Origin of the sequence: Stenotrophomonas sp. SMYL41 (genome assembly GCF_036319965.1) — a bacterium.
Taxonomy (GTDB): domain Bacteria; phylum Pseudomonadota; class Gammaproteobacteria; order Xanthomonadales; family Xanthomonadaceae; genus Stenotrophomonas; species Stenotrophomonas maltophilia_R.
This window is the reverse complement of sequence record NZ_JAWIRX010000019.1, coordinates 1-57231: the sequence shown is the minus strand read 5'-3', so window position 1 is coordinate 57231 and position 57231 is coordinate 1. Positions and strand designations below refer to the sequence as shown.

The window sequence follows — 57231 nt, the reverse complement described above, 5'->3', positions numbered from 1 at the left end:
ATCCGCAGACAGGTACAGGGAGACATAGGTCATGAACGCATCGATCCGCAAATTCCTGAAGGAAGAAGACGGTGTCACCGCGCTCGAGTACGGGCTGCTGGCGGCCGTCATCGCCGGCATCCTGATCGCGGTCGGCAACGACCAGATCAAGGGGTTCTTCGAAACGCTGTTCAAGAACCTCTCCGCACTGGCCACCAAGGCGTCCGGCTCGACAACCTGAGCGGCGACTGCGTGCGGCTGGCAGCGGCGCGAGCGCGGGGGCATGGAGCCTGGTCAGGGCAGTCCAGTGACGGGCGATGGAGTGTGCGATGACACTGCTGGGATTGTTGGCCATCGGCGTGTGCCTGCGGATTGCGATCAGTGATCTGTATGCACGTCGGGTGCCCAACACCTGGCTGATCGCTGCAGGCGTGATCGCCACTGCGGTGATCGTCGCCGGCCAGTTCAGCGCGCCGCGCCAGCCGTGGCTGCCTCACGTTGCCGGCGCGGCGCTCGGCCTGGTGGCGCTGCTGCCGTTCTATGGCCTGCGCTGGATGGGCGCCGGTGACGTGAAGTTCTTCGGCGCACTGGGTCTGATGCTGGGCTGGCAGGCGCTGCTGCCGGTCTGGCTGGTTGCCAGCCTCGCCGCCGGGGTGCACGCCGTGCTGGTGCTGGCTGGCCGGCGCCTGGGCGTCCTGTTGCCCGGCCGCCTGCAGATGCAGGTCAATCGCACCAGCTCGCAATGGCAATCGCATCCGGCCCTGCGCGACATGCAGGCTGCCCGCCAGGGACGACGTGGCATTCCCTATGCAGCCTACCTGGCACTCGCCGCCATCGGCTGGGTGCTGGCCGGCATCTACGGAGGTGCACCATGAACATCCGCAGCCCACGCCTGCAACGCGGGGTCGCCAGCATCGAGTTTGCCCTGATGCTGATGCTCGGCCTGCTGCCACTGCTGCTGTTCACTTTCTCCGGGGTGATGATCATGGCGGCACAGCAGACCCTGGCCACCGCTTCGGCCGAAGGCGCGCGCGCCTCGCTGCGCTACGGCACTGCCGGCGAACGACGCACCGCCGCCTGCGTCGCCGCGCGCACCTCGATGCAATGGCTGCTGCAGTTTTCCAAGCAGAACGTGGACTGCAGCACGGGGGGCAGCAACGCCATCGTGGTGTCGGCACAGGCGCCGTGCGCCGGCCTGGCCACGGCCCAGTGCATGACCGTGACGGTCAGCTACGACTACGCCAGCCATCCCTTCCTGCCCGGCACCGCCACGCTCTACAAGTGGGTGATGCAGGCTCCCATCCGCAGCGTCGCGGTCGCCCAGCTCGATCTCGGCAGCGGCAACTGATGATCGGTACTTTGGAGACGGTTCCATGCTCAAGTTGACCCGCATCGCTGCCGTCGCCCTGATCGGCCTGGCCGTGCTGCTGGCGCTGATCGCCTTCATGATCGGGCGCAAACCGGCCGAACCGGTCACGGTCGCACCAATCGCCCATGACGAGGCGCAGGCGATCACCGTGGTGGAAGCGGTGGCACGCCTGCCTGCGGGCGAGCCGATCAGCGCCAGTGGCCTGCGGCTGGCCCAGCGCACCTCACCCGTCGCCGGTGCCGCCACCAGCATCGCTGCCGTAGTCGGCAAGGTGCCGGTGCAGGACATCGCCGAAGGCAGCCCGATCAGCAGCAACGCATTGGCACAGGGCTTCTCGCTGCAGCTGCGGCCGGGCGAGCGCGCGTTGGCCGTGCCCGTGGACGAACTGGTCGGTGCCGGCAACCGCATCGTCCCCGGTGACTTCGTCGACGTCTTCCTCAACCTGCGCAATGCCCAGCCCAACATCAACAGCCCCGCCGAAGCCGCGCAGGCGCGCCTGCTTCTGTCGCGCCTGCGCGTGCTGAGCTATGGCCAGCAGGACATCGCGCCCGTTGCCACAGAGGCCGCCGCCAATGCCGCGGTCGACACCCGCAACGACCCGCGCGCGGCCGACATCACCGGCAGTGGCGGCAGCAGCAACAACAATGACGCCCCGCAACCCGCGCGCAGCGCGGTGCTCGCCGTCCCCGTGGCCGATGCCAATCGCCTGCTGCTGGGTGCACAGCAGGGCAAGCTGTTCCTGGCCCTGCGCAATCCCGCCGACACCGGCCTGCCCGACCTGACGCTGTTCCCGCAGTCACGCGGCGTGATCGATCCGCTGCGTGGGCTTGATGCGGAGCAGCAGCTGGCACTTCAGCGCCCGGAGAACCATGCCTACGCCGGCATCGACGGGGATGCGCTGGCCGGCCGCGGCAGCACTCCGCCACGCAGCACTGCAGATGCACCGGCGCGCGCGCCGGCGCCACGTCGCAGCGCCCCGCGCGCGTCGGGCATCGAGATCATCCGTGGCGACAGTTCCGCCCCACGTGGTTCCCTTTGACCTGCATCGAGTGCATCCATGACCGAACGTCGCCGCCGTCCACGCACCTCTCCCCGCCAGCGCTGGCTGGCCCTGCTGCTGGTGCTGCTGGCGCCGGCAACGAGCGTGGCCGCCGATGACCTGGTGCTGCAGGCCCGTGAGCAGCGTCCCTGGAACCTGCCGGCCGACCTGGAGCGGGTGGCCATTGCCGACCCCGGCGTGGCCGACATCGTGATGCTGCGCGGCCAGCGCCAGGCGCTGCTGGTGGGCAAGATGCCCGGCACCACTACCCTGCTGCTGTGGCACCGCAGGCAGGCCGAGCCGCAACGGGTGACGGTACGGGTGCAGAGCGCCGTGCAGGGTGCTGCCAGCACCGGCGGCAATGATCTGGTGTTCACCCAGCAGGACCAGCAGGGCCTGTTGCAGGGAAGCACCGACAGCGTGCTCTCGCACATGCAGGAACAACGCACGGCGGCGATGGCACTGGGCAAGGACGGTGCGCTTGCCGATACGTCCACCATCAGCAGTGGCGGCGTGGTCCAGGTCGAGGTCAAGGTCGTCGAGTTCAACAAGACCGCGATGAAGCAGATCGGCATCAACTTCCAGAACCGCAACGGCGGCTTCGCCTACGGCTTCGCGCGGCCCGGTACCGGGTTGCCGGGCAACACCGGCCTGCTGCCCGGCATGAAGGAAGGCAACAGCAGCAACGAGGCCGTCTCGCCGATTTCCTCGGCATTCCGCCTTGTTTTCGGCTCGACGAAGGGTCTGTGGAACGCCGACGTCGAACTGCTGCAGAGCAATGGCATGGCCCGCGTACTGGCCGAGCCGACGCTGGTGGCGCTGTCCGGGCAGAGCGCCAGTTTCCTGGCTGGCGGCGAATTGCCGATCCTGGAACCGCAAGGGCTTGGCACCACCACCATCACCTACAAGCCGTTCGGCATCGGCCTTACCGTGACCCCGACCGTGCTGGCAGCGAACCGCATCGCGCTGAAGGTAGCGCCCGAAGCGAGCGACCTGGACTACAGCAATGCCATCGTGCTCAACAACGTGCAGATCCCCTCGATCACTACCCGCCGCGCCGACACCACCGTCGAGCTGGGCGATGGCGAGAGTTTCGTCATCGGCGGGCTGGTCAGCTCCAACATCGTCTCCAACGTCAGCAAGATTCCGCTGCTGGGCGACCTGCCGATCATCGGTTCGTTCTTCCGCAACTTCGATTACAAGCGCCAGGACAAGGAACTGGTGATCATCGTCACCCCGCGCCTGGTGCAGCCGCTGGCGCGCAATACCGAACTGCCGCTGCCCGGCGAGCGCGAAGCCAAGCCGCATCTTCCCGAGTGGGGTTCCTGGTTGCTGGGTCCGGTCAGCCAGGACCCTGTGCCCGGTTTCTCGCGCTGACTCCATGATGCCTGCGATACCACGCCCATGCCCTACGCCACTGCCCAGCCGCTGCATCCGCAAGGACCCCCGATGAACCTGGTCCTGTATGGCATGGATCGCGAACTGCTGCCCCGGCTGGCCGCCAAGCTGCCGCCGAGCACTGCCCTGCATTGGCAGGACAGCAACGCACCCACCTCCGCGCAGGACCTGCAACGCGGTCCGCAGAGCCTGGTGCTGCTCGACTTCCGGCCCGAGCATGCGGCCGCCTCGAGCGTACTGGCACAGCAGCTGCAGCAGACCCAACCGGACCTGCCCCTGGTGGCGGTGGGCGCCACCAGCGCCGGCCAGGTTGAAGGCGTGGTGATCGCGCTGCGCGCGGGCCTGCGCGATGTGCTGGACCTGGACAGTGACGACGCAGGCATCGAGGCGGCCCTGCGGCGTGCGCTGTCTCCGCGGCCGGCAGCGGTTGCCCAGCACGCGCACAAGGCACGCCTGATCGTGCTGCTGGGCGTGCGCGCCGGCGTCGGCACCAGCACCCTGGCCGCGCATCTTTCGGTGCTGGCGCAGCAGACGCGCGCGCTGGCCCAAGGCGAAGCCCTGCAGCAGGACGGCCTGCTGATGGAGCTGGCGCAGCCCGCCGGTGACCTCGCGCTGTACCTTAATCTCGACAGCCGATTCCATTACGAAGACGCGCTGCGCAATGCCAGCCGCATCGATGCCACCCTCGCCCGCACGGCCATGGCGCGGCATGACTCCGGACTGGTCCTGCTGGATCGTGCCAGTGGCAGCGATGCCGTTCCCCCCTCCGATCCTGGCGCGCTGCTGCAGCGCCTGCGTGGCGTGTTCGCCAGCGTGCTGTGCGACGCCGGCGGCTGCCCGCTGCGGCAGCTTCCGCCCTTGTTGCTGGACCAGGCCGACGAGATCTGGCTGGTCACCGATGCCTCGATCGCCACGCTGGTCTCGCTGGACCAGGCGCTGAAGCACCTGGCGGGCCAGCGCGAGCGCGAGAAGCGCCTGCAGCTGGTGATCAACCGCCACGATGACAGCAGCGGCATGGGCCCGGAACAGATCGCGCGCCGCTTCGAAGTGCCGTTGCTGGCGACGCTGCCCGAACGACCGCGCGTGCGCCTGGCCGCCAGCCAGGGCCACCTGCTGCTGCAGGATGCCCCGCGCGACCCCTATCTGCGTGCCCTCGCCCCGCTCGTGTCGCGCCTGGATCCGGCCGCGTGCCCGGTCCAGCCGCATGGCCTGCGGGAAAGACTCTCCCTTGCCCTGGGTGGATCGCAATGGAAGACAAGGTAACCCCGTTCCCGCACGCCGTTGCCCGCCCCGTGCTGGAAAGCACGCCGGGCCACCTGCCGTTCGCGCAGACCGAGCAGTACCAGAAGGTGCTGTCGGCTGCGCATGAGCACCTGCTCAACAGCATCGAAGACGAGCGCATCGACATCGATTCCTGGGCCCCGGACACCATCGCCCGCTGGGTACAGGTGCAGACCGTGGGCTTCATCCAGGAATGGCGCATCCCGATCAACGAGGAAGAGATGCAGGTGGTCGCGGAAGGGCTGGTCAAGGAGCTGACCGGTTTCGGCCCGCTGGACGACCTGCTGCACGACCCCTCCATCGAAGACATCCTGATCAACGGCTTCAAGGACGTGCACGTTTCACAGGGTGGCCAGCTCAGGCGCGCCACCCAGCGCTTCACCGATGACACCCACCTGCTGCGCATCCTGCGCCGCATCCTCGCGCCGCTCGGCCGCCGGCTGGACGATTCCAACCCGATGGTCGACGCGCGCCTGCCCAATGGCGGCCGCCTCAACGCGATCATCTCGCCGCTGGCGGTGGACGGACCGATGGTGTCCATCCGCAAGTTCCGCAAGGACCCGTTCACCCCCGACGAGCTGCTCGCCAAGGGCACGTTCGACGCGCCGATGCAGGCACTGCTGAAAGCGATGGTGCTGGGCCGCTGCAACATCCTGGTCTCCGGCGGCACCAGCTCGGGCAAGACTTCGCTGCTCAACGCCCTGGCCAGCTACGTGCCGGCCAGCGAGCGCGTCATCACCGTGGAGGACACCGCCGAGCTTTCGCTGAACCATCCGCACGTGGTGCGCCTGGAGAGCCGCATCGGCGGGGCCGAGGGCCAGGGCGCGGTCAGCATCCGCGATCTGGTGCGCAACAGCCTGCGCATGCGCCCGGACCGCATCGTGGTCGGCGAAGTACGTGGCGCTGAAGTGCTGGAAATGCTGCAGGCGATGAACACCGGCCATGACGGATCGATGGCCACCATCCACGCCAATACCCCGCGTGACTGCCTGTACCGCATCGAGATGCTGGCCGGCTTTGCCGGCTTCCAGGGCAGCGAGGACAGCCTGCGCCGGCAGATCGCCAGCGCCATCGATTTCATCGTGCAGATCTCGCGGCTGGGCAGCGGCCGTCGGGTGCTGGTCTCGATCACCGAGATCACCGGGGTGAGCGACAACCTGATCACCACGCAGGAGATGTTCCGCCACGAGGTGCAGATCGACGGCACCGGCCGCGAGACCGACCGCTGGATCGGCCTGGGCTTCCATCCGCATTCGCACAAGCTGGAGCCGTTCCGCCAGCAGCTGCGCGAATCACTCTACGGGGACTTCTGAACATGGGCACCGGCCTCCTGCTGGGCGTGTTGAGCATCATCTCGGTGCTGCTGGCGCTGGCGGTCTGGCTGTGGGGCACTGCCAGCAGCCGCGAGCAGCGCCAGGCCTCGTTGCAGCATGCCGAGCAGCAGCTGGCGCGCGGCAGCGCCGCCGGTGCGGTACCGGCCGGGCCTGCCGTTGCCGCGGCCAACGATGCAGCCCGCCCCGCCAGCAGTGGGAACCGCACGCTGCCGTGGGATGGCGTGCTGCAGCGCGCCGGCCTGCAGCCGGGCTGGAAACTGCCACTGATGCTGCTGGTGCCCGGCCTTGTGCTTGGGGTCGTCGCGGCAATGCGGCTGGGAACGGCCTGGATGTTTCCGCTGACCCTGCTGCTGTACCTGCTGGGCTGCTGGCTGTGGGTGATGCGCCGGATCACGAAACTGCGTGCGCAGCTGCTGCACCAGATGCCGGACTTCCTCGACAACCTGGTCCGCCTCACTGCGCTGGGCAACAGCCTGCAGGCTGCGTTCCAGGTTTCTTCGATGCAGACCAGCGCGCCGCTGCGTGGCCTGCTCGACACCACGGTGCGCTATGCGCGCAGCGGCATGGACCTGGATCGCGCGTTGAGCCTTGCCGCGCAGCCGTATCGCATGGACGTGCTGAAGGTGCTGGCGGTGGTGATCGGGGTGAGCGTGCGCATCGGCGGTCGTGCCGACCAGATCCTGCAGCGCATGGGCGACTTCATGCGCGACCTGGAACAGGCCCAGCAGGAACTGGCGGCCACCACTTCGGAAACGCGCATGTCGGCCTGGGTGCTGGGGCTGCTGCCACCGGCCAGTGCGGTGCTGATGGCGATCTCCAGCCCGGCATTCTTCCAGCCAGTGCTGCATGACCCGCTCGGCCACAGGATCCTGCTGATCGCACTGGGCCTGGAACTGCTCGGAGCGTTCCTGCTGTACCGCTTGGCCAAGTCGCTATGACCGCTTGCAGCCGCCACGGAGGTACCCGATGAGTGCCACGGCCTGGTTCGCCCTCTCGCTGCTGGTGTTGGCGGCCGGTGTCGCCCTGCTGGGCATCGCCGGGTGGGTGCGCAGCCATCGCGAGCAGCGCACCTCGGCCACGCTGAAGACCGCCCTGCAACCGCGTGACGAAGCCCGCGACAGCGAGGCTACCCGCCGCGACTCGCTGGGCTGGCTCGAGCGCTTCGGCCGCTCGCTCAGTGGTGGCCGCCTGGAGGCCGCGCTGCTGGCCAACGAGGACAAGCTGCTGCTGGACCTGGCCGGCTGGAACACGCGCCGCGGCACCGCCATCTACCTGGGCCTGCGCCTGCTGCTTGCATTGCTGGTGCTGGCCCTGGCGCTGGCGTTCAGCAGCGCGCAGGGGCTGTCCAAGGTGATGGTGGTGATCGGTGCGCTGGCGGGCGGGCTGCTGCTGCCCAAGTTCGTGCTGTCGTCGTGGGTCAAGCGCCGCCGCCGCGCGGTCGAGAACGAGCTGCCCCTGCTGATCGACCTGCTGCGCCTGCTGCAGGGCGTGGGCTTCAGCATGGACCAGAGCCTGCAGACGCTGGGCGACAAGCTGCGCGATGCGTTGCCGGTACTGGGCGGCGAACTGCAGGAAGCGAACGTGGCCTACACCCACGGCCGCACCCGCGCGCAGTCACTGCGGCGGTTGAGCGAGGTCTACGCCGATGACGACCTGGCCAGCCTGATGCAGCTGATCCTGCAGGTGCATGCGCACGGCGGCGCGGTACAGGAGCCACTGCGCCAGTTCAGCATCCGCCTGCGCGAACAGCGACGCAACACGCTGAAGGAAAAGGTCGGCAAGCTCTCGGTGAAGATGACCGTGGTGATGATGCTGACCCTGTTGCCGGCACTGATGCTGGTGCTTGCCGGCCCGGCGCTGGTCGCGCTGGCCACCACCATGTCCAAGATGGGATCCCCCTGATGCCAGCCCTGCGCACCTCCTGCCTGCTGCTTGCCGCCGCCCTCGCCGCCCTGGCCAGTGGCTGCGCCTCGACCACGCCGAAATACGTGCGCGCGCCCAGCCTTGCGCCGCCGGAACCCGATCCGCAGGACAGCCGCAACGCCTATCTGGAGCTGATCGAGCGCATGCAGCAGCAGGGCGCCTGGTATGCCTCGCTGGCCCACGTGGAGGCCTTCCGCCAGCGCTATGGCGATCGCCCCGCCCTGCGCCTGCTGCAGGCCGACGCACTGCGCGAGACCGGCCAGACCGACGCAGCGGTCGCGCTGTATCGCGAGCTGTCCAGCGGGCCGCAGGCTGCTGCCGCCGCCCATGGCCTGGGCCTGATCGCTGCACGCCGCGACGACGATGCCGGCAGTGAACAGGCCCTGGCGCGCGCCACGCAGTTGCAGCCCTTGAACACCGACTATCTGGGCGACCTGGGTTATGCGCGGCTGCGCGCCGGCCAGTTCGACCAGGCCCGCGAGCCGCTGGCCAAGGCCCTGGAACTTTCGCCAGGCAACGCCAAGGCCACTGCCAATCTCGCACTGTGGGCGGTTCTGCGCGGCGATCAGGCCACGGCAGAGCGCCTGTCGGAACAGGCCAACCTCAACGACGAAACCCGCCGCAGCATCCAGCAGCAGGCCCAGCAGATCCGTACCCGCCTGCAGCAGCGGCAGGCCGCGGCCGCCGTCAATGCGCCCACGCCTGCGCGCACGGCCAGCGTCGAACGCAGCGCCCGTGCATCGGGCAGCACACGGCTGGCAGCCGAACCACATCGCGAAGCACGTGACGAGCGCGATCCGCAGCGCCTGCCACCGTCGATGCTGGAACGCTTCAGCACCAACGAACACCCGACCGGAAGCACACCATGACCGCGATGCGCCTGATCCGACGCTTGTTGCCCGTGCTGTCCTGCCTGCTTGTTGCGGGTGCCGTGCAGGCTCAGCAACAGCCATTGACCGGACAGATGCTCGGCGGCCCCTTGCCGTCGGCACCGGCCACAGCGCCGATGCAGGCCGAGCCGCTTCCCACCGTGGAGCTGGCCGCACCAGCCGCATCTGCGGACGTGGCTGCGGCGCCACCGGCAATCCCCGCAACCGACGTTGCACCGCCGGCAGCACCGCGTGCGCGCCTGCAGAGCGGCGAGGCCACCCGCAACCTGTTCCGCCTGCAGGCGTCCGGGCAACAGGCCGGCCAGCGCCTGCCGATCCTGGGCGACCAGGCCACGCTGAGTTATGCGCGTTACCTGAAGAGCTTTGAACACGAGATCCCGGACTTCTTTGAGACCGATGTTGCCCGGTCCAGGGACGCCTCTTCCTCCGGACGCTGAGGTCGGCCATGAAACGCCCACGCCAGTTCAGTTTCAGTCGCCCACGCGGCGGCATGTCGGTCACGATGATGCTGGTCATGCTGGCGCTGCTGGCCATGCTGGGCCTGATCGAGGTCGGCTACCTGTTCTGGGCCAAGCGTGATGCGCAGAAGGTGGCCGACCTGGCCGCGCTGGCCGGCGCGCAGCGGCTGGAGCTGTGCAGCCCGGACAACAGCGACAACAGCGCAGCCCGGCAAAGCGCGCTGGCCCAGAACAGGTTCGCAGGCACCCTGCAGGTCCGCTGCGGCAACTGGAGTGCCAGCCGCGGCACCAGCAACCGTTTCGTGACCAGCGTCGATGCCAGCAACCCGCGCAATGCCGTGCAGGTGATCGCCGAGCGCAGCGTGCTGCCCTTTTTCGGCCAGAACACCAGCCTGCCAACCGTCAGCGTGCAGGCGGTAGCCCGCCGCTCGGAGCCCACGGCGGTGTTCGCGGTTGGCTCGCAGCTGCTGCGCACCAACGGCGACTCGGTGCTGCTGTCGACGCTGCGCCTGGTCGGCCTGGATGTCACCAACGCAACCGCGCTCTCCTATGACGGCCTGGCGCAGGCCAACGTCACGCCATCCGGCCTGCTGAAGGCGCTCAACATCCCGGTGAGCGCCAACCTCAGCGTGGCCGACTTCAACCGCCTGCTGTCGGTCAACAAGATCTCTCTGGCGCAACTGGTCGATGCCACCGCCACCGTCGTCGGCCGTGACTCGACGGTAGGCGTGCAGCTGCGCGCCCTGTCCGACCTGGTCGCCACCCAGCTGGACATCAACAAGCTCAACATCGCGCTCGGCAGCCAGGCCGGCGGCGGTGGACTGTTCGCGGAAGTTGTCTCGCCCGATGGCACCGTCGGCAGCGCGCTGGAATCGAAGATCAACGTGCTCAACCTGATCAACACCGCCATCTCCATCGCCAACGATGGCAACGGCGTGACGATCAAAGGGCTGGACCTGCTGGGCATCAACATCCAGGGTGGCGTGGTCGAACCACCGTCGATCGCCATCGGCGGCGTCGGCACCCGTGCCTACAATGCACAGGTACGGCTGATGGTGGACGTGGACAGCAACAACCTGTTCGCGCTGGGGCCGCTGCTGAACCTGCTCGGCACGCGCCTGCACCTGCCACTGCATGTCGATGTGGCCAACGGCATGGGCACCCTGACCGGCATCCAGTGCGGCGGCAGTCCCCCCAAGGCGACCATCCAGGTCGATTCATCGGTGCTGCGTGCCTGCGTCGGCAACGTCGACCCCGCACAGCGCTTCTCGAAGAACAATGTCTGCGACGCCACGCTGCAGAACGAACAGCTGTTGAAGCTGCTGGGCCAGCCGCTGATCAACGACAGGATCACCCTGCCCGCCCTGACCAGCTCGCAGAACCTGACCCTGGCCGCCGGCGAGACCGCCTCGACCCGGATCAACCCGCTCGCCGTCGGTGATGCAGTGTCGAGCCTGGTCAACGAACTGCTGCGCGTGCTGTCCGGCATGCTCAGTTCGCCCAAGCAGGGCATGAGCGCCAACGACACCGCCAAGGCCCTGGCCGACCGCTATCTGCAGGCGGCCTTCCCAAATGGCGGGCGCTACGATGTCGACAAGCTGATTCCGCTGCTGCGCGACGGCGATCCCAGCAAGCAGCTGGCACCGCTCAACAGCTGGACCGTGCCGGGCGGCCTGCCCTATGCGTGCGGGCTGCTGAACCTGACCACCTGCCACAAGGATGGGCCGGTCTGGGATGCGCTGAAGGTCACGGTGACCGGCCAGGGCCTGGGTGTCCTCGACGGGCTGCTCGGCTCGCTGGTTGGCGGCCTGCTGATCAACCGCTGCGACAGCCTGCTCGGCAACCTGATCGACTACAACGGCTGCGTGCGCAACAACCTGGCCTCGTACATCCAGACCGCGCCGGCAGGCTTCCTCGATGGCGCCGGTGGCAGCGGCGTCACCAACCCCGACGGCAGTGTCAGCTGCAGCGGCCTGCTGTGTACCCTGCTGAAGCCGATCCTGGCCGCGCTGCGGCCGGTGCTCAACAGTGTCGGTACCCTGCTGACCAACCTGCTGGCCAGCGTACTGGGCCTGGAACTGGGCCGGACCGACGTCAACGTGCAGTCGATCCAGTGCAGCGCAGCACAGCTGGTCTATTGACATCGAGCCGTGACGGGCGCCCTTGGCGGCGCCCGCACCCATGCTAGACTCCCGGCGGGGAACCACCTTCATCTCAACCCACACTCATCCGTGGATGGTCTAGACATGCGAGAAACTTCAGGGGGCGCGGTCTTCGCCCGGCACGCGCGCAGCGCGGCAGTGCTGGCCGTGGCCATGATGCTGGTGGCTCCAGCGGCGATGGCCGCACGTGGCGACCGTGAGCCTGCAGCCGAACCGGCGCGCAGCGCGCCGGTGGTGCGCAACACCGTGGACGAGCTCAAGCAGTTGATGGATTCGCGCCAGCTGACCGAGCTGCGCACCACCTACAACGGCAACTACGGCGCCAGCCTGCTGTTCAACGCCAACACCCTGACCTACTACGTCGCCCTGTTCCAGGAGAAGAACTTCTGGCGGGTGATCAAGACCGATGCGGTGGACAACGCCGAGCGTGTCTACCGTACCTTCGCGCAGCAGTCCGAGCAGCTGGCCCAGGTCTACATCGACACCACCCGCCTGGAAGCCGGCAAGCGCTACACCGAGCGCCTGGTGGCCTACAACGAGGAACGCCTGCGCACCCTGCAGCAGGAAATGGAACAGCAGCAGGCCCAGTCGGCGCAGGTCAGCGCCGCCCTGCAGCAGGCCCAGCAGCAGGCCGTGAGCCTCAGCACCGATGTGCAGAGCACCAACAGCCAGCTGGACGCCCTGCAGCGCCGCATCCAGATCCTGCAGGCCGAACAGGGCAACCCGGAGTTGAGCCTGCCCAAGCCGGACAGCGTGCCCGCACCGGCTGCCGCCAGCGACGGTCGCTGAAGCCCGCACTTACGGCATTCCACGCAACGGCGCCCCAGGGCGCCGTTGTCGTTTTCGGCACTTCAGCACCCCACTTCACTGGCAGGCGCCATGGACCGCGTCATCCAGCTGCCGGCGCTGCACGAAATCCAGCCGCCGACGCTTGAGCAACTCCCGCTCGCGTTGCCGGCGCGCACGCTCGCAGGCCGCCGCATCCGCGCTGATCGTGATCAACGCCCCCTGCGCCCGGCCGGCACGCCGCGGGCGGCGCGAAGGCTTCGGTGGCGCGAGCGCTGGCGCCACTGCGCCTCGGGACAATGACTGCTCCGCCGGGACGTCCCAGCGCCATGCGGCACGTCCCTGGCAGGGCGTCTGCTGGTAGACCGGATGCGGTCCATCCACGCATTTGTAGACGAGGGACTGTGCCGGCGCGGCCATCGGCAACAGCAGGCACAGCATCAGGGACCATCGCGTGGCGGGCATCCGGGCGTTCCACTGGCAGGCTGCAGACATCCTCGGCGCGCGACTCCGGTCCCGCCAGAGCGATATGCGTCACATCCTTTGCAATCCAGCACAGCGGTGCAAGTCCGTCGCCGGCACCTGCGCTGTACTGCCGGAGGCACCGGCAGCCTGCCGCTGCCTTCCCTCCCTTCCGCCAAGGAACCTGCAATGAGCAACTTCGTCACCGTCGCCGACGGCGCCCGCATCTTCTACAAGGATTGGGGTACCGGCCAGCCGATCGTGTTCGCCCACGGCTGGCCACTGTCTTCCGATGCCTGGGACCCGCAGATGCTGTTCATGGGCCAGAACGGTTACCGCGTGATCGCCCATGACCGCCGCAGCCACGGCCGTTCCAGCCAGACCTGGGACGGCAACAACATGGACACCTACGCCGACGACCTGGCCGCGGTGATCGAGGCGCTGGACCTGAAGGACGCGATCCTGGTCGGCCATTCCACCGGCGGCGGCGAAGTGGCCCACTACATTGGCCGCCACGGCAGCACGCGCGTGGCCAGGGTGGTGCTGGTCGGCGCCGTGCCGCCGCTGATGCTGAAGACCCATGCCAACCCGGCCGGTACCCCGTTGGAGGTCTTCGACGGCATCCGCAAGGGCACCGGCGGCGACCGTTCGCAGTTCTTCAAGGACCTGGCCACCCCGTTCTTCGGTGCCAACCGCGATGGCAACACCGTCACCCAGGGCATGCGTGATTCGTTCTGGCTGCAGGGCATGCTCGGTGGCGTCAAGGGCCAGTACGACTGCGTGCACGAATTCTCGGAAGTGGATTACACCGAAGACCTGAAGAAGATCGACGTGCCGGCACTGGTCGTGCACGGCGACGACGACCAGATCGTTCCGTTCGATGCCTCGGCCAAGCTGTCCTCGCAGATCATCAAGGATGCCGAGCTGAAGGTGTACGCCGGTGCGCCGCACGGGCTGACCATCACCCACGCAGAGCAGTTCAACGCCGACCTGCTGGCGTTCGCACGCAGGTAATGTGCCGCGGCGGCGCCACCCAGCGCCGCCGCATGAAAAATGGGGACGGAGGGGATTAAGTCGTTTGTGCACAAACGACTTAATCCCCTCCGTCCCCTTTTTGGGTCAGATATCGCTGTGGTGGTGTGGCACGCCGGTCTTCGGCAGCGGGTCATGCCCGCCTACGAAATGACGCACCACCGGTGCACGCTCGCCCCGATGCAACGCGCGCAGCACTTCCTGGATCGCCTTGTCGTCGGCGGTGATGCGTTCGTGCTGGCGCAGGTGCTCCAGCCACGACGGGGTAACGAAATACTCCAGGTGGATGCCCGGGGTGGCCACATCCTCGACCACGCCCCAGACCACGGCGCCATCGCGGCGCCGGATCGTGCCCAGCGCGCGCATCTGCGCCTGGAACGCAGCGCGATCAGCTTCTTCGATGCGGTACTCGATGGTCACCAGCACGGGGCCTCGATCGTTGGATACCGGCACCGACAGCTCGGGGGCCGGCCAGTGCCCCGCCGGGCGCAGGTTCAGGTCTTCGGTACCAGCGATGCGCACGCGCCACACCAGCAATCCGCCGATCACCGCACCTGCGGCAGCCACCAGCAAGGCCAGTTCCGGCGAGGTGCGCTGTGCGAGCGCGCCCCAGCTCAGCCCACCGGCGGCCATGCCCGCGGAGAACACCATGATGTACAACGCCAATGCACGCGCACGCACCCACGCCGGCACGGCAGTCTGCGCGGCGATCTGCAGCGACGACAGCACGGTGATCCAGGCGAAGCCGTTGACCAGCATCACCAGCGGCAGCAGGTACCAACTGCGGGTCAGCGCCAGGCCGACCAGGCTCAGGGCCAGCGACAGGGTGGCCAGCAGCACCAGCAGGTCACGATCCATCTGTGCGCGCAGCTTCGGCAGCAGCAACGCACCGCCCACCGCACCCATGCCGATGCAGCCCAGCAGCATGCCGTACTGCCCCGCCCCGCCGTGCATCTGGCCGCGTACCACCACCGGCAGCAACGCGTTCATCGCAGCGGCGAAGAAGAAGAAGCCGACCGACTTGATCAGCACCGCCTGCAAGCGCCCGGCGCGGCTGGCATAACGCAGGCCCGCCTTCAGGCCAGCACCGAACCCTTCCGGCGGCAGGCTGGACTGCTTCGGGTCGCGCTTCCAGCCCCATACCACGAACAGCATCGCGGCGAAGGTGATGGCGTTGAAGCCGAACGCCCAGACGGCGCCCAGCTGGGCGACGATCACGCCACCGATGGCCGGGCCGATCGAACGCGCGATGTTGATGCCGATCGAGTTGAGCGCCACCGCAGAAGCCAGCATCGGCTGCGGCACCAGTTCGGACACGATCGCGGCCTGCGCCGGCATCGCCATCGCCGCACCGCAGCCCATGCAGAAGGTCAGCAGCACCAGCAGCTGCGGGGTCAGCATGTCCATCGCGGTCAGCGCCGCCATCACCGCCGCGACCAGCAGCATCCAGCCCTGGGTAGCCAGCAGGTACCTGCGTCGATCGACGATGTCGGCCAGGGTTCCGGCGGCCAGTGCCAGCAGCACGATCGGCACCGTGGTGGCCGACTGCACCAGGGCCACCATCAACGGCGAGCCGGTACGCTCGGCCATCACCCAGGCAGCGGCCACGTCATTGACCCAGGTGCCGATGTTGCTGGCCAGGATCGCCAGCCAGATCGAGCGGAACATCTGGACCTTCAGTGGGGACCAGGCGCCTGCGGCCTGCGTGGGGGGTTGCGACGCGGTTGCGTTCACCATTGCCATGCTCCAACGATCGAGGCGAACAACGTGTCCTGGCCACCGGCCTGCTTCAGTGCAGGTCCGGCATCGACCCAGGCCAGCTGCAGCTGCCATTGCCAGTGTTCGCTGGCCTGCCAGCGGGTTTCGGATTTGTACTGCTTGCCGATGCGGCGCGCGCCACCGGCGCTGCCCGGCAACGCCACCAGCGGTGCGGGCGTGGTGTAGACCGCATCCGCGCGACGATGCTTCCAGGCCATCTGCACGCCCAGTTCCGTCGTCACTGCGTCGTGCAGGCGCAGGGTCAGCGTGGGCTGGACGTCCATCAGGTTGGCCGGGGCCAGCAGGCTGGCCTCGCTGAAATAGGCCGACTTCGGAAACAGCGCATTGAAGGTTCCCAGGCGGCCGTCATGCAGGTTGCCATCGCCACTGGCGATGTCTGCCTTCAGCCCCAGCCGCGGTTGCAACGGCAGGTTCGTCCAGCGCCACCCCGTATCGGTCGCCAGCGTCCAGGCGCGGATATCGAGCGTGCCGACGGTCGTCCGCAGTTCACCGCCCTGCGCCACCAGCTCGCTGTTCCAGTCCAGTGCACCGGCCTGGCCGAACCAGCGCGCGCCCAGGGTCTGCCGACGTTCGGTGCCGCTGCCTGCGGCGAAGCGCGCGCCGTCGCGGCGGTAGTCCAGCAGGTACAGATCCCACTGTCCCGGTCCGTGGCTCCGCGCGGTGGTGGCGTAGGCACCCCACAGATGGCTGCCGTGTTCGCCGCGATCATCGAAGGCACCCGGTCGGTTCTCCACCGGACGCAGCGCCATCAGATCAAGCGTGCCGAATCTACCTTTCCAACCCACGCGCGCACCGTCGAACGCCAGGCGGATGTTCGGCCCATCGCGCACCGACAGCAGCCGTGAGCTGCCGTAGCCGGCGTCCTGCCGGCCCAGCTGCAGATGAAAACCACCATGCTGCCAGCGCCAATAGGCCTGCTGCGCATCCAGCGCGCTGCGGTCGGTACGGCCCGGTCCGCCGGCCTTGCCACTCTCACCATGCACACCCAGCTGCAGCTTCGCCTGCCAGGTCTCTTCCACATAGGTGGCCGAGGCCAGCGCACGCAGCAGCCCATAGCCGTCCTCGCTGCCGCCAATGCCGAACCGGGTAGGGTCGTAGTACAGGCCACGCATGCGCAGCGACGCATCCCATTGCAGTTGGCCGTCGCCCGCGTCACTGCAGTGGCCGCCATCGCAGGCCAGTGCAAGCGACGGTGCAGCCAACAGCGCCAGACTCAGAACGCGAAGCACGAGCATCCCATCGCGCCCCAGAACGCGGTCAGGTCGTCGGTGGGTGCAGCATGCCGGGCCGCATGGCCGTGCGCGCCGTGGGCACTGCAGGCCACGCCGTGATGGTGGTGATGCGCGGCGGCCAACCCGGTGGCGGTACCGCCGACGTGGTAGCCACCGAACCTGTTGACTGGCGACCAGTCGGGCATCGCCGGCGGCAGCTGCGGCGCAAGCCCTGCATAGTCGGCGTCGGCATGCACGATGCGGCCACCGACCACGGTCAACACGCTGGTGATGTCGGCGATCTGCGCGTCATCCACGCGGAAGTAGTCGGCCGAGAGCACGATGAAATCGGCCAGCTGGCCCACCTTCAGCGTACCCTTCACCGCTTCATCGCCGGAGAACCAGGCGCTGCCCTGGGTCCACAGGCGCAGCGCCTGCTCGCGTTCGAGCAGGTTCTCATCGCCGTACAGGGCCAGCCCGCCCACGGTGCGTCCGGTCACCAGCCAGGACAACGCCACCCACGGGTTGTAGCTGGCCACGCGAGTGGCATCGGTACCGGCACCGACCGGCACGCCTTCGGCCAGCATGCGCTTGACCGGCGGCGTGTGCCGCGCCGCCTGCACGCCGTAGCGCTCGACGAAGGCCTCGCCCTGGTAGGCCATGCGATGCTGCACGGCGATGCCGCCGCCCAGCGCGCGGATGCGTTCGATGTTGCGCGGGGTGATGGTCTCGGCGTGGTCGATGAACCAATGCAGGCCATCGAACGGCACCTCGCGGTTGACCTGTTCGTACACATCGAGGATGCGGGTGATGCTCTCGTCGTACGTCGCATGGATGCGGAACGGCCAACGCTTCTCGACCAGCAGCTTCACCACGTCGTGCAGTTCCGGCTCCAGCGCTGGCGGCAGTTCCGGGCGCGGCTCGTTGAACAGCTCGAAGTCCGCCGCGGAGAACACCAGCATCTCGCCGGCACCGTTGTGGCGCAGCAGGTCGTCGCCCTGGCGCGGCTGCAGCATCTCGCTCCAGCCGCGGAAATCATCCACTTCCTTGCCCTTGTTCTGGGTGAACAGGTTGTAGGCGATGCGCACCGTCAGCTGGTCATCGCGATGCAGCTGCTCGATGACCTGGTAGTCCTCGGGGTAGTTCTGGAAGCCACCGCCGGCGTCAATCACCGAGGTGATACCGAGACGGTTCAGCTCCCGCATGAAATGGCGGGTGGAATTAGCCTGGTACTCGATCGGCAGCTTCGGGCCCTTGGCCAGCGTCGCGTACAGGATCAGCGCATTCGGCTTGGCCAGCAGCAGCCCGGTCGGGTTGCCGAGCGAGTCACGCACGATCTGTCCACCCGGCGGATCCGGCGTGTCCTTGCTGTAGCCACATGCGCGCAGCGCAGCCCGATTGAGCAGCGCCCGATCGTACAGGTGCAGCAGGAACACGGGCGTATCCGGCGCGATGTCATTGAGCTCCTGCAGCGTAGGCAGGCGTTTCTCGTTGAACTGCGCGGCGGTGAAGCCACCGACCACGCGCACCCATTGCGGTGCCGGGGTGCGGTCGACCTGTGCCTTGAGCATCGCCATCGCATCGGCCAGCGAACGCAGGCCATCCCAGCGCAGCTCCAGGTTGTAATTCAGGCCGCCGCGGATCAGGTGGGTATGGCTGTCGTTGAGGCCGGGCAGCAGGCGCCGGCCCTGCGCGTCGATCAGGGTCGCTTCGTTGCCCCAGCCGCGCATGATCTCCTCGTCGCTGCCGACGGCCACGATGCGCCCTTCCTGCACGGCCAGCGCCTGGGCATGCGGCTGCTGTGGGTCGAGGGTGGTGATGCGGGCATTGCGGATGACCAGCGTGCTCATGCGACGCTCCTTGGAAGTGGAATCGAGTGCCGCAGCGGCGCGGCCGGCCAGGCCCAGCGCAACGGCGGCACCACTGGCCAGCACCACGTTGCGGCGGCCGTGGTCGAGTGGATCGTGACTCATGCGAGGTCTTCCTGAAGACGGTGGCCATCCAACGCCCAGGCGCCGGGCCCGATGAGCGCGAGGGCTAGTAGTACCGTGGTCCACATCAATGGGTACTCACTGCCACCGCGCATCCAGAACCAGCCCCTGGGCAGCGTCAACAGCACGGTGAAGCCGATGAAGGCGGCCGCCGCAAGCGCGGCGACGCGGGCCTGCCAGCCCAGCAGCACGGCCAGCCCGGACAGCACCTGCAGCAGGGCCAGCAGCAGCGGCAGCGGTGCCACGGCCGGCAGGCCGAAGCCGCGCAGCTCGGTGGCGAAGCCGGCCAGCCCGGGGCCACCGAACCAGCCGAACAGCTTGCCCAGCGCGTGCGGCAGCAGGAATCCTCCCGCTGCCACGCGCAGCATCAGCAAGGCCAGGTCGAGGCCATGGCCGGCCAGCATGCTCAGTGCCCGCCTTCCTGCGCACCGAACATGCGCTTGGCGTACTGGATGCCGATGCCATAGCCGCCGGCATGGTCGCGGGCGATGCCGGTGGTCAGCTCGTAGGTCTCGCCACGCGCCCAGTCGCGCTGCAGCTCGAGCAGGTACTGCACGCTGGTCATCGGCACCGCGCCGGCCTGCACCATGCGGGAGATCGCACGCTCGTGGGCCTCCTCGCTGACATCGCCGCAGGCATCGGTGATCACATGGACCTCGAAACCCTGCGCCAGCGCCGACAGCGCCGGACCCACGATGCAGACGCTGGTCCACAGCCCGGCAAGAACCAGGCGGCGCTTGCCGATGCGGTTGACCTCATCGATCACCGCCTGGTCTTCCCAGGTGTTCATCGAGGTGCGGTCGAACACCGTCTGGCCCGGGAATATCTGCGGCAGTTCCGGGAACATCGGGCCGGAGAACGACGTCTCGGCCACGGTGGTCAGCACGACCGGCACGTTGAAGCCCTTGGCGCCCTTGCTGATCAACGACACGTTGTTGCGCAGCGCGGAGATGTCGATGGTGTGGGTGGCGAACGCCATCTGTGACTGGAAGTCGATCAGCACCAGGGCGTGGTCGGTGGGCGACAGCAGGGCCGGGGCGGGCGTGGCGGTGGCAAGGCTCATGGATGGACTCCGTTGGAAAGGTGATCAGGGGGAAGCAACAGGGCCGCATCACCGGCCAGGTACTGGCCGGGGCTGCAGCCGGTTTCCGCGCGGAAGCTGCGGACGAAATGGCTCTGGTCGAAGAAGCCCAGCTGCTGGGCCAGGCACGCCATCGGCAGCTGCGCGCCCGGCAGCAACTGGCATGCACGCTGGATGCGGCGACGACGCACGTAGCGCAGCGGGCTGGCGCCGGTTCCGGTGCGGAACAGACGCACCAGATGGAAGCGGCTGACACAGGCGGCCTGCGCCAGTTCGGTCACCCGCAGCGGCTGCGACAGGTGCTCGTCGACATAGCGCAAGGCGCGCTGCAATGCGGCAGCCTGCTGCGGTGCCAGCGACACGGCGGGCGGATCGGGCGGGAAGACGGTGGCCATGGGGGGCGCCGCGAGAGGGTGGCCCATGGTGCGTGGCCGCTGCGCGATGCCCTACCCCCGTCGGTCGAGGCCAGCACCTACCCGAATGGGGGAGGCCGGCGGCCGAGCAGGCGGCGCCCGAACAGGCGCGCATCCACTGAATAGGCGCCTGGCCCCAGCATCAGCAACGCCGGTGGCAACGCCATCAGCGGCCACGGTGCCTGCTGCGCGAACATGCCCGCGACCGCCATCAACGCCGCCAATGGTGTCAACGCGCCCAGCACGAGCATGGCCGCCGCCAGCAGGCACAGCATCGACGCCCACGCCGCATCCGTGCCGGGCGTGCACAGCGCGGCGGCCAGGCACAGCCGCAGCCACAGCAGGCCGATGCCCGGACCGCGGTCGGGGAACATCACGAACAGGCGCTGCATCGCCAAGCTCCAGAGGACATGCCGGCGTGATAGCCGACAGCGGCGTCCGCCGCCTACCCCGTTCGGGTCACCCCGGGCTGCCCCACACCTGCCAGAATGCGCGCCATGCGTGTCCGCCCCTTCCCGTCGCAGCGCCACCTGCCGACGCTGCTGACCTGCCTGCTGCTGTTGACTGCCCTGCCCGCCCTCGCCGTGCAGCGCCCGCCGGTGAGCGGCGGGCTGCCCGATTACGAGCACACCGCCTGGCGCGTCGGTCAGGGCGCACCCGGTGACATCTGGGACATCACCCAGGACCGCGACGGCCTGTTGTGGCTGGCCACCGGCTCGGGCCTGTACCGCTTCGATGGCCGTCGTTTCGAACGCCAGGCGGCGCCAGGCGGCAGCCACTTCCCGTCCACCAACATGGTCACTCTGGCGCAGACCCGCGATGATGCCCTGTGGATCGGTTACTTCCAGGCTGGCATCAGCCAGTTCGCGCGCGGCCAGCTGCACAACTACGGCCGCGACCAGGGCGTGCCGGTGGGCGTGGTGCCACACTTCAGCCAGGACCGTGACGGTCGCCTGTGGGCCGCGATCAATGGTGGGCTACGCCAGTTCGATGGCCAACGCTGGCAGCCGCTGCCCACTGGCACGGGCGTGCCGGAACACCGCGTGCAATGGCTTCTGCACGACAGCCGCGGCACCTTCTGGGTACTGGCCGACCTGAAGGTCTGGATGCGCGCGGCCGGCCAGGCCGCGTTCGAAGACACCGGCATCGCCGTATCGCAGATGGCGACGCTGGCCGAAAGTCCGCAGGGTGAAGTGTGGCTGGCCGACCGCGTGCGCGGTACGTCGCCGCTGGCCAACGCACAAGGCCTGCTGCCGGACAGCGAGCGCGAGGCACGGCGGTTGCCGGAGCTGGTCGCTGCGCGCCTGCAGTTCACTGCCGATGGCGCGCTGTGGGCAACGATGAGCCCGCATGGCGGTGTCGCCCGGGTCACCTTCGCGGGCGGCCGCGCCATACGCATGGAGCGCTTCGATTCGCCTCACGGGCTGACCGCCACCTCTGCCGTTCCGATCATCGCCGATCGCGAAGGCAATCTCTGGGTCGGCACCAATCTCGGCCTCAACCGCTTCCGCGCGCGCAGCGTGCACACGCTGGCGGTAGGCCCCCGTGATCCCTACCGCTCGCTGGTGCGGGCCAGCGATGGGCACGTGTATGGCTATGGCGAAGACCTCAAGCCTTACGACCTCAGGCGCAGCCTGCTCGATGGCAGTGCCACGCAGCTGCAGGCCGCCGCGCGCCAGGCACCCACCCCGATCTGGCAGTTCGACTGGGTCAATCTTGCGCGCACCGAGGCCGGCCACACCACGCGGATTCCGCTGCCTGCGCCCTTCACCGGGCAACCACTGCATGCCCTGCTGTTCCCCGACGACGAGCAGGCCTGGGTCTGCACGGGCGAACGAGGGGTCCTGCACTACCTGCACGACCAGTGGCAGCGCGAACGCCGCCTGCCCGAACAGGCCTGCTCGTCGCTGGCGCTGGATGCCAACGGCCAGCTGCTGCTCGGCTATGCAGACGGCCGGCTGCGCCGCATGGGGGCGACGCGCATCGAAACCTTCGACGCCAGCCACGGCCTGTCGGTCGGGCCGATCACGGCGGTACTCGATCATCGGGACCTGCTGCTGGTTGCCGGCGAGGCCGGGTTGGCCGTGCGCCTGGGCAATGGCCGGTTCGTCCAGGTGAGCACCGACATGGCTGGCGTGATGGAAGGCATCACCGGCATGGTCGCCGATGCGAATGGCTACCTCTGGCTCAATGGTAGTCGTGGCCTGGTCCGACTGGGGAGCGATCAGCTGCGGCGCGCACTGCGCAGCGGGCAGCCGGTGACGCCACGCCTGTTCGATGCGGTGGATGGCATGCCCGGCATCGCCCTGCAGAGCGGACCGATCGCCACCGCCGCACTGGCCAACGATGGCCTGTTGTGGCTGGCCACCAACCAGGGCCTGGCCTGGCTGGACACCACCCGCTCGCACGTCAACACCATGCCACCCAGCGTGCGCATCGGCGAAGTGCTCTATGGCAGCGAGCACGCGCCGCTGCGCGATGGCCTGCGCCTTCCGGCCGGCACCAGCCAATTGCAGATCGATTACGTGGCGCTGTCGTTGGCACGCCCGGAGCGCAACCGCTACCGCTATCGCCTGTCCGGCGTTGACGACGGCTGGCAGGATGCGGGCAGCAGCACGCGCGCGTATTACACCAACCTCGCACCGGGCAACTACCGGTTCGACGTGGAAGCAGCCAACGAGGATGGTATCTGGAGCGCCGCGCCGGCCAGCCGCAGCTTCCGCATCGCCCCCACCTTCATGCAGACCGTGTGGTTCAAGCTGCTGTGCGCGGCCGTGATCCTCGCGCTGCTGGTGATGGCCGTGCGCATCCGCAGCGGGCAGCTGGCGGCCCTGTTCCGCGCGCGCCTGCAGGAACGCCATGGCGAACGCGAACGCATTGCCCGCGACCTGCACGACACCCTGCTGCAGGGCAGCCAGGGCCTGATCCTGCGCCTGCATGCGATCAGTCAGGCCGCGCAGACGCCAGAGCCCGTGCGCAGCCAGCTGGAATCGGCGATGCAGCTGGCCGAACGCAACCTGGCCGAGGGCCGCGAGCGGGTCAACGCGCTGCGTGACGGTCCGTTCGCGGGCCGCGACCTGGCTTCGGCACTGGCCGATGTTCACGCCGAATACGCCGGGCACGGCACCAATCCGCTGCGCCTGACCGTGGAAGGCGCAACACCACCGCTGCAGACCGATGCCGCCGAGGAAGTGTTCCTGATCGGACGCGAAGCCATCCGCAATGCGCTGCGCCATGCCAATGCCAGCGCCATCGAAGTGGAGCTGTCTTACGGGACGCGGTGCTTCCTGCTGCACGTGCGCGATGATGGCGTCGGCATCGCCGAAGAAAACGCCGGCAACGGCCATTGGGGACTGCAGGGCATGCGCGAACGCGCGCAGCGCCTCGGTGCGGACCTGCAGCTGTGGACCCGCCCCGGGCTGGGGACCGAAGTCGCGCTGGCGGTTCCCGCCCGGCGCCTGTATCACCGCCGCCCACCACGTTGGCGCTGGCCTTGGAGCAAAGCACACCATGACTGAGTCCCCTGCCCCGATTGGCGTGCTGGTGGTCGACGACCACCCGCTGCTGCGTGACGGCCTGGCTGCGCTGCTGGGTGCCCATCCCGACCTGCGCCTGCTCGGCGAGGCCGCCGATGGCGAGGAAGCCATCACGCGCTACCAGCAGTTGCAGCCGGACGTCGTGCTGATGGACCTGCAGATGCCACGGCTGGATGGTGTCGAGGCCATCGTGCGGATTCGCGCGCTGGATCCGCGTGCTCGCATCATCGTGCTGACCACCTACCGCGGTGATGTCCGCGCGGTCCGCGCGCTGCAGGCCGGCGCCAGCGCCTATCTGCTGAAGGACATGCTGCGTCACGAACTGGTCGACACCATCCGCATGGTGGCCGGTGGCCGGCGCGCACCGATTCCACCAGTGGTGGCGGCGAGCATCGCCGCGCATGTAGTCGAGGATCGGCTGTCGCCGCGTGAGACCGAGGTGCTGCGACACGTCGCCAGCGGGCTGTCGAACAAGCGCATCGGCGAGCGCATGCAGATTTCCGAGCAGACGGTGAAGGCGCACATGAAGAGCCTGATGGACAAGCTCGGGGTGGGTGATCGCACGCATGCGGTAACCCAGGCGTTGCGGCGCGGGATCATCAGCCTGGACGACAGTGGTCACGATTAGGCGGTTGTTCGGCAGGGCCTGCAGCCCTGCACCCGCAGTAGTGCCGGCCGCTGGCCGGCAACCTCAACAGCAACAGCAACAGCAGAAGCGTGCATTGCGTGGAATGGCGGAGCGGTATCGGACTGCGGGGACGCCGTAAACCCATCCTTGGGGGCTTGGCCGCGGCATCCATGCCGCGGACACCCCGCACTCCGACACCGCCCCAGATCCGCGCCATGCGTGGATGAAAGCTGTCAGATATCGAAATACACCGTGGGTCAGATCCGTTTTCCTTCGGAAAACGGATCTGACCCCAAGAGCCGTTCCGACAGATCGCAGAAAACTTTCGAAGGCGGGTGGGTCCGGTTGCGGGGGCGTGAGCGCCATGGATGGCGCGACCGAGCCTACATGGACGTATTTACGGCGTCCCCCGCAACCGGACCTACCCCGCCATCCCACGGACAGCCGGCTTTTGCTGTTGCTGTTGCTGTTGCTGTTGCTGTTGCTCCAGCTTCCAGCAGATGCGGGGCTGCAAGCCCTGCCAAACATTCCCCTTTACTTCAAACGCAGCAGCAGGCTGCCGCCCGCGCACACCACCGCCAGCCAGGCCACGCCGTGCCACCCCCACTGCGCCAGCGCCAGGCTGCCCAGCGCACCACCGGCGGCCATGCCGATGAACATGCCCGTGAACAGCAGCGCATTGAGCCGGCTGCGTGCCGGCGGCACCAGGCCGTAGACCAGCGTCTGGTGCGCCACCAGCGCCGACTGGAAACCGAAGTCGAACAGCAGCGCACTCACCACCAGCAGCGGCAGCAGCGCGGCGGCCGGCAACCAGGTTTCGGCCAGCAACAGGCCGAAGCCCAGCAGCGCCACCGCGATCGCCAGCCGCGCCACTGCGTGGCAACCCAAGCGATCGGCGAATCGACCCGCAAACGGCGCAGCCAGTGCACCGGCCGCACCCGCAATACCGAACGCACCCGCCGCCGCACTGCCCAGGCCCAGGCGTGCATGCAGCATCAGCGCCAGTGTCGACCAGAACGCGCTGAAGCCGACCGCCAGCAACGACTGGCTGGTCACCGCACGGCGCAGCTGCGGCTGCTCGCGCCACAACGCCAACAACGAACCCAACAATGCCGGATAGCGCAGCGTGCTGGTCGGTGCGAAGCGTGGCAGCGCCCGCGCCATCACCGCGCCCATCGCCGCCACCGAGACCGCGGCCAGCACGAACTGGGTTCGCCAGCCCCACGCCTCGGCCACTACGCCACTGACCACCCGTGACAGCAGGATGCCGAGCAGCAGGCCGGTCATCACCCGGCCGACGATCTGGCCGCGCTGTGCATCCGGCGCCAGCACCGCAGCGGCCGGCACGATGTCCTGTGCCAGCGTGGCCATCAGCCCGACCAGCAGGCTGGCCATCAGCAGGCCCGGCAGGTGCCCGGCCATCGCTGCGGCGCCCAGTGCCAGTGCCAGCAACGCGGACTTCAACAGAATCAGGTGACGCCGGTCGAAACGGTCACCCAGCGGTGCCAGCAGCAGGATGCCCAGCGCATACCCCAGTTGGGTCAAGGTCGGTACCAGGCCGGCGGCGCGCTCACCGGCGCCGAGGTCCTGGGCGATCAGGCCCAGCATCGGCTGGCTGTAATAGAGCGAAGCGACCGAGAAACCGGCGCCGGCCGCCATCGCCAGCACCAGCGGAGTGGAGGGTGCGGTCGTGGGTGCGGCGGCGACGGACAGCGAGGGGGTAGACATGGGGGAGTCCGGTGGAGGAAGTGGGCGTATCCTGCCGGTATTCGCATGACGTCTGTAGTAGGCTTCATTGCATACTCTCCATACGTCGCACGCATGAATGACTTTGCTACCGGTGCGGATCGCCTGGATCTGCTGCGCACCTTTCTGCGCATCGTCGATGCCGGCAGCCTGTCTGCCGCAGCCGTGCAGCTGGGCACCACCCAGCCGACGGTCAGTCGCCGCCTGCAGGCCCTGGAGCGGCAGCTCGGCCTGCGCCTGCTGCAGCGCTCCACCCACGGCCTGCAGCTGACCGAAGATGGCCTGCGCTGCCAGCGCCATGCGCAACGGGTCGTGGACGAATGGGAGTCACTGCAGGCCGAACTGCATGGCGAACCGGAAACGCTGCGCGGACGCCTGCGGGTGATGGTGCCGCACGCGTTCGGCCAGGCGCAGCTGCTGCCGACCATGCTCGCGTTCCTCGCCAAACACCCGCAGCTGAGCCTGGAGTGGATCCTGGAAGATCGGCGCCCGGACTTCATCGCAGAAGGCATCGACTGCGCGGTGCGGGTGGGCCCAGTCGACGAACCGCGCATGGTCGCGCTGCCGCTTGCCGAAGTACCGCGCATCGTCGTGGCTGCGCCCACACTGGTGCAGACTACCGCGATCAGCACACCAGAACAAGCGCAGGCACTGCCGTGGATCTCACTGGCCACCTACTACCGCGAACGCTTGCTGCTGCATGACGCACAGGGGCGCGCGCATACGCTGTCGATCAGCCCGCGCCTGCTCAGCGACAACCTGTTCGTGGTGCAACAGGCCGCATGTGCCGGGCTGGGCGCAGCGGTGGTCTCGGCCTGGCTGGTGGCCGAGGACATCGCACACGGGCGGCTGGTGCAGCTGCTGCCGGACTGGCAGGCACCGGCACTGCCGGTACACGTGGTATTTCCCGCCGCGCGCCAGCAGCCGCCGCGGCTGCGCGCCTTCATCGATGCGATGAAGGCCTCGCTGCCTCAGCTGCATGGGATGCGGCCGGCGTCGCGCTAGGTCCCCGGCCGCATCATCCACGCATGGCGTGGATTCCGTTCGAGGCCACAGGGTCAGGGCCCTTCCCGGTGGGAAGGGATCGGACCCTGTCGATCATTGCGCCTTCGCCGCCTCGGCATTCCAGGCCGCGACCTTGGCCTTGGTGTCGGCCAGCATCTTGTCCAGTGCGGCGCGGTCATACACGTTGCCGCGCAGGATCACGCTGTCGATCTTTTCGGTGGCGGCAATGTCCTGCAGCGGATTGGCAGTCAGCAGAACCAGATCGGCGGCCTTGCCCTGCGCGACACCACCGTAGCGGTCCATCTGGCCGAACCAGGCCGGGCCGGAACGGGTTGCAGCCGACAGCGCCTGCGGTGCGCTCAGGCCTTCCTTCACGAACAATTGCAGTTCCTGGTGCAGGGCGATGCCCGGGAAATTGAACGAATTGAGGAAACCCGCATCGGTGCCGGCGATGATTGTCACGCCGGCTTCCTGCAGCATCGGCAGCACCGCCGCCACCTGGTGGTACTGCGCGTGGCGCGCTTCGATCTGCGCTGGCGTTGCCTTGGCGGCACGGTCGACGCGCCACTGGTAGGTCGCGCGCAGGCCCGGGCCGATGTAGGCCAGGTACGGATCGTTGGCGTGGTCATCCTGGTCGAGGAAGTCGAGGATGCGGCCACCGTTGAGGGTCGGGGTCACGAATACGCCGCGCTTTGCGAAATCGCGGTAGGCATGCATCGCGGTATCGCGGTCGAAGCTGGCGTCGAGGCGCCGGTTGGCTTCGGCGCGGTCGATGCGGCCGGCACCAAAGTCGGCGGCGATCTGCGCTTCGTCCTTGCTGCCGGCCTTGAATGCGTAGTCCAGATGCTCGATCGAGGCCAGGCCTGCATCGACCGCCTGCTCCACGGTCAGCGCCATCGGAATGTGGCCCGACGCCTTGAAGCCGGCCTTGCGCGCGGCACTGGCCGAGTACAGGAACAATTCCGGCTTCAACGTGCTGTCGGTGATCTTCACGAAATCGACCTTGTCGTGCTGCAGGCGGGTGATCGCCTGGTCGACGTCGGCCTCGCTGCCCACCTCGATCGTGCCTTTCCAGACCGGCTTGATGCCTTCGATCTTCGCGCCGGAGCTGAGCAGGCGCGGGCCGAACAGCGTGCCCTTGGCGATCTCACCGCGCCATTGCAGCACCTGTTCGGGAAGATCACCGGAGCAATCGCGCACCGTGGTGATGCCGTGCGCGATGTACAGCGGCAGCAGCGCCTTGTTCTCTTCGATCAGCGCCGGGCCACCACCAAAGTGCACATGCATGTCCCACAGGCCCGGAATCAGGTACTTGCCCTTGGCATCGATCTGGCGGGCCGTACTCCACTGGCTGCGCAGCTGCGCGTCCGGGCCGACGGCGACGATGTCCTCGCCACGGATCACCACGCTCTGCCCGGCCAGGGTGTTGGCGTGCTCGACATCGACCACGGTGGCATTGCGGATCAGCAGGTCGGCGCGCTCGGCAGCGGAGGCCGACAACGGAGTCACCGCGAGAAGGATGGCAAGGGACAACGGACGGGAACGGAACATGGACAGCATCCTGATGGGCACGCCCAGCGTGCGGGTGGAAGGGGTTGCGGTTCAGCGCACCGCGCCGTGCTGGCGCAGCAGGGTTTCAATTCCGGTATAGCCGCGCTGGCGCGCGTGTGCCAGCGGCGTCACGCCATCGCCGTCGGCCAGCTCCGGGTCGGCACCAGCCTCCAGCAGCAGCTGCACGATCTGCACGTGGCGCGCGCCGCCATCGCCGAGCAGGATCGCTTCCAGCAGCGCGGTCCAGTGCAGCCGATTGACATGGTCCACCGCCACGCCCGCGCGCAGCAGCGTGCGCACGGTGGCAACGTGGCCACGCTCGGCGGCGGGAATCAAGGCGGTGCCGCCGTAGCGGTTGGTGCTGCGCAGATCGGCGCCGTGCGCCAGCGTCATCGCCAGGATCTCGTCCAGGCCGCGCGCACCGGCGTACAGGTAGGCGCTGTCCTGCAACGCATCCTTGGCATTGACGTCGGCGCCGGCTTCGATCAGCTCACGCGCGGCATCCACGTTGTTGCCGTGCGTGGCCAGCAGCAGCGCGGTGCGGCCCTGGCCGTCGCGCGCCTCCAGATCGGCGCCGTCTTCCAGCGCCCCGCGCACCGCCTCGGCATCGCCGCGGCTGGCAGCATCACGCAGGCGCGCATCCGCATCGGCCCGGGACGTGGCCGTACAGGCCGGGGTGACCATGGCCAGCAGGAACAACAGCAGCACGCGCGCAAACGGCGTGGGCCAGCGAAGCGAACGATGGAAGCGCATGACGGTGTCTCCTCCTGTCCATCAGCACGGATCACCGCGTGACGGTAGCAACGGCCGGACATTGCCGGCCCCTGCCCTGCATGGTAGAAGTCGGCCTGGGTATCCAGAAGTGAAATGTTCAAATGCAAGACAGTGCCAAATCGAATAGAACCCTGTTCGAACTGGACCTGCTGCGGGCGCTGGTGATGGTGGCCGACTGCGGCAGCTTCACCACGGCGGCAACGCGCCTGCATTCGACCCAGTCCACGGTCAGCCAGAAGGTGCGCCGGCTGGAGGCGCTGGCCGGGCATCGCCTGCTCGAACGCGGCCACCGCGACGTGCACCCCACCGACGCCGGCCATACCCTTCTTGGCTACGCGCGGCGCATGCTCGACCTGAACGAGGAAATGGCGCAGGCGCTGGCGGGCGCCACCGTGGAAACCGCCGTCCGCATCGGCGTGCCCGAGGATTTCGTCAACGCGCAGACCACGCGCATGCTGGCCGCCTTCAGCCGTCGCCACCCGCAGGTGAAGCTGGAGATCAGCAGCGGCCTCAGCCGTGACCTGGCGCACGGCTTCGACCACGGCGAGCTGGATCTCGTGCTGGTCAAGCAACGCCGCAACACCCGCCAGGCGGTGCACTGCCGACGCGAGCCGATGCACTGGATCGACAGCCTGCGCAGCAGCTGCCTGCTGCAGGACCCTTTGCCGCTGGTCACCTTCCCGCCGCGCGGGCTGTACCGCGATGAGATGATCCACGCCGTGGAGGCACTCGGCCTGCGCTGGCGCATCGCCTTCACCAGTTCCTCGCTCAGCGGCATCCAGGGCGCGGTGGCCGATGGCATCGGCATCAGCCTGCTGCCGCGCCGTGCGGTCACCCGCGAACACCGCATCATCGATGGCGAGCGCGACCTGCCGGTGATCGACAACTACGAGATCGGCCTGCTGCATCGTGCGGACGCCGACGATGCGGTGCGTGCTCTTGCCAGCGAGTTGTGGCGGCAGGTACAGCGCGAGCCGGACTGACCACGGTAGATCCGCGCCATGCGTGGATGCTGTTCGCGCATCAAGCATCGACATATGGTCAATCCGGCCGCATGGCGGGCAGCATCGCCCCGTAGAGTGCCCGCTGATCCCGCACCCGATGCAGCATGTCCGGCGAAATCCCCACCCGCTTCGATCCCCTGCCCGCCGCCCTGCAGGCGCACCTGCAGCACCAGCGATCGCTGATCGCCGCGCGCGTGGCCGTCGGCTTCCCGGCGCTGCCGGTGCAGTGGCCGCTGGCGGCCACCACGCTGCAGCGCGTGGTCGATGCCGAGCTGATCGATCATGACGACTGCGACGGCTGGGAAGCACTGGGCGTGGCGTTCGGCGATACCCTGGCCCAGCGCGTGCCCGGCCTGGCCTGGATGCAGGTCACCGATGCCTGGGGCATCGACGCGGTGCTGCGCTACGCCGACAGCAGCCTGCAGATCGGCGCCAGCACACTGCTGCTCAAGCGCGTCGAACAGGGTGAGGTCATCGATATCGCCCACCTGCTGGCGTGGCTGGAAGAGTTCGTCGCTACCCGCGCCGACGATTACGCCTGAACAGCCGCCGAGCATGGCTCGGCGCAATCGGAACCGGCGTGGCGTGATGGGTAGATCCACGCCATGCGTGGATGGAACCACCGCGCGGCCACAGTCATCCACGCACGGCGTGGATCTACAGCCAGCGGCCGTCCACCACCACGCGTCGTTCCACCGGCACTGCAGCCACGGCCGCCGGACCGTGGTCGGCACGCACCGCCACGAAGGTGGCCGGATGTCCTTCTGCAAGGCCGTACTGTGGCAGCCCGATCACCTGCGCGGCATGGGTGGTCACCATGTCCAGCGCCAGCATCAGGTCGGCATCGGTGTAGAAGCCCGAGCGGTACCCCAGCAGCATCGCCCGCTGCAGCAGATCGCCGTTGCCGTACGGCCACCAGCAGTCGCGGATGTTGTCGTTGCCGGCGAACACGCGCACGCCGGCATCATGCAGTGCGCGCAGCGGCGGGAACGGATGGTCGCCCGGGGCATTGCTCATGATCGCCACGCCCGCCGTCGCCAGCGCCTCGCCCACCTGCAGCGCACGCGCCAGCGGCACCTCCCCCAGCGCATAGGCATGGCTGACCGCCACCCGCCCCTGCAGCCCGGCAGCCCGCGTGCGCGCCGCGATGCGCAGCAACTGGGCCAGGCCGGTTTCGCCGGGCTCATGCAGGTGGATGTCCAGCTGCACGCCATAGCGCTCGGCCAGGCCGAACAGCAGCGCCAGTTGACCTTCGGCATCGCCATCCAGGGTGGTCGGGTCGATGCCACCGAGCACCTCCACGCCCGCTGCAATGGCCTGCTCGAGTACCGCGGCGGTGCCCGCGCAGGACATCACCCCGGCCTGCGGGAACGCCACCAGCTGGATGCGCATGATGTCGGCACAGCGCAACGCCGCCTCGCGCACCGCGTCGAGGTGGCGCAGGCCGGTGCTGCCGTCGATGTCGACGTGACAGCGCATCGCCACGGTGCCGAAGCCGCTGCACTGGCGGAGCAATGCCTCGGCGCGTTCCACCATCGGTGCGGCACCCGCCACCGCGGCCTTTTCCACCGCCAACCGTTCACGCAGGCTGTTCACCGGCTGGTGCGGGTGCCAACGGTCGCCGACGAAGCTTTTGTCCAGGTGGATGTGGCCGTCAACCAGGCCGGGCAGCACCGCGAAGCCCTGCAGGTCGACGCTTTCTGCCCCATCGGCGGGCCGGGCATCGCCATTGAGCCCGCTGATGCGGCCATCACGGATATGGAAATGCAGCGGTGCGCCGTGGCGGTCGACGCCGCCGTGGATGAACTGCAGGGTCATCGGAAACTCCCGGAAAGCCAAGTCATGGCGCCATCCTGCGCGCCGGCACCGCCATCGGCCAACGAAATATCTGGATGCCACACATTCATCAGAACGATGAATGCCGCCGCGACCACCGGTCGCAGCCACGCCGTGCACACGCCTGAACGGGTACCATAGGCACCTGTTTCCGCTGTGATGCCGCATGGGCCCGTCCGACCGCCACGATCGTCTCCGCCGCTGGCAGGCCGCGTCCCTGCTGGCTGCTGCCCCGATCGCCAGCCTGTCCGCCACTGATGCCGCCGCCACCGCGCCGCTGCAGGCGCCGCCTGGCCAACAGCGCATCGCCCCGGCGGCGCTGGTCGAGCGGCTGCACCAGCGCGTGCTGTCCGGTCAGAGTGCCACCGCCACCCTGGAACACTGGTGCGCCGAGCACGGCCTGGCCGAACAGGCACGGGTACGCGCGGTGCGCGTGCACGGCCAGGACAAGCCGGTGCCGGCCGACGTGCTGCAGGCATTGGGCGCGAAGCCCGGCACCGACCTGCGCTATCGCCGCGTACAGCTGGTCTGCGGCAGCCGCGTGTTGTCCGAGGCCGACAACTGGTACCTGCCCGGCCATCTCAGTCCGGCCATGAACCAGGTGCTGGACAGCACCGACGAACCCTTCGGCCGCGTGGTCGGTCCGCTCGGCTTCCAGCGCCAGACACTGGCCGACCAGACGTTCTGGCCGCCGCGTGGCGACGGCGACCATGGCGTGATCCTGGAAGTGCGCGCCCTGCTGCGCGACCGCCAGCAGCAGCCCTTCAGCTACGTCATCGAGTCGTACCTGCAGCAGGCGCTGCCCTAGGCGCCGAGCGGGCGCAGCAGAACCGCACATCGAGACAACTGAAGGCCCGGCAGTGCCGGGCCTTCTGCTTGCGTGCCGGATCAGCGGAACCGGTAGTCCAGCTGCAGCCAGTACTGGCGGCCATACGGGTCATAGTTGCCGACCGGATAGAACGGCCAGCCACCTCCGTTCCTGTCCGCCGGCGGGCGGCTGTCACGCAGGTTGTTGACGATCACACCCACCGACAGATTCTCGCCGAACTGGCGGAACACACTGGCGTTGTAGGTCATGTACGGCGCGATGCGGCCACTGCCATCGGTCTTCGGCAGCGAACCGAAGCGGTTGCCATACAGCGTGGTGGTCCAGTCACCCTGGTTCCAGGTGATGCTGCCGTTGGCCTTGCTGCGCCACTGGTAGTCATCCAGCGAATTGCGGATGTCACGCTCCGGATCATCGGAGAACTGGCGGTACGTGTGCTCCAGCACCACGGTATAGGCCAGGCGCGTGGTGAAGCGGCCATAGCGGCCGGCATCGAAGCGCCAGTTGCCCTTCAGGTCCAGGCCACGCACCGATTCGGAGGCCGCGTTGATCGGGTTGATCAGCACGCGGGTCACCTGGTCCGGCTGCACCGTGGCAGTGGACGGATTGCGGATCACCCGCGACAGCGCGTCCTGGCACAATGGCGAACCGATGTCGCGTGCTTCGCCGCCCAGCGTGCGGCCCAGGCGGCAATCGGCCTCGTCACGCAGGATGCGGCTGGTGTCGAGGCTGGTCACCTCGTTGTCGATGCGGATGTCGTAGTAGTCGGCACTGAAATCCAGCCCGGACAGCGGCGACCAGACCACGCCGAAACCATAGGACTTCGCGGTTTCCGGCTGCAGCTGCGCGTTGGCACGGTTGCTGTAGTCGATCGACAGGCCGTTGTAGTCGCAGTTGTCGTACGACTGGCCTGCGGTGCGGCAGCGCCAGTAGTCGGTCATGCCCGGGTTGTAGCCGCGGGTCTCGGTGGCGAACACGTAGTTCATGTCCGGCGCACGGAAGCTGGTCGCAGCAGAGCCGCGGATCAACAGGCTCTCGATCGGGCGGAACTCGACACCGAAGCTCCAGGTCGCCTTGCCGATGTGCTCGCCGCCGGCGCGGTACTGGTCGTAGCGGCCGGCCAGCGTGGTGGTCAGCGATTGCAGCAGCGGCAACTGCAGCTCCACGCCGGCTGCATAGCGGTCACGATCACCGCCGGCACCGATACCGGCGCTGGTATTCCAGAACTCGCCGGTGCCCAGCCGCGGGTCCGGGCGGTTGCGGTAGCCCTGGCTGCCGGCCTCGACCACCGCCGCCAGCGCAGCGTCACCGCCCGGCAGTGCGAACAGGCGGCCGTTGACGCTGGCGCTGAAGGCCTGCAGCCATGCCGCGTTGCGGCTTTCCTGGTAGCCGGACAGGCGGCCGTATTCCTGAGGCGTCAGCGGCTGGAACAGCCGCGACGGATCCGGCGCGTAGACCTCCACGCCGTTGCGCACGCCCCGTTGCGGGCCGAGCAGGTACTCGTTGATGCCGGCCAGCAGCACCGGGCGCCGGGTGCGGTTCTCGTAGCGGGACCGGCTGTAGACCGCTTCATAATCCCAGCCGCTGTCGCCGATCTGGCCGCGCGCGCCCACGTTGAACGACCACGAGTTCTCCAGGAACCGGTTGGCGTTGCGCGGCAGGCCACCGATCTCTTCCGGCGCGAACCGGCGGTACCAGCTCTCCAGGTTGCCGGTGTTCTGGTTGTAGAAGTAGTTGCGCGATGACGTCCAGGTCGGGGCGCGGGTATTGTTGCTGATGCGCGCACTGCCCACCGCCAGGTCGGCGAACAGGTCGGTGTGCTCGTCCAGATGGAAGGTCAACAGGCCATAGCCATTGAGGTTGCGCTTCTCGGTCTGCACGGTCCAGTAGCTGGCCGCTGCCTCGTTGCTGCCGCAGTACCACCCCTGGCGCGGGTTGTTGGCACGGAACACGCTGCCGCCGTAGATGCCGGACGCCCCGTCGCAGCCATTGACGCCCGGATCGATGTTGCGCCCGGTAGCCGCGTTGCGCCGATAGGCAATCGCCGTTGCCTGCGGTGCCTTGCCGGCCGGATCATCGTCCAGTGAATCCATGAAGTCGCGCTGGCGCGCGTGGATCGCCTTGCGCACATCGAACTCGAAACCAAACAGGCCGTCCCAGCGTTCGCCGGACGTGCCGCCGACCACCTGCACGCGCTGGTTGTCACCGCCGCCCTGCTGGGTGCCACCGGCGCGCACGTTCACGTCGACGCCCTCGAAACGGTCCTTGAGGATGATGTTGACCACACCGGCAATGGCGTCGGAGCCATACACCGCTGACGCGCCCGCAGCCAGCACCTCGATGCGCTCGATCAGCGCACTGGGGATGTTGGCCAGGTTGACCACGTTCACCGAGCCTTCGTAGGCCAGCGGGTAATCGGCCTGGCGGCGGCCGTTGACCAGCACCAGCGTGCGGTTCGGGCCCAGCCCGCGCAGGTTGATGGTGTTGGCGGCCGGCGTGAACGTATTGCCGAAGTCCTCGCCCTGCACGTTGCCGGTGTTCTCGGTCAGTGCACTCAGGGCGTCGAAGGCGTTGCGGTAACCCTGCGCGTCGATCTGCTCACGGCTGATCACCGTCACCGGCGATGGCCCCTCGACACTGGCACGTGGAATGCGCGAGCCGGTGACCTTCACTTCCTGCAGTGTGGTGGGAGCGCTTTCCTGCGCGAAGGCCGGCAGCGGGACCAGCATCAGGGACGACAGCGCGAGCACCAGCGGACGCGGGCGCATCGCCTTGGGGGAGGCGGACATGGGCTTCCTGGGGGGAGTGGGCGGCAGTACGGGGCCAGTGCCTGTGCGGCACATAACGATCCCGTAACGAAAGTGTCCTGAATGGGTGGTTTCAACGGAAATGACCAGCCCTGATGGCGTTATGCCTGAACTGAATCAGACCCGTTCCCGGCACCGCCACGTTTTTTGCAATGAATTGCATGGCCTGGCGCCTCCGCGATGCGCATCGTGCCGGGATGACCAACAGCGCCCCTTCCACCCCCTTCGCTTCGCTACGCCCCGTCCTGCGCCGCCACTTGCTGCACCTCCAGGCCACGCCCATCACCCTGCGTTCGTTCCAGCGCACCGACCTGCCACGCTGGCGCGCCTTCGACGACCGTCGCCAGCGTGGCCAGCGGCATCCCCATGGCATTGATGAAGAGGCGCGGTTCCTCGCCAGCGTCTATCGTTCACGCCTCCAGGAAGACAACGACCTGCTGGTGCTGGGCGTGTTCGACGACGCACAGGGCGTCCTGCACGACCAGCTGCATATCCGCCTGCAGTCGCTGCATTCGCGCTGCGCCGAGCTGCAATCGCTGCAGCACCGGCACGCCCATCCGCAGGCGGCACTGAGGGCGCTGTGCCCCTTCCTGTTCGACGATGTCGGCCTGCACCGCGTTTTCGTGCTGCTGCCGCCAGGCTGCACCACCCCGTTTGCGCAGGCGCTGCAGGCCCATGGATTCATCCGCGAGGGGATCCTGCGCGACTACCATCTGGACGCACAGGGATGGCATGACCGCCAGTTGCTGGCGCTTACAGCGCCGGCCTGGCGCAGCTGCCAGCAGCGGATCGGCTAACGCACCCGTTCCAGTGCCGCACCGGCACCGGTCAGCGCCGTGCAGGCGTGGTCCTGCAGCTCCTCGCCGCTGGCATCGTTGCCGCTGGCGGCATCCACGCGGGTGGCCAGCAGGATGAAGCCGGGGCCGCCCTGCACGTCATCGCGTCCGGCCACCACCAGGCTCCACTGGCCCACGTCGCCCACCCCGCTCAGGCCGTAGGCCAGCAGGTTGAGCGGATTGGCGGTGAGCGCTGCGCCCGGCAGCAGATAGGCCTGGTACTGATGCCCGCGCAGTGGTACCGGCAACGGTGACCAGCGCGGACCAAGCGCACCGGCATGTGCATCCAGCGCCTGCAGCACATCCGCGCGCAGGCAGTCGACATGGATATGCAGCTGGTGCTGCGAGCGGCCATGCGGCGAATTCAGCGCCAGGCTGGCCACGTTGCGCGGCAACGGCTGGCCCAGGGCCTGTTCGGTATGCCCGCGCGCCTGCCAGGCGGCCGCGAAATAGTTGGGCGCCCCACGCTGGTACAGGCCGTGGCTCTCGATGCCACTGACCTTGTCCAGCGGCATCAGCAGGAACTGGTAGTCGCCGTGCGCATCCTTGACCAGCACGTCGCGGCGGTCGGCGCCCGTGTCCACCCGCAGGCAGCTGCCACGCGGGCCTCCTGCCGCCTTGCAGTCACGCTCGATCAGGCGCCACAGCGCATCGGAATGGGCCGGCGGCGGAGGCGGCGCGCTGGCGCAGGCGGACAACAGCAGCAGGGACGACAGCAGCAAGGGGCGCAGGAACACGGCAGCGACTCACGGAACAGGCACGGCAGACGGCGCCGCGCTGCATTCTAGCCAGTGCCGTGCTGCAATCAGTAAGTGCCGAACGGCACTTCAACCACGAACGGGGCCCCGCCGTCGCCGCCCTGCAGGGTGTAGCGGTCCAGCGCACCATCGTCATCGGCGTGCGGCTGGCGCTGGAAATGCAGGGAATATCGGTTTTCGCCCAGCAGGACGGCACTGCCGTCGGCCTCCAGGGCGGCGCCTTCGGGAATCAGCAGCCCACCCAGGTCGCTGTAGGCGCCCGGCACATCGGTGAAGCCATAGTCGGCCAGTTCGTCCACCCGCTGCATCGCATAGACATGCGGCAGATAAGGACGCGCCGGGCTGCGGCCATTGCTCAGGTCGGTCACCCAGGCCTGCGGCAGGTGGTACTGCTCGCGCAGCGCGGCCACGCCCAGCGACGGGCTGGCCACCTGCAGGCAGCACACCACGCGCTTGCCCTCACGGTCGACAACGGCGAATCGATCGCCACGGGTCGCAGCCTGCGGCAGCATCGCGAAGGCCAGGTTGCGCTGGGCCGGCGCGTAGCCGGCCTCGGTCTGCAGGTTGCGCCAGGCGCCGAACACCGGCGTTTCCGCAGCGGCGGCGGGCACCGGCTCGGCGGCGGTGGCGGCACACGCCACGCCCAGCACCGACACTGCCAGTACCGTCATCACCCTGCCCTTGTCGCGGAAACTGCCTGCTGTCATACCGTACCAACGCCTGCACCGGAATGGCCCGGCCTGCCCGCTGGCGCGCTGCCAGTCAACCCTCCCACTATGCAGTGACCACGCTGTGCCGGCAATGACCAGGACGCTGACGCCTTTCGCGCGCCGGGTGCTATCGTTCCCGCCATCTTCCCCTGCGCAGGAGCGCTCGCATGTCCGCCTTCCGTCTGTCCCTGTTGCTGCCGGCCTCTGCCCTGCTGCTGTCGGCCTGTGTCAGCACCCCAGGCCCGCAGGTCAAGGGCACCGGCCAGTGCGATGCCAGCCAGCTGAGCTGGGCGATCGGCCAGCCGGCCAATGAACCCAACATCCGCCGCCTGTCCAGCGAGAGCGGCGCCGGCCTGGTCAACCCGATCGGCCCCAACACCATCACCACCCGGGACATCCGCCACGACCGCCTGCGCGTGTACGTGGACAAGGACAACATCATCACCGCCACCCGCTGCGAGTAAGCGCCCCGCAGTTTTTGTAGTGCCGAGCCCACGCTCGGCTCTACCGAAAAGGCGAGTCGGGCACGGCTTGACTCTACAGGGATCAGGGTTCGGTATACCCCGCACAATCCGGCAGTTCCTGGTCCGGGTGGAACACCCCATTGCTGAAGCGGAACAGGCGGGTATAGCTGCACGCCGGGTCCTGCTCGGTGCGCAGGTCCTTCTTCTTCAGCGGCCCCTTGGCCAGAGAATCCTCGAAGCGTGAGGCACCGGCCGGGAACCGCGTCGCCACCGTCTGGTAGCGCAGCACCGGCATGCCCCCAGCGGCCGTATCCAGCGCCAGCTTCGCCGAGAACCCATATTCGTCGTGGCAGGCGCCTGCGCGCTGCTTCATGTCCTGTTCGCTGAAGCAGGCGCGGATCATCGCGTTGCCCCGCCATGGCAGGGTCAGCACGTCATCGTCCACCTGGATGTCATCCTGCAGGTGGCGCACGCGCGCCAGCTGCAGTGTGGACGCGTCGGCCCCCCCACCGGAGTACATCGCGCTGGACTTGACGATGCCGCCCACCAGCACGTTCTGGCGGGCACGCTGCCGCGGGTCACTCACTGCCTCATCGCTGCCCACGCCAGGCGCCAGACGCACGATCCACGGCCACAGCGACAGCTCGCTTTCCTGTGGCACGTCGATGCTGACGTGGTAGACGTGCGGCTCGCTTTCGCCGGCCTCCCGTTCAGCGACTTCCAGCGTCGTCGGCCGATCGCCGTCCTCGGCCACCGGCTGCACACGCACGCACCAGGCACGATCGACAGTGCAGTACTGCATGCGTGCCTCGCCCTGCCCGCTCTGCTGCAGCACCTGCCCCAGCGGCTCCATCACATTGCCGGCGGCATCGCGCTGCTGCGGCAGGATCGAGCCCTGCGCCAGCGCCAGCATCGGGGCGGCCAGCAGTACGGCACACACGGTCGTGCGGGCAACGAGGGTGGGCATGGGCGGCTCCTGCGTATGGGATTCCGATGGTAACCGCTGCCCGGGCGGCGTCGAGCCTGCCCGACATCGCCTCTGCGGAGTCGCGCCAGGCTCGATTGCTCTTTCCTTCGTCAATGCCCACTGCAGTCGCAGCTGCCCCACCCCTTCGCCTTCGACGTCTGGCCGATACCGGGATTGAACGTATTGCTCGGGTCCAGCTGCTTGTAGAACCCGGCCAGCGCCGGCTTGGCCGGGTACAGGTGGCCGACGTTGTGCTCGGCCGGATACTCGGCGCCTCGCTGGTCCAGCAGCGCCCACATCGCGTGCTCGATCGCCATCGGGTCTTCGCCCTTGCGCGCGATGTAGTCCTGGTGGAACACATGGCACAGGAAGTGCCCGTAGTACAGCTTGTGCAGCAGCCGGCCATCGATATCGGCCGGCAACTGCTCGAACCAGTCGGCGTCATCACGGCGCAGGGCGATGTCCAGCGCCACGATGTCCTGCACCTGGTCGCGGTGTACCTCGCGGTAGCGCACCGCGGCGCCGGCCACGGCGAAGCGATGCAGGAAGGCCTTGCGCCCTTCGTCCGCCGTGCAGTGGAAATAGCCGCCCTCGTTCGTGGCGAAGAAGCCGCGCAGCCAGGCCTCGGTGTCCGCTGCATCCTGCGCGGACACCTTCAGCAACAGGTGATGTTCGTAGCGCTGGCGGAACTCGCCCATGCGTTTGGGCAGGTGCGACGGCAACAGGCCGGTCAGCAGCTGCATCACCCGATCGGTCACCCCGCGCAGGCCCAGCCGCTCGAACCAGCCGTCGACCCGGCTCTTCAAGGCGAACGCGGCGGGCACGCGTGCGGTGCCGAGGCGATCGATCAGCAGGAAGCTGTCCTTGCCGTAGCGCTCGCCGATGTCATAGGCATCGCGGTGGATGTACTCACCGGCAATCGGCAGGCGCTCGAAGCCGGCCAACAGCTGGCGCCGGATCGCGGTGAGGCTGTCGGTGCGGTTGCTGCCGATATAGAAGACCTCGGCGGCCTCCTTTTCGAAGGTATCCAGGCGCACCGCGAACACCGCCAGCTTGCCGGCCGAACCTGCAGCTTCGAAGTGGCGGCTGGGATCGGCGTTGAAGCGCGCCGGCGTATCGGCATCGATCCGGCGCACTTCCTCGGCGTAGCGCGGATCGGAGGCGGCACGGCCGTCACCGTCACCCACGTCAGCGGCGCAGTAGTCGCCCGCCTGCAGGCGCTGCAGTATCTGCTCGGGCGTATCGCCCAGCGCGATGCCCAGATGGTTGACCAGCTGCAGCTGGCCCAGCGCATCGACCTGTGCATACAGTGCCAGCTCGGTGTAGGCCGGGCCGCGACGCACCAGCGCGCCACCGGAGTTGTTGCAGATGCCGCCCAGCACCGAGGCGCCGATGCAGGACGAGCCGATCACCGAATGCGGTTCGCGGCCCAGTGGCGCCAGCGTCTGCTCCAGCCGGTCCAGCGTCGCGCCGGGCAGGCACAGCACCTGCCGGCCCTCGTTCAACAGCTGGATCCCGGTCAGGCGCAGCGTGCTGACCAGCACGATCGGACGCCCATAGTCGTTGCCATCCGGGGTCGAGCCACCGGTCAGGCCGGTGTTGGCCGCCTGCAGGATGATCGCCGCCCCGCCCTGCACCGCTGCCTGCAGCACATGCCACAGTTCCAGCAAGGTACCCGGGCGTACCACCGCCAGCACCGGACCGTCGCCGAAGCGGTAGCCACGGCGGAAACGGCGGGTGGCCTTGTCACCGGTCAGTACATGGCGGCCGCCGACCGCATCGCGCAACTGCGCCAGCATGGCATCGTGGCCACTCACGGCAGGCTGGCCAGCGAATCGCGGCCGATGTCGGCGATGCGGTGCGCACCGGTCAGTGTCATCGCCACGCGCATCTCCTTTGCGATCAGGTCCAGCAGGTTGGCCACGCCGGCCTCGCCCTGCGCGGCCAGTGCATAGACGAAAGCACGGCCCAGCAGCACGGTGTCGGCACCCAGCGCCAGCATGCGCACCACGTCCAGGCCGGTACGGATGCCCGAATCGGCGAGAATTTTCAGATCGCCCTGCACCGCATCGGCAATCGCCGGCAGTGCGCGCGCGGTGGACAGCACGCCATCCAGCTGGCGGCCACCGTGGTTGGAGACCACAATGCCGTCGGCGCCGAACTTGACCGCGTCGCGTGCGTCATCCGGGTCGAGGATGCCCTTGATCACCATCGGGCCCTTCCAGAATTCGCGGATCCACTCCAGGTCCTTCCAGGAAATGGACGGATCGAAGTTGCTGCCCAGCCAGCCGATGTAATCCTCCAGCCCGGTCGGGTTGCCCCGGTAGGTGGAAATGTTGCCCAGGTCGTGCGGGCGGCCGGACAGACCGACGTCCCACGCCCAGCGCGGGTGGGTGATGGCCTGGCCGATGCGGCGCAGCGAGGCATTCGGTCCGCTCATGCCCGAGTGCGCGTCGCGGTAGCGCGCGCCCGGCACCGGCATGTCCACGGTGAACACCAGGGTGGTCACGCCCGCGGCCTGTGCCCGCTCCAGCGCGTTGCGCATGAAGCCACGATCGCGCAGCACGTACAGCTGGAACCACATCGGCCGCTGGATGGCCGGCGCCACTTCCTCGATCGGGCACACCGACACCGTGGACAGGGTGAACGGGATTCCGCGGCTGTCAGCGGCGCGCGCCGCCTGTACTTCACCGCGCCGTGCATACATGCCGGTCAGGCCGACCGGCGCCAGCGCCACCGGCATCGCCAGCGTTTCGCCGAACAGCTTGGTTTCCAGGCTCAGGTCGGACATGTTGCGCAGGATGCGCTGGCGCAGCGCGATGTCGGACAGGTCGGAAACGTTGCGCTTCAGCGTGTGCTCGGCATACGCGCCGCCATCGATGTAGTGGAACAGGAACGGCGGCAGCCGGCGTTCGGCCGCAGCACGGTAATCGGTGGAGGCGGAGATGATCATGGGGTCAACCGTGTGGGGAAGGTAGACGCGAGGCCCGCGCACGCCGGGCTTCGTTGTCATCGAGGGTGCGCAGCGTGGTATGCACGAACTCGAGGTGGGCGTGCGCGGCGGCGCGTGCGCGTTCGGGGTCGCCGGCCAGCACCGCGTCCATCATCTCGCGGTGCTGGTCGGACAGCGGCGAGAAGGTCCTCGCCGAGGTGTAGAGCTTTTCACGGCTCTGCGAGATGTTGGTCTGCAGCAGGTCGAACAGGCCGCGCATCACCTGCAGCAGCACCAGGTTGTGCGAGGCCTCGGCGATGGACAGGTGGAAGGCCGCGTCGGCCTCGGCCTCGCCGGTGGGATCGTCCTTGCCGTGCGCGTCCATCATGGTCTGGAAGGCCTGGGCGATACGCGTGCGATCCTCATCGGTGGCGCGCAGCGCCGCATGCCAGGCGGTGGCACCTTCCAGTGCGTGGCGGATCTCCAGCACGTCGAAGCGGTATTCGGGGTCGCCCTGGAACAGCGGCAGGTAGGGCGCCAGCGGTTCATCCAGCGCCTGCCGCGCGCGCGCCGCGGGTTCGGCCACGTAGGTGCCGCCACCAACCCGTGCAGTCAGCAGCCCCTGGCTGGATAGCTGCGCGATGGCCTCGCGCAGCGCCGTGCGCGAGACCCCCAACTGCACTGCCAGGGTGCGCTCGGCCGGCAGCCGGTCACCCGGCTGCAGCCGCTGTTCCTGCACCAGGCCGCGCAGCTGCGCGGCCACCTTGTCCGAAATACGTTGCGTGCTCATGGCGCCATTGTGGCCTGAAGCGCGCAACAGAGGGTCAGACCGCGCGGCATGGCTCAGGGAATCATCCAGGTCAGCCAGTAGGCCTGCGCCAGCGTGATCAGGCCGACCATCGTGGTGAAGATCAGGCTGTGCTTGACGGTGAAGCGGAACAGGTCCGATTCCTTGCCGGCCAGGCCGACCGCGGCGCAGGCAATGGCGATCGACTGCGGTGAGATCATCTTGCCAGTAACGCCACCGGTGGTATTGGCCGCCACCAGCAGCACGTCGGACACCCCGATCTGCTGCGCGGTGGTGGCCTGCAGCGCCGAGAACAAGGCGTTGGACGAGGTGTCCGAGCCGGTCAGGAACACGCCCAGCCAGCCCAGGAACGGCGAGAAGAACGGGAACGCGTCGCCGGTGTGCGCCAGTGCCAGCGCCAGCGTGGCCGACAGGCCTGAATAATTGGCGATGAAGGCAAAGGCGAGCACCATGCCGATCGAATAGATCGGCATGCGCAGCTCACGCACGGTTTCGCCGAAGGTCTGCAACGCCGAACGGGCCGGCATGCGCAGCGCGATGATGGCGATCACCGCGGCGAGGATGATCGAGGTACCGGTGGCCGAGAACCAGTCGAACTTGTAGATCGCCTCGTAGCTGAGCGGCGCGTCCACGATCGGCGGCATCTTCTGCACCCTCTGGTCCAGGCCCGGCACCGGGAGCTTCAGCACCCAGCTTTCCAGCGGGCCACCTGCCGCGAACAGCGACTTGAACGGCTGGATGCTCCACAGCGTGACCATCGCGGTAAGGATCAGGAACGGCGACCATGCCTTGGCGATCTGGCCGACGCTGTAGCGCGGTGCCTCCAGTGCCTGTGCCGCCGCCTCGGCGCTGGTTTCGGTGTCGAAGCGGAAGATCCGCACCGGCTTCCAGCGGCGCAGGAACAGGGTCAGGCAGACCAGCGACGCCAGCGACGCAGTGATGTCCGGCAGCTCCGGACCGATGAAGTTGGAGGTCAGGTACTGCGCGATGGCGAAGGAGCCGCCGGCCACCAGCACCGCCGGCCAGGTTTCCTTGATGCCGCGCCAGCCATCCATGATCGCCATGATCCAGAACAGCACGATGAGAGTCAGGAACGGCAGCTGGCGGCCGGCCATCTGGCCGATCTCGAACGCGTCCAGGCCGGTAACCTGCCCGGCCACGATGATCGGAATGCCCATCGCACCGAACGCCACCGGCGCGGTGTTGACGATCAGGCACAGGCCGGCGGCATACAGCGGCTTGAAGCCCAACCCGACCAGCAGCGCCGCGGTAATCGCCACCGGCGCACCGAAACCGGCCGCGCCCTCCAGGAAGGCACCGAAGGCGAAACCAACCATCAGCATCTGCAGGCGCTGGTCTTCGGTGACCGACAGGATCGATGCGCGGATGATGTCGAACTGACCGGTCTTGACCGAGACTTTGTAGAGGAACACCGCGCCGATGATGATCCAGGCGATCGGCCACAGGCCGTAGACGAAGCCGAAGCCGGCCGCGCCCAGCGCCTGGCTCAACGGCATGCGGTAGAACAGCAGGGCCACGCCCAGCGCGATGGCCACGGTGATCGTGCCGGCGAGCCAGCCCTTCATGCGCAGCACGGCCAGGGCAACGAAGAAGAACGCGATCGGCAACAGCGCGATCAGGCTGGACAACCACAGGTTGCCGGCGGGGTCGTACAGGTGTTGCCAGGGCTGCATGAAGGCTCTCGACTGGGGCGGGATGTGCTCCACCGCAGGCGGTGGGTCGCCGTGGTCGATACCTATTGGTCGTACCAATAATCGGAATCATCGAACCACGTGGAGCGGATTTAACCGCCGCTGCGGCGAAGCGCCTATTAGACCATAGGGCTAGTTGCCATATTGGTCCGACCATTATGCATGGCAGTGGTAGTGCCGGTCGCTGCCCGGCAACTCCGCACTTCCTACGAGATCCGCTTCTCCAGCCGCCGCATCACTGCCAGCACCAGCACGCACAGCACGCTCACCCCGATCGCAATCATGTATTTGCCGATACCCACGGCGATGCCGATGGCCGCCGCCATGATCAGCGAGCTTGCGGTGGTCAATCCGCTGACCTGGTCCTCGCGTGAACCGCGCAGGATGGTGCCGGCGGCCACGAAGCCCACGCAGGCCACCACCGCTTCGATCAGGCGTACCGGGTCAACCTGCAGCAGGTCGCGGTAGCGCTCCTGCTGGAAATGTTCGGCCACCGAGTCGCCGAGGCCGACGATCAGTGCGGCGGCACCGGCAATCAGCATGTGCGTGCGCAGGCCGGCAGCATGCTTGCCCATTTCGCGCTCGACCCCGAGCACGCCGCCAAACAACATCGCTGCGGCTACGCGCAGCAGGATCGAGACATCCTGGGTGAGTTCCATGGGCAGGCTCCAAGATTTTCCCGGAGCGTTGCGTGCACGGCGTGGGACGGGGGTGAAGGTGGCACCACGGTCCGTTCACCCGGTAGCGCCGGGCCATGCCCGGCGCCATCGGCAATCAGCGCATCACTGCGCCAGATAACCACCATCGATCGCGTAGTAGGTGCCGGTCGCGAACGAGGCGTCGTCGCTCGCCAGCCAGGCCACCAATGCCGCCACTTCCTCGGCCGTGCCCAGCCGCTTCAGCGCATGCCGCCCTTCCAGCGTCGCGCGCACCTTCGGGTCCATTTTCTCCAGCAGTGGCGTGCTGATGAAGCCCGGGCCCACTGCGTTGACCCGGATGCCATCTGCAGCATGTTCCCAGGCAGCGGTCTGGGTCAGCCCGACCACGCCGTGCTTGGCCGCCACGTACGCAGTGGAACCGGCATAGCCCACCTGGCCCAGGATCGAGGCCATGTTGATGATGCTGCCGCCTGTTCCGGCCGCGCGCATCGCTTGGATCTGCGCACGTTGGCACAGGAACACGCTGGTCAGGTTGACATCGATCACGCGCTGCCAACCCTCGATTGGATAGTCACCGCTGCTGGCCGCCGGGCCACTGATACCAGCGTTGTTGACCGCGATATGCACACCGCCCAGTTCTTTCACCGTGCGCTGCACCGCTGCCTCCACCGCCACGTCGTCGGTCACGTCCAGCGCGATGCCGATGGCCTGTGCACCGGTGCTGTGCAACTGCGCCACGGTGGCATCCACCGCATCCTGCTTGAGGTCCCAGACCGAAATACGGGCACCGGACGCGGCCAGCGTCTGCGCCACGGCCAGGCCGATGCCCGACACGCCGCCGGTCACGATCGCGGTCTTGCCGGTCAACTGGTAATCAATCATCTGCATTCTCCATCGGTGGGGTATCGATGCGGCGCGCGGCCGCCAATCAATCACCTTACGCCGGCCGCTGTGACGAGCTGGCCCACAGCCTGTCCGCGGAGGATCGTTCCAGCAATGAAACCTCAACCGAAGTTTATGTATGGAATTCCGTACGGATATATCGCCAAAACGCTGGCGTATGTTCCGCACCCCCGTCAACTTGGCCGTAATGACCAATCGGTTTGACCGTATTCAAATGCCATGCGAATGATTCGCAGCGACAATGGGAAACGTTTCCAGTTTCTTCGACACATTCCTTCCCACCTGGCGCGTCACCGGCCTCCCAGGCTGCCCGTTACACGGCAGCGCATGGGCCCACGGCCGCCAGCGCCTCCCTCCTGTACATGCCGAGCGATGTCCCGATACTTCACCTTTGCCGATTACCGCCGCTTCGGCCACCGCCACGGCTTCGACTACCGCGCCGATCCGGAACACCTGCGCGACGACCAGTGGGCCGGCTGCGGCGAAGTCAACGAGCAGTTCATGCGCGGTGGCATGAGCCTGATCGCCTCCGACGTGCATAACCGGTTCCCCTATGTGGCCACCGCGCAGCAGCGTCCCGGGCTCGCCATCCGCGTGATGCTGCAGGGCCAGGTCGACGTGCGCGTCCCGCGGCGCGGAGGATTCACGTTGCGCGCCGGCACCGCGATGACCGCCCATCATCGCGACCAGATCGAGATGACCGGCGCGCATCCCGGCGAAACCCGCCTGCGCGGGGTCAGCGTGATCGTGCCAAGTGGAATCGAGGCGGATGTCTTCCAGATGCCACAGCTGGAAAACGCGCTTGGCACGCACCTGGAATGCCGCCACTGGGCCATTCCCCACGCCATGCTGCCGGTGCTGGGCCAGTTGTTCGACAGCCCATGGGAGGACGGCATCGACGCCTTGTGGCGCGAAGGCGTGGCGCTGCAGTTGCTGGCCCTCGGCCTGCAGGCCGAAGATCTGCAGACCGACCAGGTGCGCGCGCTGCGCGCCGGCCAGCGCGAGCGCCTGGAACGGGTGCGCAGCTACCTGCATGACGACCCCAGCCATGCGCACAGCCTGGTCGAGCTGGCCCGGCTGGCCTGCATGAGTCCCAGCTCATTGCGCCGCCATTTTGCCCAGCAGTATGGAAGCTCCGTATTCGACTACCTGCACGAGCAGCGCATGCGCCATGCCGAACAGGGCCTGCGCGAGGATGGCTGGACGGTTGAACAGGCCGCCGCCGCCAGCGGTTACCGCCATCCCAGCAATTTCGCAGCCGCGTTCCGCAAGCGCTTCGGCCTGGTCCCCAGCCGCTGGCGCACCGGTCCTTCGAAGGTCGGCTGAAAGCCCCTGTTGCGGTAGGTGCCGACCTTGGTCGACACGCTTCATACCGATGCGGATGCCGGCCAGCGGCCGGCACCACCACCCGCTCCGCCTCAGTACACCGGCAGATCGATGTAGCTGGCCTGTGCCGCGCTGTGCCAGACCCGCTGGGTGGCCTTCTGGTAGTCACCCGGCTTGGCCAGGTAGACGTTCGGCACGTAGGTCTGCGGATTGCGGTCGTACAGCGGGAACAGGCTGGACTGCACCTGCACCATCACCCGGTGCCCCTTCTGGAAGGTGTGGTTGGCATTGGGCAGGTCGAAGCGGTACGGCAGCACTTCGTTGGCAGCCAGCGGTTTCGGATCGCTGAAGCTCTCGCGATAGCGGCCACGGAAGATCGCCAGCGACACCGGCAATTCATAGCCACCCATTTCCGGCGTCGACGCTTCCTGGTCCGGATACACGTCGATCAGCTTCACCACCCAGTCGCTGTCGGTGCCACTGGTCGACGCCTGCAGATGCACCACCGGTGCGCCGCCGATGCGCAGCGGCGCGGTCAGCGGTTCGGTGATGAAGGTCAGCACGTCCGGGCGGCCATCGACGAAGCGCTGGTCCTTGACCAGCCAGGTGGTCCACATGTCGCGGTCGCCGAAGCGGACCGGGCGCGGCACGAACGGCACCGGCTTGGCCGGGTCGGACACATATTCCTCGAAATCACCCTCGCCCGCCGCCGGCGCCTGGAACGCCAGCTTGCCGCCGGCCCGCAGGTACAGCGGCTTGCTGCTGGCGGCACAGCCCTTGTCGCAACTGCGCGGCCAGCCCTTGAGGCGATCCCAGTGGTTCTCACCGGTGTTGTAGATCAGCACCGGCGGCGTGTCCGCCTTCGGCGCACCGTCCACCAGGTACTGGTCGAAGAACGGCTTGAGCACATCGCGACGGAACTGCAGCGCGGTATCGCCATCGAACTTCAGCGCACCCAGCTCGCTGCCGCTGTAGTTCACCTGGCTGTGCCGCCACGGGCCCATCACCAGGTAGTTGCGGTTGTTGCCGCTGTCGCGCCCTTCCATCGCCTGGTAGGCGTGGTTGGCACCCCACATGTCTTCCTGGTCCCACAGGCCCTGCAGCCACATGGTCGGCACCTTCAATGGTGTCTTTGCCATCACCGCGTCCAGCGCCTGGCCCTGCCAGAAGCCGTCATAGGCCGGGTGCTCGACCAGCTTCTTCCACCAGGTCAGCTGGTCCACGCCGGTGAAGCGCGCGTAGTCGCCGGCCGAACCGATGCGCAGGAAGGTGCTGTAGTCGTCGTAGCCGAGGCTGGGCAGCGGCGTGCCCTTGCCGCGCTTCTCGGTCTGCATCGCGAAGTAGTTGAAGTTGACCTGGCGGAACGCACCGTAATTGAGCCAGTCGTCACCCATCCAGCCATCGACCATCGGGCTCTGCGGCGCGGCCACCTTCAACGCCGGGTGCGGGTCGGTCAGCGCCATCACCACGGTGAACCCCTCGTACGACGAGCCGAGCATGCCCACCTTGCCGTTGCTCTCCGGCACGTTCTTCACCAGCCAGTCGATGGTGTCCCAGGCATCGGTGGAATGGTCGACTTTGGTGTTGTTGAGCGGCCCGCGCAGGGGCCGGGTCATCACGTAATCGCCTTCGGAGCCGTACTTGCCACGGATATCCTGGAACACACGGATGTAGCCGCCATCGACGAACACCTCGTCGCCCTGCGGCAGCAGGTCGCGCATGCGTGGCGAATCACTGCGGTTGGCGCGGCCAGCGGCATCGTAGGGCGTGCGGGTCAGCAGGATCGGCGCGTTGTGGGCACCCTTGGGCACCACGATCACCGTATACAGCCTGGTGCCATCACGCATCGGCACCATCACCACGCGCTTGTCGTAGTCGCGGCCGACATCGGGGGCAACGAAGGGTTTGCCGCTGATGTCCGGGGTCATCGGCGGGGTATCGGCAGCCAGCACGGTGCTGGACAGGCAAAGGGCGATGGCTACAGCAACGGCACGCACACGCATGGAGACCCCTCCCGGCAGGAAAGCCTCAAGCCTACTCCTGCCCTGTGCCGTGAAGTGTGGGCGGGCTTTGCATTCTGCGGTGAATGCAGGCAGGACTGATGGCACATGTGCCTCCCGTGCCGCTGCGCTCGCCGGCATGGCCCGGCGGATCCATCAACCCGCTTGAACCTCATGCAGCGCCAGCCAGCGCCAGCGCCCCTGCTCCTGCCCCAGTACCGCCAGCGACTCCGGCCATGCGGGTGCGCCACTCTCGATCGCATGCCCTTCGCGATAGCGCAGTACCGCCAGCGGTGAAGGCGCTTCCACCGCCTGCACGGCTTCGATGGAAATCTGCAGCCCTGGACGCGCGCCATGGCCGCCCGCGAACAGCGCCTGCACGGCATTCCGGTCCAGCCTGCGACCGGCGATGCCGACCATGCTGAAGTCCGCGCAGAAATGCGCCATCAGGTCCTCCAGCGCGTCGGTGCCGACGTCGGCACGGAACCAGGCCTGCAGTTTGTCGTGCAGGTGGTGGACTTCATGTTCTGCGGTGGTATCCATCAGGCATTCTCGGGTTGCGGAAAGGAAAGCTGTTGCGGCCGACGCAACAGCGCCAGAGGCAGCAGGGTCAGTACGGCGGCCAGCCCCAGCGCTACGCGGGTGGCGTGGGCCGGCAGCCATTGCATGGCCAATGCCAGCAGCAGCGCGATGGCCGCGGTGCCCAGGCAGAAGCTGAGTTGGCGGTTGAGATTCCAGAGTGCGCTGGCATCGCCCAATGCGTCGCCCTCGACCCCATGGAAGGCCAGCGTCTGCGCGGTGCTGCTGCACAGGCTGCCGCCGGCGCCCATCAGTGCGAACAACAGCCCGGCCAACGCGAACGCCGGCTGCGGCAGCAGCGCCATCAGCAGCAGGCCGCTGGCCTGCAGGAGCATGCCGGCGCGCAGTACCGTGGCCGGACCGAAGCGGACCAGCAGGCGCTTGCTGGCTGTGATCGCAATGGCCGAGGCCAGCGCCCACGGCAGCATCAACGCGCCGATGCGTGCAGCGCTGTAACCGGCCTGGTGCAGCTGCAGCGTGCTGACCAGCTGGCTGCCGATGAACACACCGGGTACGGCCAGATAGACCAGCATCGCCAGGCGCAGCCCGCGATGGGACAGCAGCGACCAGCGCAGCAGGGGCTGCGCCTGCCGGCGTGCATGCCGCAGGTGGGCCGCCGCCAACAGCAGTGCAATCAACAGCAGTACGACACCGGCTGACCGATGGCCGGGTTCGCCCAGCCAGGTAAGCGCCAACAGCAGCGCGCCCAGCGCCATCATCGCGGTGGACAGCGCATAGGACTGCAGGCGTGGCGCACTACGCGCGCCGTCGGCCGGCGTCCACGCCAGTACCAGCCCAATCGCCACCACCGCCAGCGGCAGGCTGGCCCAGAGCACACCGCGCCAGGACAACCACTGCACCAGCAGCCCACCGAGCGCGGGCGCCAGTGCCGGCACCAGCAGCGCCACCAGCAGAATGCGGCGGGTCAGCGCGCCACGCTGGTCGGGCGTGCAGTGCCGGTACGCTGCCGCCTGTGCCACCGGAATCAGCAGGCCACCGGCCAGGCCCTGCAGCAGCCGCCAACCCAGCAGCCAGCCGATGCCCGGTGCAGCGCCCGCCAGTGCAGCGGCGCTCGCGAACAGCAGCAGCGCCACCAGCAGCAGACGGCGCTCACCACAGCGCGCGGCCAGCCAGGGCGCCAGCGGAATCACCACGCTCAGGCCCAGCATGTAGGCCGTGCCCACCCAGGCCAGGGTGCCGACGTCGGCGCGCAGTTCCGCCGCCAAGGCCGGATAGGCCACCGTGGCGATGAACATGTTGACCAGATCCAGGGCGAACACCAGCAGGAAGATCGCCTCGTGGCGCAGGCGGGGGGACGGCATCGGCGGCGCTCCAGCGGGGAAGCAGCCAGCATGCCGTGCGGGCTTTGTTGGAAAAACACGACGACAGCTGCAACACTGTCAAATCTGTTTTGACAATGAATGCCCATGGTCAGCCTCGATCGCTTCGATATCTTCCGTGCCGTGGTCGAGGCGGGCAGCCTGACCGCAGCGGCCGATCGCCTCGGCCTGAGCCGTGCGGTGGTCAGCTTCAACCTGAAGCGGCTGGAGCAGGAGCTGGGTGTGACCCTGCTGCTGCGCAGTACCCGCCACCTGGCCCTGACCGACGCTGGCGAGCAGTTCCTGCAGCACTGCGTGCAGGCGCTGGATGCCGCACAGGCGGCGATCGATGCCGCACGCCGCGACCAGCACCAACTGCAGGGTGTGTTGCGCCTCACCACCACCCCGGAGTACGCGCAGCTGCGCCTGATTCCCGCACTGGAAGCCTTCCGTGCGCGGCATCCGGCCCTGCAGCTGCACCTGTCGACCTCACCGGCGCCGGCCGACCTGATTCCCGAACGTTTCGACCTGGCGATCCGCCTCGGCCGTCTGCCCGATTCGGGCCTGCATGCCAGTGAACTGGAACGGCATCCACTGTGCGCGGTGGCGGCTCCGTCCCTGCTGGCACGCCTGCCCTCTGCCGATGCTGCCGATGATCCCGTGCAGCTGGGCACCCTGCCCCGCCTGGGCTACCCGCGCCTTGCCGATGTGCCGGTGATTGCACCTGACGGCAGCGACGCGCTGTTTGCCACCAACCCGGGCAATGCAGTGGTGCGCGTGGATGGCGCCAGCAGCCTGCGCGCCTTTGCCATGGCCGGCGCCGGGGTCACCGTGCTGCCACGCTGGCTGATCGAGGACGACCTGGCCCAGGATCGCCTGCGCCCGGTGCTGCGCCAGCACCGCTTCCCACAACAGAGCGTGTACGCGGTCTACCCGCACAGCACGCAGCCTTCACCGAAGGTGCGGCAGCTGATCGATTTCCTGCGCGGGTGGTTCGTCACCTGAAAAGGGGACGGAGGGGATTAAGTCGTTTATGCATAAACGACTTAATCCCCTCCGTCCCCTTTTTTGCACGGCCCCTTGCGGGGCCATGCCTTCAGGCATCAGCGCAGCACCTGCTCCACCAGCTGCACGTCCACTGTCTGCAGTGGTTCGGCGGCGTTGCGCGACAGCTGCACCTGGTAGGTGCCACCGTCGATCTTCCACTGGCGGGCCTGCGCATCGTAGTGGGCCAGGGTCTTCGGCTCGGCTTCGATGCGGATGCGGCGCTGTTCGCCCGGCTGCAGGGTCACCTTGTCGTAGCCGATCAGGCGGATCGGCGTGGTGCTGCCGGCCGGCAGTTTCAGGTACAGCTGGGCGACGTCGGCACCGGCGCGCTTGCCGGTGTTGCGGATGTCGACGCTGGCGACCAGGCGCGAGCCTTCCACGCTCACCTTCAGGTTTTCATAGGCGAACGAGGTGTAGGACAGGCCATGGCCGAAGGCGAAGGTCGGGGCCAGGCCCTTGGCCGCCATCCACTTGTAGCCGACGTTGGCGCCTTCGATATCGAAATCGAATACATCACCGAACGGCTTGGCCGGCTTGAAGCCGAGGCCATCGATGTGCGGGCGCGGCAGCTGCGATTCGTCCACCACCCAGGTCACCGGCAGGCGGCCGGACGGATTGGCCTGGCCGGTCAGCAGCGCGGCAATGCCTTCGCCACCGCGGATGCCCGGGTACCAGGCCTGCAGCATCGCCGGCACCTGCGCCAGCCACGGCGTGCGCACCGGGCCGTTGGTTTCCAGCACCAGCACGGTCTTCGGGTTGGCCTTGGCCACGGCCGAGATCAGGGCGTCCTGGTTGTCCGGCAACTGCATGTCCGGCAGGTCCACCGATTCGGCCGCCCACTGGGTGGCGAACACGATGGCTACATCCGCCTGTGCGGCAGCCTTGGCCGCAGCGGCGGCGTTGGTACCGTCCACATACTCGATGGTTGCATCCGGACGCGCCGCACGCAGCGATTCCAGCGGCGAGGACGGGTGGAAGATCACCGGGCCCGGCCAGGTGGTCGGCAGCACGCCTGGCACCGCGTTGGTGCCCTTGGCGGTCACGCCCACCATCGACGAACCACCGCCACCGATCACGCCCTTGTCGGCGTGGCCGCCGATGATGACGATGCGCTTCACGCTGTCGGCCAGCGGCAGCAGGTTGCCTTCATTGCGCAGCAGCACGCTGCCTTCTTCCACCGTGCGCTGGGCAACGGCGAAACCGGCCTCGGCGTCGACCTTCTGGTGCTGCGGCGGGTTGTCGAAATTGCCGTGCAGGAACATCGTGCGCAGGATGCGCGCCACCATGTCGTTCAGGCGCGCCTGCGGCACCACGCCGCCATGCACGGCCAGGCGCAGCGGTTCGTCGAAGAACACCGCCGCGTCGAACACTTCGCCGGCCGACTGCTGGTCCAGGCCGGCCAGCGCCGCCTTCGAGCCACTGTGCACGCCGCCCCAGTCGGACATCACGAAGCCGGGGAACTTCCATTCCTGCTTCAGCACCTGGTTCATCAGGTAGCCGTTCTCGCAGCCATAGGTGCCGTTGATCTTGTTGTACGAGCACATCGCCACGCCCGGTCGGCCGGCTTCAAGCGCGATCTCGAAGGCCAGCAGGTCCGACTCGTGCATGGCCTGTTCGCCGATGCGTACGTCGTGGAAGTTGCGGCGGGTCTCCATGTCGTTCAGCGCGAAGTGCTTCATCGAGGAGATCACGTGCTGGCTCTGCACGCCCTGGATCACTGCGCCAACCATCGAACCGGCCAGCAGCGGGTCTTCACCGGCGTACTCGAAATTGCGGCCGTTGCGCGGGTCTCGCTGCAGGTTGACGCTGCCCGACAGCAGGATGTTGAAGCGCTGCTGCCACGCCTCGCGGCCCATGGTTGCGCCACCGGCAAAGGCGACCGCACGGTTCCAGGTGGAAGCGGTGGACGGACCCGACGGCATTGCCGTGGCGAAATCGCCCGGGCGGATGCCGCCCGGATTGGTCACGCCGACGCCGGCATCGGCCGACTGCTGCGACGGAATGCCCAGCCGCGCCACGCCCGGCACGAAACCGGCCGAACCGACCGCACCTTCCGGCAGCGGGCCACCATCCTTGCCCAGCCCGAAGTAGCTGTGCAGCATCTGGAACTTCTCATCCTCGGTCATCGCCTTCAGCAGCAGCGCAGCGCGCGCATCGGCGTTGAGGGTGGTGTCCATCCACGGCCTGTCACCGTGCTTGTCGGCGGCGTAGGCCAAGGTCAGCAGCGTGGCACGCAGGGTGCTGCCTTCCACCTTGAACGGTGCGCTGCTGGCGGCCTGGAAACCATCGCTGAAGTAACTGGCATCGGCCTCCAGCGCGACATGCGCCGGATCGAAGCCTGCGGCCTTGGCCGATTCACCGGCCACCGCGCCAAGCAGCACCGCCGGTGCGCCCAGCCGCGAACGGGTAACCAGCGCCGGCAGCTGCGCGGCGCCTGCGCCGGCATCGGTATAGACCGCCACGGTGTGGCGACCGTCGTCCAAGCGCAGGTAGTTCAGGCCGGGCTGGTCCGGACCGGATTCGGCAGCGATCGGCAACCGGGTCAGCACGGCCTGGCCGCGCTGGGTCTGGCCATCGTCCTTGCCGGCGGCAATGAAGCGGTACTCGTAGCCCAGGCCATCGGCCAGCACCTGCAGCGGATCGACCTGGCCGATGCCACGCTGTACCTGGCGCACGCTGACCGCGTCCACCTGCAGCGTCTTCAGTTGGGCCGCGAGGGCCGGCATCGCCTCGGCGGTCGGCGCCTGTTCCAGGGTCAGCACGGTGAATGCCGCAGGATCAGCCCAGGCCGGGGTGGCAAGTGCGGCAGACAGGGCCAGGGACAGTGCAAGCGGCTTTGTAAACGTTTTCATCGGCAGGCGTAATTCCGTTGCCAAGGCAATCGGTCCAGGGAAAGTGCCGCCGAAGGGTGCAGCGTTCATGCCGCGCAGGGGTTGCCAGGCAACGTCCCGCAGGCCGAAGGACGGGCCGGTCTGCGCGCGGGACCCTCCTCCCGGCGTGACAACCTGCCTGCCCGGGCCGCGCAGGGCGACCCAATCATGTGAAGATTGTGCGAGGGCATTCACACCTGTCAACAGGACCTAAGTCACAGGGGCAACCTGGTCGCCGGTTATCAGGCCATCACCGGCAGTCATCAGCAGGCCGCACGGGGCTGCCGATAATGGGGCATCACCGGCCCTGCCCTCCGCCCATGAACATGCACCGCGACTTCGACCATCTCTGGCGCGACCGCTGTGATACCTCGAGCCAACGCAGCCCACGCGTGCTGATCCGGGTATTCGTTGCTCCTGGCGAACTGGAGCGCAGCGTGGCCTTCTACGAGCAGCTGCAGGGCGTGGTGGCCGATGCGGGTTTTCCGTTTCCCGATGCCGGCCTGCGCCTGGCGATGGTCGGTGCATTCCTGCTGATCGAAGGTTGCGATGAAGCGCTGGCGCCGTTCACCTCGACCACGGGGACGCTGCTGGTCGATGACGTTCGGCCCTATCACGACAAGCTGGTCGCTGCGGGCGCCGAGATCATCTTCCCGCTGCAGGTGGTACCGACCGGGGCGGCGTTCAATGCGGTGCATCCCGATGGCACCGTGGTCGAGTACGTGCATCACCGGCCCGACCCGCACGGGCGGTGAGGGTACGCACGGCCGGGCTGCGCCCGGCACCCGCAGAGGCGACAGCCAATGCAACAGCAACAGCAAAAACTGGGTTTCTGCAGGCAGGGGGGGGGGGGGGGGGGGGGGGGGGGGGGGGGGGGGGGGGGGGGGGGGGGGCGGGGGCGGGGGGGCCCCCGCCCCCCCCCCCCCGCCCCCCCGCCCCCCCCCCCCCGCCCCCCCCCCCCCCCCCCCCCCCCCCCCACCCCGCCTTCGACAATTCCCCGCACGGCCTGCTGTAGCGCCGAACCCATGCTCGGCTCATAT

The 57231-nt window shown here is 68.0% G+C and carries 51 protein-coding genes; 25 read left to right on the top strand and 26 right to left on the bottom strand.

Features of this window, described 5'->3' with window-relative positions:
- The first annotated feature begins 31 nt into the window (after positions 1–31).
- The 13 genes from V3B30_RS18855 to V3B30_RS18795 all read left to right on the top strand — a co-directional run bounded on the left by V3B30_RS18855 (position 32) and on the right by V3B30_RS18795 (position 12622).
- Positions 32–220, top strand: coding sequence for a Flp family type IVb pilin (locus V3B30_RS18855; protein ID WP_014037517.1), 189 nt, complete (start codon positions 32–34; stop codon positions 218–220).
- 88 nt (positions 221–308) lie between these two features.
- Positions 309–854 carry a prepilin peptidase gene (locus tag V3B30_RS18850; protein WP_100473000.1) on the top strand — a complete coding sequence of 182 codons (546 nt, stop codon included), beginning with the start codon at positions 309–311 and terminating at the stop codon, positions 852–854.
- Positions 851–1327, top strand: coding sequence for a TadE/TadG family type IV pilus assembly protein (locus V3B30_RS18845; protein ID WP_100473003.1), 477 nt, complete (start codon positions 851–853; stop codon positions 1325–1327). Before V3B30_RS18850 ends, V3B30_RS18845 begins: the two co-directional genes overlap by 4 nt.
- A 25-nt stretch (positions 1328–1352) precedes the next feature.
- On the top strand, positions 1353–2387 hold the full coding sequence (cpaB, locus tag V3B30_RS18840) for a Flp pilus assembly protein CpaB (protein ID WP_262084348.1): 1035 nt from the start codon (positions 1353–1355) through the stop codon (positions 2385–2387).
- Positions 2388–2405: 18 nt separating this feature from the next.
- On the top strand, positions 2406–3764 hold the full coding sequence (locus V3B30_RS18835; RefSeq protein WP_262084349.1) for a type II and III secretion system protein family protein: 1359 nt from the start codon (positions 2406–2408) through the stop codon (positions 3762–3764).
- Positions 3765–3791: 27 nt separating this feature from the next.
- Positions 3792–5048: a fimbrial protein gene (locus tag V3B30_RS18830; RefSeq protein ID WP_100473026.1), complete on the top strand. Its 1257-nt coding sequence runs from the start codon at positions 3792–3794 to the stop codon at positions 5046–5048.
- Positions 5033–6379, top strand: coding sequence for a CpaF family protein (locus tag V3B30_RS18825; RefSeq protein ID WP_100473029.1), 1347 nt, complete (start codon positions 5033–5035; stop codon positions 6377–6379). Before V3B30_RS18830 ends, V3B30_RS18825 begins: the two co-directional genes overlap by 16 nt.
- Before the next feature lie 2 nt (positions 6380–6381).
- Entirely contained in the window at positions 6382–7338 is a 957-nt protein-coding gene (locus V3B30_RS18820; RefSeq protein WP_100473031.1) for a type II secretion system F family protein, read from the top strand.
- Positions 7339–7366: 28 nt separating this feature from the next.
- On the top strand, positions 7367–8302 hold the full coding sequence (locus V3B30_RS18815) for a type II secretion system F family protein (RefSeq protein WP_100473033.1): 936 nt from the start codon (positions 7367–7369) through the stop codon (positions 8300–8302).
- A complete protein-coding gene (locus tag V3B30_RS18810; RefSeq protein ID WP_262084350.1) occupies positions 8302–9192 on the top strand; it encodes a Flp pilus assembly protein TadD in 891 nt (296 codons plus the stop codon). The genes V3B30_RS18815 and V3B30_RS18810 overlap by 1 nt, the downstream gene beginning before the upstream one ends.
- Positions 9189–9650 carry a DUF3613 domain-containing protein gene (locus V3B30_RS18805; RefSeq protein ID WP_262084351.1) on the top strand — a complete coding sequence of 154 codons (462 nt, stop codon included), beginning with the start codon at positions 9189–9191 and terminating at the stop codon, positions 9648–9650. Before V3B30_RS18810 ends, V3B30_RS18805 begins: the two co-directional genes overlap by 4 nt.
- Before the next feature lie 8 nt (positions 9651–9658).
- Complete coding sequence (locus tag V3B30_RS18800; protein WP_329809764.1) at positions 9659–11812, top strand: TadG family pilus assembly protein; 2154 nt, start codon at positions 9659–9661, stop codon at positions 11810–11812.
- Positions 11813–11917: 105 nt separating this feature from the next.
- Positions 11918–12622: a DUF2968 domain-containing protein gene (locus V3B30_RS18795; protein ID WP_049443363.1), complete on the top strand. Its 705-nt coding sequence runs from the start codon at positions 11918–11920 to the stop codon at positions 12620–12622.
- 75 nt (positions 12623–12697) lie between these two features.
- On the opposite strand, the gene V3B30_RS18790 is transcribed toward V3B30_RS18795, so the two are convergent.
- Complete coding sequence (locus V3B30_RS18790) at positions 12698–13084, bottom strand: hypothetical protein (RefSeq protein ID WP_262084352.1); 387 nt, start codon at positions 13082–13084, stop codon at positions 12698–12700.
- Positions 13085–13270: 186 nt separating this feature from the next.
- Here V3B30_RS18790 and V3B30_RS18785 point away from each other — a divergent pair, with 186 nt between their 5' ends.
- Positions 13271–14095, top strand: a complete 825-nt coding sequence (locus tag V3B30_RS18785; RefSeq protein ID WP_262084353.1) for an alpha/beta hydrolase — start codon at positions 13271–13273, stop codon at positions 14093–14095.
- A 105-nt stretch (positions 14096–14200) separates the two neighbouring features.
- Here the strand turns inward: V3B30_RS18785 and V3B30_RS18780 are convergent, their stop codons facing one another.
- From V3B30_RS18780 to V3B30_RS18750, 7 genes are all read right to left on the bottom strand, one after another.
- Complete coding sequence (locus tag V3B30_RS18780) at positions 14201–15850, bottom strand: MFS transporter (RefSeq protein ID WP_262084354.1); 1650 nt, start codon at positions 15848–15850, stop codon at positions 14201–14203.
- A complete protein-coding gene (locus V3B30_RS18775) occupies positions 15844–17127 on the bottom strand; it encodes an alginate export family protein (protein WP_262084355.1) in 1284 nt (427 codons plus the stop codon). The genes V3B30_RS18780 and V3B30_RS18775 overlap by 7 nt, the downstream gene beginning before the upstream one ends.
- Entirely contained in the window at positions 17106–18953 is a 1848-nt protein-coding gene (locus tag V3B30_RS18770) for an amidohydrolase (protein WP_262084394.1), read from the bottom strand. Before V3B30_RS18770 ends, V3B30_RS18775 begins: the two co-directional genes overlap by 22 nt.
- Before the next feature lie 119 nt (positions 18954–19072).
- The gene (locus tag V3B30_RS18765; RefSeq protein WP_262084356.1) at positions 19073–19498 is read right to left on the bottom strand and encodes a DoxX family membrane protein; all 426 of its coding nucleotides are present in this window, start codon (positions 19496–19498) and stop codon (positions 19073–19075) included.
- Between the two features lie 2 nt (positions 19499–19500).
- A complete protein-coding gene (locus V3B30_RS18760) occupies positions 19501–20157 on the bottom strand; it encodes a hydrolase (protein ID WP_100473056.1) in 657 nt (218 codons plus the stop codon).
- Positions 20154–20570 carry an AraC family transcriptional regulator gene (locus tag V3B30_RS18755; RefSeq protein WP_238381585.1) on the bottom strand — a complete coding sequence of 139 codons (417 nt, stop codon included), beginning with the start codon at positions 20568–20570 and terminating at the stop codon, positions 20154–20156. The genes V3B30_RS18760 and V3B30_RS18755 overlap by 4 nt, the downstream gene beginning before the upstream one ends.
- A gap of 77 nt (positions 20571–20647) precedes the next feature.
- A complete protein-coding gene (locus tag V3B30_RS18750; protein WP_100473061.1) occupies positions 20648–20980 on the bottom strand; it encodes a hypothetical protein in 333 nt (110 codons plus the stop codon).
- Positions 20981–21076: 96 nt separating this feature from the next.
- Here V3B30_RS18750 and V3B30_RS18745 point away from each other — a divergent pair, with 96 nt between their 5' ends.
- Complete coding sequence (locus V3B30_RS18745; protein WP_262084357.1) at positions 21077–24106, top strand: sensor histidine kinase; 3030 nt, start codon at positions 21077–21079, stop codon at positions 24104–24106.
- Complete coding sequence (locus tag V3B30_RS18740) at positions 24099–24752, top strand: response regulator transcription factor (protein WP_262084358.1); 654 nt, start codon at positions 24099–24101, stop codon at positions 24750–24752. The genes V3B30_RS18745 and V3B30_RS18740 overlap by 8 nt, the downstream gene beginning before the upstream one ends.
- Positions 24753–25286: 534 nt before the next feature.
- Here the strand turns inward: V3B30_RS18740 and V3B30_RS18735 are convergent.
- Positions 25287–26480: an MFS transporter gene (locus tag V3B30_RS18735; RefSeq protein ID WP_262084359.1), complete on the bottom strand. Its 1194-nt coding sequence runs from the start codon at positions 26478–26480 to the stop codon at positions 25287–25289.
- 93 nt (positions 26481–26573) lie between these two features.
- On the opposite strand from V3B30_RS18735, the gene V3B30_RS18730 reads away from it, so the two are divergent.
- Positions 26574–27503 carry a LysR family transcriptional regulator gene (locus V3B30_RS18730; RefSeq protein WP_262084360.1) on the top strand — a complete coding sequence of 310 codons (930 nt, stop codon included), beginning with the start codon at positions 26574–26576 and terminating at the stop codon, positions 27501–27503.
- A 93-nt stretch (positions 27504–27596) separates the two neighbouring features.
- Here V3B30_RS18730 and V3B30_RS18725 read toward each other — a convergent pair whose 3' ends face one another.
- Positions 27597–29054: an amidohydrolase family protein gene (locus V3B30_RS18725; protein WP_262084361.1), complete on the bottom strand. Its 1458-nt coding sequence runs from the start codon at positions 29052–29054 to the stop codon at positions 27597–27599.
- A gap of 51 nt (positions 29055–29105) precedes the next feature.
- Entirely contained in the window at positions 29106–29807 is a 702-nt protein-coding gene (locus V3B30_RS18720; RefSeq protein ID WP_262084362.1) for an ankyrin repeat domain-containing protein, read from the bottom strand.
- A gap of 122 nt (positions 29808–29929) precedes the next feature.
- On the opposite strand from V3B30_RS18720, the gene V3B30_RS18715 reads away from it, so the two are divergent.
- Positions 29930–30811: a LysR substrate-binding domain-containing protein gene (locus V3B30_RS18715; RefSeq protein WP_100473076.1), complete on the top strand. Its 882-nt coding sequence runs from the start codon at positions 29930–29932 to the stop codon at positions 30809–30811.
- 125 nt (positions 30812–30936) lie between these two features.
- Positions 30937–31374 carry a DUF3806 domain-containing protein gene (locus V3B30_RS18710; protein ID WP_100473079.1) on the top strand — a complete coding sequence of 146 codons (438 nt, stop codon included), beginning with the start codon at positions 30937–30939 and terminating at the stop codon, positions 31372–31374.
- Between the two features lie 115 nt (positions 31375–31489).
- Here the strand turns inward: V3B30_RS18710 and V3B30_RS18705 are convergent, their stop codons facing one another.
- Entirely contained in the window at positions 31490–32650 is a 1161-nt protein-coding gene (locus tag V3B30_RS18705; protein WP_262084363.1) for an amidohydrolase family protein, read from the bottom strand.
- Positions 32651–32834: 184 nt separating this feature from the next.
- Between V3B30_RS18705 and V3B30_RS18700 the strand changes: the two genes are divergently transcribed.
- Positions 32835–33476 carry a hypothetical protein gene (locus tag V3B30_RS18700; protein WP_100473081.1) on the top strand — a complete coding sequence of 214 codons (642 nt, stop codon included), beginning with the start codon at positions 32835–32837 and terminating at the stop codon, positions 33474–33476.
- An 80-nt stretch (positions 33477–33556) separates the two neighbouring features.
- Here V3B30_RS18700 and V3B30_RS18695 read toward each other — a convergent pair whose 3' ends face one another.
- Complete coding sequence (locus V3B30_RS18695; RefSeq protein ID WP_262084364.1) at positions 33557–36283, bottom strand: TonB-dependent receptor; 2727 nt, start codon at positions 36281–36283, stop codon at positions 33557–33559.
- Positions 36284–36462: 179 nt separating this feature from the next.
- On the opposite strand from V3B30_RS18695, the gene V3B30_RS18690 reads away from it, so the two are divergent.
- Complete coding sequence (locus tag V3B30_RS18690) at positions 36463–37098, top strand: GNAT family protein (RefSeq protein WP_100473087.1); 636 nt, start codon at positions 36463–36465, stop codon at positions 37096–37098.
- Here the strand turns inward: V3B30_RS18690 and V3B30_RS18685 are convergent.
- Both V3B30_RS18685 and V3B30_RS18680 read right to left on the bottom strand, forming a co-directional pair.
- Complete coding sequence (locus V3B30_RS18685) at positions 37095–37874, bottom strand: CDP-diacylglycerol diphosphatase (protein WP_262084365.1); 780 nt, start codon at positions 37872–37874, stop codon at positions 37095–37097. The two genes, V3B30_RS18690 and V3B30_RS18685, sit on opposite strands and share 4 nt — an antisense overlap.
- Positions 37875–37942: 68 nt before the next feature.
- A complete protein-coding gene (locus V3B30_RS18680) occupies positions 37943–38602 on the bottom strand; it encodes a decarboxylase (RefSeq protein WP_262084366.1) in 660 nt (219 codons plus the stop codon).
- Between the two features lie 170 nt (positions 38603–38772).
- On the opposite strand from V3B30_RS18680, the gene V3B30_RS18675 reads away from it, so the two are divergent.
- Positions 38773–39069, top strand: coding sequence for a hypothetical protein (locus tag V3B30_RS18675; RefSeq protein ID WP_262084367.1), 297 nt, complete (start codon positions 38773–38775; stop codon positions 39067–39069).
- Between the two features lie 82 nt (positions 39070–39151).
- Here V3B30_RS18675 and V3B30_RS18670 read toward each other — a convergent pair whose 3' ends face one another.
- The 7 genes from V3B30_RS18670 to V3B30_RS18640 all read right to left on the bottom strand — a co-directional run bounded on the left by V3B30_RS18670 (position 39152) and on the right by V3B30_RS18640 (position 47029).
- Positions 39152–40036: a hypothetical protein gene (locus tag V3B30_RS18670; protein WP_262084368.1), complete on the bottom strand. Its 885-nt coding sequence runs from the start codon at positions 40034–40036 to the stop codon at positions 39152–39154.
- A 110-nt stretch (positions 40037–40146) separates the two neighbouring features.
- Complete coding sequence (dld, locus tag V3B30_RS18665; protein ID WP_262084369.1) at positions 40147–41853, bottom strand: D-lactate dehydrogenase; 1707 nt, start codon at positions 41851–41853, stop codon at positions 40147–40149.
- Positions 41850–42989: an FMN-dependent L-lactate dehydrogenase LldD gene (lldD, locus tag V3B30_RS18660; protein WP_262084370.1), complete on the bottom strand. Its 1140-nt coding sequence runs from the start codon at positions 42987–42989 to the stop codon at positions 41850–41852. The genes dld and lldD overlap by 4 nt, the downstream gene beginning before the upstream one ends.
- A 4-nt stretch (positions 42990–42993) precedes the next feature.
- Complete coding sequence (gene lldR, locus V3B30_RS18655; protein ID WP_100473106.1) at positions 42994–43758, bottom strand: transcriptional regulator LldR; 765 nt, start codon at positions 43756–43758, stop codon at positions 42994–42996.
- A 53-nt stretch (positions 43759–43811) separates the two neighbouring features.
- The gene (lldP, locus tag V3B30_RS18650) at positions 43812–45470 is read right to left on the bottom strand and encodes an L-lactate permease (protein WP_262084371.1); all 1659 of its coding nucleotides are present in this window, start codon (positions 45468–45470) and stop codon (positions 43812–43814) included.
- Between the two features lie 224 nt (positions 45471–45694).
- Positions 45695–46147, bottom strand: coding sequence for an MgtC/SapB family protein (locus V3B30_RS18645; RefSeq protein ID WP_100473111.1), 453 nt, complete (start codon positions 46145–46147; stop codon positions 45695–45697).
- A 123-nt stretch (positions 46148–46270) separates the two neighbouring features.
- The gene (locus V3B30_RS18640; RefSeq protein ID WP_262084395.1) at positions 46271–47029 is read right to left on the bottom strand and encodes an SDR family NAD(P)-dependent oxidoreductase; all 759 of its coding nucleotides are present in this window, start codon (positions 47027–47029) and stop codon (positions 46271–46273) included.
- Between the two features lie 393 nt (positions 47030–47422).
- Here V3B30_RS18640 and V3B30_RS18635 point away from each other — a divergent pair, with 393 nt between their 5' ends.
- On the top strand, positions 47423–48376 hold the full coding sequence (locus V3B30_RS18635; RefSeq protein WP_262084372.1) for an AraC family transcriptional regulator: 954 nt from the start codon (positions 47423–47425) through the stop codon (positions 48374–48376).
- A 92-nt stretch (positions 48377–48468) separates the two neighbouring features.
- Here the strand turns inward: V3B30_RS18635 and V3B30_RS18630 are convergent, their stop codons facing one another.
- The 3 genes from V3B30_RS18630 to V3B30_RS18620 all read right to left on the bottom strand — a co-directional run bounded on the left by V3B30_RS18630 (position 48469) and on the right by V3B30_RS18620 (position 52277).
- Positions 48469–50379: a CocE/NonD family hydrolase gene (locus tag V3B30_RS18630; protein WP_262084373.1), complete on the bottom strand. Its 1911-nt coding sequence runs from the start codon at positions 50377–50379 to the stop codon at positions 48469–48471.
- A 153-nt stretch (positions 50380–50532) separates the two neighbouring features.
- Positions 50533–50919, bottom strand: a complete 387-nt coding sequence (locus V3B30_RS18625) for a DUF4440 domain-containing protein (protein WP_262084374.1) — start codon at positions 50917–50919, stop codon at positions 50533–50535.
- Positions 50919–52277, bottom strand: a complete 1359-nt coding sequence (locus V3B30_RS18620; RefSeq protein ID WP_262084375.1) for an MFS transporter — start codon at positions 52275–52277, stop codon at positions 50919–50921. Before V3B30_RS18620 ends, V3B30_RS18625 begins: the two co-directional genes overlap by 1 nt.
- A 105-nt stretch (positions 52278–52382) precedes the next feature.
- Between V3B30_RS18620 and V3B30_RS18615 the strand changes: the two genes are divergently transcribed.
- A complete protein-coding gene (locus V3B30_RS18615) occupies positions 52383–53279 on the top strand; it encodes a LysR family transcriptional regulator (RefSeq protein WP_262084376.1) in 897 nt (298 codons plus the stop codon).
- Positions 53280–53377: 98 nt separating this feature from the next.
- Here V3B30_RS18615 and V3B30_RS18610 read toward each other — a convergent pair whose 3' ends face one another.
- Positions 53378–56173, bottom strand: coding sequence for a glycoside hydrolase family 3 C-terminal domain-containing protein (locus V3B30_RS18610; protein WP_262084377.1), 2796 nt, complete (start codon positions 56171–56173; stop codon positions 53378–53380).
- 338 nt (positions 56174–56511) lie between these two features.
- Here V3B30_RS18610 and V3B30_RS18605 point away from each other — a divergent pair, with 338 nt between their 5' ends.
- Entirely contained in the window at positions 56512–56946 is a 435-nt protein-coding gene (locus V3B30_RS18605) for a glyoxalase (RefSeq protein ID WP_100473133.1), read from the top strand.
- Positions 56947–57231: the final 285 nt, after the last annotated feature.

Coding starts and splice junctions, on each gene's coding strand:
- V3B30_RS18690 (WP_100473087.1), top strand. CDS start 36,463: ATGGCCTGGCGCCTCCGCGATGCGCATCGTGCCGGGATGACCAACAGC.
- V3B30_RS18705 (WP_262084363.1), bottom strand. CDS start 32,650: ATGACCCTGCAGTTCATCCACGGCGGCGTCGACCGCCACGGCGCACCG.
- V3B30_RS18635 (WP_262084372.1), top strand. CDS start 47,423: ATGTCCCGATACTTCACCTTTGCCGATTACCGCCGCTTCGGCCACCGC.
- V3B30_RS18630 (WP_262084373.1), bottom strand. CDS start 50,379: ATGCGTGTGCGTGCCGTTGCTGTAGCCATCGCCCTTTGCCTGTCCAGC.
- V3B30_RS18810 (WP_262084350.1), top strand. CDS start 8,302: ATGCCAGCCCTGCGCACCTCCTGCCTGCTGCTTGCCGCCGCCCTCGCC.
- V3B30_RS18770 (WP_262084394.1), bottom strand. CDS start 18,953: ATGAGCACGCTGGTCATCCGCAATGCCCGCATCACCACCCTCGACCCA.
- V3B30_RS18640 (WP_262084395.1), bottom strand. CDS start 47,029: ATGATTGATTACCAGTTGACCGGCAAGACCGCGATCGTGACCGGCGGC.
- V3B30_RS18845 (WP_100473003.1), top strand. CDS start 851: ATGAACATCCGCAGCCCACGCCTGCAACGCGGGGTCGCCAGCATCGAG.
- V3B30_RS18805 (WP_262084351.1), top strand. CDS start 9,189: ATGACCGCGATGCGCCTGATCCGACGCTTGTTGCCCGTGCTGTCCTGC.
- V3B30_RS18765 (WP_262084356.1), bottom strand. CDS start 19,498: ATGCTGGCCGGCCATGGCCTCGACCTGGCCTTGCTGATGCTGCGCGTG.
- V3B30_RS18755 (WP_238381585.1), bottom strand. CDS start 20,570: ATGGCCACCGTCTTCCCGCCCGATCCGCCCGCCGTGTCGCTGGCACCG.
- V3B30_RS18785 (WP_262084353.1), top strand. CDS start 13,271: ATGAGCAACTTCGTCACCGTCGCCGACGGCGCCCGCATCTTCTACAAG.
- V3B30_RS18800 (WP_329809764.1), top strand. CDS start 9,659: ATGAAACGCCCACGCCAGTTCAGTTTCAGTCGCCCACGCGGCGGCATG.
- V3B30_RS18815 (WP_100473033.1), top strand. CDS start 7,367: ATGAGTGCCACGGCCTGGTTCGCCCTCTCGCTGCTGGTGTTGGCGGCC.
- V3B30_RS18670 (WP_262084368.1), bottom strand. CDS start 40,036: ATGCCCACCCTCGTTGCCCGCACGACCGTGTGTGCCGTACTGCTGGCC.
- lldR (WP_100473106.1), bottom strand. CDS start 43,758: ATGAGCACGCAACGTATTTCGGACAAGGTGGCCGCGCAGCTGCGCGGC.
- V3B30_RS18715 (WP_100473076.1), top strand. CDS start 29,930: ATGCAAGACAGTGCCAAATCGAATAGAACCCTGTTCGAACTGGACCTG.
- V3B30_RS18730 (WP_262084360.1), top strand. CDS start 26,574: ATGAATGACTTTGCTACCGGTGCGGATCGCCTGGATCTGCTGCGCACC.
- V3B30_RS18615 (WP_262084376.1), top strand. CDS start 52,383: ATGGTCAGCCTCGATCGCTTCGATATCTTCCGTGCCGTGGTCGAGGCG.
- V3B30_RS18735 (WP_262084359.1), bottom strand. CDS start 26,480: ATGTCTACCCCCTCGCTGTCCGTCGCCGCCGCACCCACGACCGCACCC.
- V3B30_RS18830 (WP_100473026.1), top strand. CDS start 3,792: ATGCCCTACGCCACTGCCCAGCCGCTGCATCCGCAAGGACCCCCGATG.
- V3B30_RS18820 (WP_100473031.1), top strand. CDS start 6,382: ATGGGCACCGGCCTCCTGCTGGGCGTGTTGAGCATCATCTCGGTGCTG.
- V3B30_RS18720 (WP_262084362.1), bottom strand. CDS start 29,807: ATGCGCTTCCATCGTTCGCTTCGCTGGCCCACGCCGTTTGCGCGCGTG.
- V3B30_RS18700 (WP_100473081.1), top strand. CDS start 32,835: ATGGGCCCGTCCGACCGCCACGATCGTCTCCGCCGCTGGCAGGCCGCG.
- V3B30_RS18750 (WP_100473061.1), bottom strand. CDS start 20,980: ATGCAGCGCCTGTTCGTGATGTTCCCCGACCGCGGTCCGGGCATCGGC.
- cpaB (WP_262084348.1), top strand. CDS start 1,353: ATGCTCAAGTTGACCCGCATCGCTGCCGTCGCCCTGATCGGCCTGGCC.
- V3B30_RS18725 (WP_262084361.1), bottom strand. CDS start 29,054: ATGTTCCGTTCCCGTCCGTTGTCCCTTGCCATCCTTCTCGCGGTGACT.
- lldD (WP_262084370.1), bottom strand. CDS start 42,989: ATGATCATCTCCGCCTCCACCGATTACCGTGCTGCGGCCGAACGCCGG.
- V3B30_RS18605 (WP_100473133.1), top strand. CDS start 56,512: ATGAACATGCACCGCGACTTCGACCATCTCTGGCGCGACCGCTGTGAT.
- V3B30_RS18825 (WP_100473029.1), top strand. CDS start 5,033: ATGGAAGACAAGGTAACCCCGTTCCCGCACGCCGTTGCCCGCCCCGTG.
- V3B30_RS18850 (WP_100473000.1), top strand. CDS start 309: ATGACACTGCTGGGATTGTTGGCCATCGGCGTGTGCCTGCGGATTGCG.
- V3B30_RS18780 (WP_262084354.1), bottom strand. CDS start 15,850: ATGGTGAACGCAACCGCGTCGCAACCCCCCACGCAGGCCGCAGGCGCC.
- V3B30_RS18760 (WP_100473056.1), bottom strand. CDS start 20,157: ATGAGCCTTGCCACCGCCACGCCCGCCCCGGCCCTGCTGTCGCCCACC.
- lldP (WP_262084371.1), bottom strand. CDS start 45,470: ATGCAGCCCTGGCAACACCTGTACGACCCCGCCGGCAACCTGTGGTTG.
- V3B30_RS18740 (WP_262084358.1), top strand. CDS start 24,099: ATGACTGAGTCCCCTGCCCCGATTGGCGTGCTGGTGGTCGACGACCAC.
- V3B30_RS18710 (WP_100473079.1), top strand. CDS start 30,937: ATGTCCGGCGAAATCCCCACCCGCTTCGATCCCCTGCCCGCCGCCCTG.
- V3B30_RS18745 (WP_262084357.1), top strand. CDS start 21,077: ATGCGCGCCATGCGTGTCCGCCCCTTCCCGTCGCAGCGCCACCTGCCG.
- V3B30_RS18695 (WP_262084364.1), bottom strand. CDS start 36,283: ATGTCCGCCTCCCCCAAGGCGATGCGCCCGCGTCCGCTGGTGCTCGCG.
- V3B30_RS18790 (WP_262084352.1), bottom strand. CDS start 13,084: ATGCCCGCCACGCGATGGTCCCTGATGCTGTGCCTGCTGTTGCCGATG.
- V3B30_RS18680 (WP_262084366.1), bottom strand. CDS start 38,602: ATGACAGCAGGCAGTTTCCGCGACAAGGGCAGGGTGATGACGGTACTG.
- V3B30_RS18795 (WP_049443363.1), top strand. CDS start 11,918: ATGCGAGAAACTTCAGGGGGCGCGGTCTTCGCCCGGCACGCGCGCAGC.
- V3B30_RS18775 (WP_262084355.1), bottom strand. CDS start 17,127: ATGCTCGTGCTTCGCGTTCTGAGTCTGGCGCTGTTGGCTGCACCGTCG.
- V3B30_RS18675 (WP_262084367.1), top strand. CDS start 38,773: ATGTCCGCCTTCCGTCTGTCCCTGTTGCTGCCGGCCTCTGCCCTGCTG.
- V3B30_RS18855 (WP_014037517.1), top strand. CDS start 32: ATGAACGCATCGATCCGCAAATTCCTGAAGGAAGAAGACGGTGTCACC.
- V3B30_RS18620 (WP_262084375.1), bottom strand. CDS start 52,277: ATGCCGTCCCCCCGCCTGCGCCACGAGGCGATCTTCCTGCTGGTGTTC.
- V3B30_RS18645 (WP_100473111.1), bottom strand. CDS start 46,147: ATGGAACTCACCCAGGATGTCTCGATCCTGCTGCGCGTAGCCGCAGCG.
- V3B30_RS18625 (WP_262084374.1), bottom strand. CDS start 50,919: ATGGATACCACCGCAGAACATGAAGTCCACCACCTGCACGACAAACTG.
- V3B30_RS18835 (WP_262084349.1), top strand. CDS start 2,406: ATGACCGAACGTCGCCGCCGTCCACGCACCTCTCCCCGCCAGCGCTGG.
- V3B30_RS18610 (WP_262084377.1), bottom strand. CDS start 56,173: ATGAAAACGTTTACAAAGCCGCTTGCACTGTCCCTGGCCCTGTCTGCC.